This window comes from Lacinutrix sp. MEBiC02595 (assembly GCF_053601555.1).
In genome coordinates, this window is the sequence record NZ_JBSHNU010000222.1 from 691100 (window position 1) to 748770 (window position 57671).

Sequence of the window (57671 nt, forward strand, 5' to 3'; positions counted from 1 at the left end):
TACCGTATATTCTCAAAAATTCACCTTTGGAAAACCTAGAATAAAAGTGATAAATAAAGCTGTAAATAAGGCTTTTGAAATGCTTCAAAAAGAAATTTTAAAAAATAGATAAGAATAAGATTGGGGAAACGTAAAGAATTTGTATATTTGCACCTCGTTTTGAAATAACAATAATACATTTAGAACAATGTCAAGAGTTTGTGAACTTACAGGAAAGAAGGCAATGGTTGGAAACAACGTGTCTCACGCAATGAATAGAACTAAACGCACATTTGATGCGAATTTAATCAAAAAGCGCTTTTTTATTCCAGAGGAAGATAAGTGGATTACATTAAAAATATCTACATCAGCATTAAAAACTATTAATAAAATAGGTATTTCTGCTGCTTTAAAAGAAGCAAGAACCAAAGGTTTTATAAAATAATAGCCGCATTTAAAAGCTTAAGAAAATGGCAAGAAAAGGTAACAGAGTACAAGTGATATTAGAGTGCACAGAGCACAAAGCAACTGGTTTACCAGGAACTTCTCGTTATATTACAACAAAGAACAAAAAGAACACTCCAGATAGAATGGAAATTAAAAAATTCAATTCTACCTTAAAGAAAATGACTGTTCACAAAGAAATTAAATAATATTCTTTTATAGAATACTAAAACTATACGTCATGGCAAAGAAAACCGTAGCATCATTACAAACATCTGCAAAAAGATTAACAAAGGCAATCAAAATGGTTAAGTCTCCAAAAACAGGAGCTTACATGTTTGTAGAGTCTGTAATGGCACCAGATTTAGTAGCTGATTTTTTAGCAAAAAAATAAGTCTACTTAAAAAAAGATATTTTAAAGCTGCTTTCTTAAAGAAAGCGGCTTTTGTTTTATATTTACATTTCAGATTAATGACAATATTTCAGTAACTTAAAAAAGGCTCAACTATTGTTATTACATTTTGGCGTTACCTAAAGGTCAGGCTTTCCGCTATATCTTTTTGCAGAAAAAGCAAAAAGTATGTCGCTGCAATCCTTAACGCAGAAATACGTGAAGCAACAACTTCACCACTAAATAACAAACAACAAAACAACGATGAGTTTTTTTAAAAAAATATTTTCTTCAGAAAAAAAAGAAACATTAGACAAAGGTTTAGAGAAATCTAGCTCTAATTTTTTAGGTAAATTAAGTAAAGCGGTAGCTGGAAAATCTAAAGTAGATGAAGACGTTTTAGATAATTTAGAAGAAGTACTAGTATCTAGCGATGTTGGCGTAAACACAACACTAAAGGTCATTACACGAATTGAAGAGCGCGTTGCCAAAGACAAATACTTAGGTACCGATGAACTAAATAAAATACTTCGCGAAGAAATTGCAGCATTATTAAGTGAAACGCATTCTGGTGAAGAAACAGAATACACGATTCCTAAATTACCAAATCAAGCAGACGGAAGTAAAACGCCTTATGTACTTATGGTAGTTGGAGTAAATGGCGTTGGTAAAACGACAACCATTGGTAAATTAGCATATCAGTTTAAAAAACAAGGATTAAAAGTAGTGCTCGGTGCAGCAGATACTTTTCGTGCAGCAGCAATAGAACAATTGCAAGTTTGGGCAGATAGAGTAGATGTGCCAATGATACGTCAAGAAATGGGAAGTGATCCTGCTTCTGTAGCTTTTGATGCCTTAGAATCTGGAGTTAACCAAAATGCAGATGTTATTATAATTGATACTGCAGGACGTTTACACAACAAGATAAACTTGATGAATGAGCTTACTAAAGTAAAGCGTGTCATGCAAAAAGTAATTTTAGACGCGCCACATGATGTACTTTTAGTATTGGATGGTTCTACTGGACAAAATGCTTTCGAGCAAGCAAAACAATTTACAGCAGCAACAGAAGTTACCAGTTTAGCAGTTACTAAATTAGATGGTACAGCAAAAGGAGGTGTGGTAATTGGTATTAGTGATCAATTTCAAATTCCTGTAAAATATATCGGAGTTGGAGAAGGTATTGAAGATCTTCAAGTATTTAATAAATTCGAATTTGTAGATTCATTCTTCAAATAAAAATAAATATCCACATATAAAAAAAGCCTTAAGAATTTCTTAAGGCTTTTTTATGTTTGTAAAATAAGGACTATTGTGCAGTAACAGTTAATGGTCCAACCCAGGCGCTATATCCATTTGTTCCACCACAATTGGCACGTACGAAAAAATCGTAAGCTTGACCAGAGATAGAGGATGCATAAGTTATTCTAACGCTATCATAGGATGTCGCTGTTAGGTTTGCAGTAGATTCATTAAATGTTGTTCCTGCTATTATGCGGGCTACTTCCCAACTATTTTGAGAGTTTGGATGTGACCATGAAAAATTAAAATACTTACTTCCGCTAGCATCGGTCCCTGTTCCATTAGATGTAAAAACAGTAGGATCCACACAATTAGGGTTTGTAGGGTTTTCTAAAGTACTATATGTAAATGGTCCTGTCCAAGTGCTATACCCACTTACATTACAACTATTACGGATATAAAAATCGTATGCCGTATCCGCATTCAATCCGTTAATTCTTTTATAACTAGGGTAGCTATCCGTTATGGTTTCTGTAGTACCATTACCAAAAGTAAATCCTTGGGTGCCATATTGTATTTGAGATCCTCCGTATTCGCCATTGGACCAAGTTAAATCAATATGTTCATGCGTTACAGAATCTGGATATAAATCAACAGCTAAATTAGTAGGTGCATCACAATAAGGATTGTTCTCTAAAGTTACAAAAGAAAAAGGTCCAGCCCAATTGCTGTAACCATTGGTCTCATTACAAAATACTCTAGCATAGAATGCGTATTGGGTTTGCGGTTGTAAATTGGTTACATCTGCATAGGTCTCTGGAATAGTTAAAGTGGTTCCATTGCCTAGACTAAATCCTAAAGTGCCATATTCTACTTGATATAAAGAAGAATTTACATTAGAGTTCCAAGAAAGTGATGCTGTTGTGTTTGTTAAATTCGAAACATATAAGCCTCCTGGTGTAGAACAGTTGTTCGAGTCTCCAGAGTCATCGCTACCGCAACTCAATATAAATAAAGAGATTGTAAATAATAAAATAATTTTTTTCATAAAAAGGTATATAAGATTTTTCAGACGCGAATATAGAAATTGCATTTAAATAAAAAAAATGGTCGCAGAAAACGGCTATTCGTTAATTATAGCGTTTATTCTTTCCCAAAGATCATTATCAAAATTAGAAAGCACAAAGTTAGATTCATCGGCAGCTTCTCCCATACGAATAACCACTAATCTTTTACTTGGGACTACATAAATCTTTTGGTCATTTTTCCCCAAAGGTGCATACATGTCGTTTGGTGCGTTCGGAATTAATGAACCCGAAAATTCAAATGGTGTAGCTTGTAAATGATAGCTTGTTTTTCCATTCAGCCACCATAAATAACCATAAGATTCATTTATGCTTTGTGAGGTTTTGGTAGCTTGGTTAAGATAATTTGAAGATACCATTGGTGTGTTTTTCCATTTTCCGTTAGCCGAAATTAATAAACCAAAACGCGCCATGCTTCTGGTATTACTCCAATACACATTTAAATCACCTAAAGGAATCCAAGCTCCAGCCATGCCGATAGGGTCTTTTAGTTTTGTATTAAAATAACTAGTCCATGTTTGACTACTTGCTTGTGCAACGACATCTTGTAATTTAAAATACACATTATGGTAGGCCCAACTTTGACCAGCATCTGCAAGGTATTGTAAGTTGGGTGGTGAAATAGCATCTCCTAAACTATCGTCCAAGCCAGAAGTCATGGTTAGAACATTTTTACAAGTTATTTAGTTTTCTTTTTCTAGGGAGGCGCTTGTCCAACCAGTTCCTAAATAATCAGATACTTTATTATTTGTATCTATTAATTCTTCCTCTTCCGCAATTCCTATTAATGTAGCGGTTAGCGTTTTTCCTGCACTTGCCCAATACCATGAAGAAGAGGATGTATACCCATTCATCTATTTTTCTACAATAATTTTTCCGTTGTAAAGCAGAATAAAACTTTTGGTGTTTTTATCTTCTAAAAAATACAATAGAGGCTGTAAGCCGTTTTCGTTCCAGCCAATTTCAGAAATAAAATTAGTTTCCCAAGTATTAGAAGCCATTGGTGGAAAATATATGGAAGTCGTATTAGGGTTCGTGTCCGCAATGAATTTATCTGGTGGTTTTAATTTAAGACTGTTAAATATATAAAAGCTTTAATTAAGGTTGTATCTTTGCAGCCTGAAAAAAGATAGTATTAATTAACGAAATTTCCACTTTCGTGGGGAATGAATATGAGAACAAAGACGCTTAAAAAAAATAAAATCAACGTTATCACTTTGGGATGCAGTAAAAATGTGTACGATAGTGAAGTGTTAATGGGGCAACTGAAAGCCAATGGAAAAGACGTTGTTCATGAAGAGGAAGGAAATGTCGTGGTTATAAATACCTGTGGTTTTATTAATAATGCGAAAGAGGAAAGTGTAAATACTATTCTGGATTTCATGCAGAAAAAAGAAGCAGGAGAAGTCGATAAAGTATTTGTTACTGGTTGTCTTTCGGAAAGATATAAACCAGATTTACAAAAAGAAATTCCTAATGTAGATGCCTATTTTGGTACTACAGAATTACCTGCTTTGTTAAAAGCTTTAGGTGCAGATTATAAACATGAGTTAATTGGTGAGCGTTTAACTACTACGCCAAAAAATTATGCGTATTTAAAAATTGCGGAAGGTTGCGACAGACCTTGTAGTTTTTGTGCCATTCCATTAATGCGTGGAAAACATAAAAGTACACCAATTGAAGAGTTGGTTATTGAAGCGGAAAAATTAGCAGCAAATGGCGTTAAAGAACTTATTCTTATTGCGCAAGATTTAACCTATTATGGTTTAGATATTTATAAAAAAAGAAACTTAGCCGAACTTTTAGAAAACCTTGTAAAGGTTGAAGGTATAGAGTGGATTCGTTTGCATTATGCATTTCCAACAGGATTTCCTTTAGATGTGTTAGATGTTATGAATCGCGAAGCTAAAGTGTGTAACTATTTAGATATTCCGTTACAGCATATTTCAGATACTATTCTTAAAAGTATGCGTCGTGGTACTACTAAAGAAAAAACGACAAAACTTATTGGACAGTTTCGTGAAGCGGTCCCAAATATGACGATTAGAACAACCCTAATTGTTGGTTATCCTGGTGAAACCGAAGAGAACTTCCAAGAATTAAAACAATGGGTTCAAGATATGCGTTTTGAACGTTTAGGATGTTTTACTTATTCACATGAAGAGAACACACACGCTTTTAATTTAGAAGATGATGTGCCGCAAGAAGTGAAAACGGATAGAGCGAACCAAATCATGGAAATTCAATCGCAAATTTCTTGGGAATTGAATCAGCAAAAAGTAGGTCAAGAATTAAAAGTAGTTATCGATAGAAAAGAAGGAAACTATTTTGTGGGTAGAACAGAATTTGATTCTCCAGATGTAGATAACGAAGTGCTTATCGACGCTACAAAAACCTATTTAAAAACAGCAGAGTTTGTAACGGTGAAAATTACAGAAGCAGAAGATTTTGATCTTTATGGTGAGGTAATTTAACTAAGAAATAAATTTTAAAAAAAAAGGCAAGCGAATAGCTTGCCTTTTTTTTGCTTTCATCCATTATTTATAGCTCTTAATTATAAATAAGTAGGTATTGCGTAGGAAATAAAAAGGATATTTTTTAATAGAAAAAAACAAGGTTTAAAATGTTGCTTTTTAAAAGCTTATAAGGTTCTCTAGTGTTTAAGGGTGCAGATGCTATATTGTAAGTATTAAAACAGAAACAAGTACTTCTATACATAAAATTGTGTTGCAATAGTTTTAATTTGTAATCACTGTTTTATAGAGTATCTGTATGGTGAATGGTTATTTTTCTAAATTCTCTACAATAGCTTCAAAGTATCTAGTTGCAATTTCTTTTGCTCCTAATTCGTTGTAATGTAAATTATCAGCCATATACGCATCGGTCCAATTACTAGACATATCTACTAGAATAACTTTAGAAGAATCATTGGTTTGCTCATTGGCAACAGTGGCTAGGTTTTCAATAAATAAATTATAGACAACAATACCTTCTGGTGTCATTACATTGGATCTTCCAGGTGCAATACGTTCTAAAAATATAGTAATATTCGCATTGCTGTTTTGTAAAATATCGATGGTTTGGTTGATGTTATCTATAACTTCTTCCACCGGAATATTTCTAACTAAATCATTTCCGCCAATACCTAATAAAACAACATCTGGAGTTCCTACATCTGCAATAACATCTTCTATGTTTTCTAAAAGATCTTCGCTTTTAAACCCGCCAATACCTTCATGATCGGGGTCAAAAGACTTTCCTAGTAATAAAGGATACGAAGTATTGTCATTTTGAGTACCAACATAATCAATGTTCCATTGGTTAGAAATCAAGTTTTTCCATAAATCATATCGGTAACTTACAGAATTGCGAGTAGCGCCTTCCACTCTAGAATCGCCTAAAGGCATTATGGTAATTGCATTAGTATTAACATTTTTTTGTATAAAAGTATTAGATTTTTCTTCATTTTTGTGACAGTCTTGAAAAACGAAGAATGTCGCTAAAAGAAGAAACGGGAAAAGAATAACAGTTTTTTTCATTAAAAATATTTTAAGGACTAATAGATTTAAGAGACTAAAGATAAGATATTTCCTTTTTATTATGATTTATTAGATTTAAAAGTGAAAATAAAATATCTGAAATTAAAGAATAAAACACTGTATCTTTACCTTAAATATTGAAGTTTACTATGCCAACAGAATGTATTGCTTTTAAAAAAACCAACTATTTCTCCTCTTTAATCTGTGATTATTTAGAGGAAAATAAGGAACTACAACCTTTTTATAATAATTTTCCGAAGCTAGAGAATTTTAAAAAGCAAATAGAAGAGAAAACAGCATCTGTTAAATCGGAGTCTAGAATTATTTTGTCGGAAGCCTTAAAAAAGCAATATGAGAACACGGAAGTTTCAGTGAAAACCCTTCAAAATATTGAAGACCTAAAACTAGATAATACCTTTACAATTACAACAGGACATCAATTAAACTTGTTTACAGGACCATTGTATTTCTTATTTAAAATTGTTTCTGTTATCAATCTAGCGGCGCAATTAAAACAAGAATATCCAGAGAGTAATTTTGTGCCAATCTACTGGATGGCAACCGAAGATCACGATTTTGAAGAAATTAATTATTTCAACTTCAAAGGAAAAAAAGTTCAGTGGAATAGAAATGCATCTGGAGCCGTTGGAGAACTTTCTACCGAAGGCTTAGATGATGTATTTGATGTTTTTACTAAAGAACTTGGTTCTGGGAAAAATGCAGAAACCTTAAGAGAACTATTTCAATCGGCATATTTAAAACATGATAATTTAGCAGATGCAACACTTTATTTAGCAAATGCTTTGTTTGCCGAATATGGTTTGGTAATTGTAGAAGCAAATACTAAAGATTTAAAACAATTATTTGTTCCTTATATCGAAGAGGAACTCTTAAATCAAACTTCTTTTAAAACGGTTTCGGAAACCAATAAACGACTTGAAGCATTATCCAGCGTTAGTAAAATTCAGGTAAACCCGAGAGAAATAAATTTATTCTACTTAAATAAAAACCTTAGAGAGCGAATCGTTTTTGAAGATGAAGCCTATAAAGTGCTGAATACAGATATTACGTGGAGTAAGAATGAGATACTAAAAGAAGTCTCAGACTTCCCGCAACGCTTTAGTCCTAATGTAATCATGCGGCCTTTATATCAAGAAGTAATTCTGCCAAACCTTTGTTATACAGGTGGTGGAGGTGAACTTGCATATTGGTTGCAATTAAAAGATTATTTTGAAGTCGTAAAAGTGCCTTTTCCAATGCTATTACTAAGAAATTCTGCTTTAATAAAAACCGAAAAGCAAGCGGGTAAATTAAGTAAACTTAACATATCTAATGAAGATTTATTTTTAAAACGAGATGCTTTTATTAATAAAAAAGTACGACAAATTTCTAATATCGATATCGATTTTTCTGAGCAATTAAAAGAATTGCAAGCGCAGTTTAAAGATTTATATACTTTAGCCGAACAAACAGATACCTCTTTTATAGGCGCAGTTGCAGCACAAGAAAAAAAGCAAATAAACGGATTGCAACACCTAGAGAAACGTTTGCTTACCGCACAAAAAAGGAAACTAAAAGATCAAGTAGAACGCATGACCGAACTGCAAAATGAGCTGTTTCCGAATGCGAGTTTACAAGAACGTAACACCAATTTCTCGGAACTGTATTTAGAATTCGGAGAGCAATTAGTGCCAAAATTAATAGAAGAGTTAAAACCGTTACAAGGCGATTTCACTATAATTACGATGTAGAAGAGGTTTGTAGTCGTAATTCTTTGTACAGAGTAAACGATTTTCCTTTTTACCTATTATTTCTTTCCATGTAGTTTTAATGTCACCTGGAGCGCAGTCGAAAGGTCTTTAGTGAGTAGCGATCCGTGTTCAGTGAACAGTCCGAGTTATCGATTTCAACTTAGCACCTTTACGCCTTCGAGAGGAATAGATTTCTCCGTGAATCTTAATAATCATTCACTTTTCTACGCTACGCCTTCGCGAGAACATCGTTTTTACCCATATTTTCAACTTCCAAAAAAACAAGTACCTAAAATTCTATTAAAAAAGTTTACGTATCGTTCCCGATTAAAAAATCAATTCCTATTTTTGCGCATGCAACACAACAAGGTACTTATATTAGATTTCGGATCGCAATACACACAACTAATTGCGCGTAGAGTTAGAGAGCTTAACATCTTATCCGAAATACATCCATTCAATAAAATTCCTGCAAACATAGAAGATTACAAAGCTGTAATCCTTTCTGGTAGTCCAAATTCTGTAAGAGGAGAAGACGTATTACACCCAGATTTATCTAAAATTAGAGGCCATAAACCTTTATTAACCGTTTGTTATGGCGCGCAATACTTAGCACATTTTTCTGGTGGTGAAGTAGCACCTTCAAACACTAGAGAATATGGTAGAGCTAACTTAAGTTTTGTAAAAGAAGACGAAGCATTTTTTAGCCAAATCTCTAAAGGAAGCCAAGTATGGATGAGCCATAGTGATACCATAAAAACCTTGCCAACAAACGGTGTGCTTTTAGCAAGTACGCACGATGTGGAAAATGCAGCATATAGAATTGAAGGCGAAAAAACATACGCGATACAATTCCATCCAGAAGTATATCACTCTACAGACGGAAAACAATTACTAGAAAATTTCTTAGTTCATATTGCAGGTTTGGACCAAGATTGGACACCAGATTCTTTTGTAGAAGAAAGCGTTCAAGCACTAAAAGATAAATTAAAAAACGATAAAGTAGTACTCGGTTTATCTGGAGGCGTAGATTCTTCCGTAGCTGCAATGTTACTGCATAAAGCCATTGGTGAAAACCTATATTGCATCTTTGTAAACAATGGTTTACTTCGTAAAAACGAATACGAAAGCGTATTAGAGCAATACAGCGGCATGGGCTTAAATGTAAAAGGAGTAGATGCTTCGGCACGCTTTTTGGATGCACTTGCAGGATTGAGTGATCCAGAATTAAAGCGTAAAGCAATTGGTCGTGTATTTATCGAAGTGTTTGATGACGAAGCACACCAAATAGAAGACGTAAAATGGCTAGCACAAGGAACCATTTATCCAGATGTTATAGAAAGTGTTTCTGCAACTGGCGGACCAAGTGCAACCATAAAAAGTCACCATAATGTAGGTGGTTTGCCAGACTTTATGAAGCTTAAAATTGTAGAACCACTAAAAGCATTATTTAAAGATGAAGTACGTCGTGTTGGTGCTTCTATGCAAATGGACAAGGCGCTTTTAGGTCGTCATCCATTTCCAGGACCAGGACTTGCCATCCGTATTTTGGGAGATATCACTCCAGAAAAAGTACGTATTTTGCAAGAAGTAGACGCGGTATTTATAGACAACCTAAGAAAATGGAATCTCTATGATAGCGTTTGGCAAGCAGGAGCAATCCTTCTTCCTGTAAATAGCGTTGGTGTAATGGGCGATGAGCGTACCTATGAGAAATGTGTCGCACTTCGAGCGGTCGAAAGTACCGATGGTATGACGGCAGATTGGGTAAATTTACCGTATGAATTTTTACAAAAAACCTCTAACGAGATAATAAATAAAGTAAAAGGCGTTAATAGAGTAGTGTACGATATTAGTAGTAAGCCACCAGCAACCATTGAGTGGGAATAACAAAACGTCACTTCGAGTGTTTTTTTGAGGCACGAAAAAATAGTATCGAGAAGTTGGGCGTTACTTTTTGCTCATACCTACAAGGTTTTTAAAACCTTGCAGGATCACAAAAAGTCAGGCTTTCCGCTTTATCTTTTGTAAAAAAAACAAAAGGATATCGCATCAATCCTTAACGCAAGCATACTTACTAATGTAAGTAAACAGTACAAAGTTTAGGACTGTTAATAAAGATAAGAATCAATAAAAAAGATACCTGCTAAGTTTATCTAGAGCAGCGTCGAAAGACAGGCATTTAATATGAAGAATTTAATATACATATTCAGTTTCGTTTTATTATTCAGCTGTGCAACAACAACACAAGCACAAAACTATAAAACACATAAAGTAAAATCCGGAGAAACTATTGAAGCTATTGCTAAACAATACCAGGTAACGCCGTATGAGATATATGCATTAAATCCAGATGCTAAAAAAGAATTAAAGAACAATGCGGTTCTAATTATTCCAAATTCTAAAATAGCAACGCCAGAAACCACAACGACAATTGTAAGAGAGTTTCAAAGTTTTAAAGAACATAAAGTAAAACGTAAAGAAACGCTGTACAGTTTATCTAAAAAATATAATGTAGAGCAAGCCGAAATTAAAAAACATAATCCGTCATTATATGCCAATAACCTGCGTAAAGGAGATCGAATAAAAATTCCAATATATAAAACTAAAACAGTAGTCGAAACGGTAAAAACAACTAAAGATTATGCGGTTTTACCAAAGGAAGGAAAATGGAGAATTGCGTATAAATTTGCGATTACAGTAGCGGAACTAGAAGCGCTAAACCCTAATATGTCTGCGACACTGGATGTTGGACAAATAATACAAGTGCCAAATCTAGAAAAAGAAGAGGTAAAACAAATTGACGAAAGATATTCGTACTATTCGGTGTTACCAAAAGAAGGTTTTTATAGATTAAAAATCAAATTAGGATTAGAGCAAGAAGAATTAGAAGCTTTAAACCCAATATTAAAAGAAACAGGATTAAAATCAGGAATGGTTTTAAAAATTCCTTTTTCTAGTGACATAACAGAAACAGGAGAATCTTTAGCGAATAGTACAACGGCTGCTGCTTCCAGTCTAGTTAGTAAAATTAGAAATTACGAAACTAAAAACATTGCAATCCTATTGCCTTTTAAATTAAATAGAGTGAATTCAGATTCTGTTTATGATGCTAAAAAGAAAATTGAAAACGATAACTTTTTAGGTACTTCCTTAGATTTTCATTCCGGAGTTTTAATGGCAGTAGATTCGCTTAAAAAATTAGGGATTTCTTTAAAAGTAGATGTATACGATACTAAAAATGAATTAAGCGAAGTTTCCAATTTATTAAGTACTAAAAATTTAGAAAATGCAGATGCGGTTATTGGTCCGTTAATAACTAAAAATTTCGAACGTGTAGCTTCCCATTTAAAAGGGAAAAATATTCCGGTAATTTCTCCTAATTTAAAGGATTTAAAATTATCAGAAAACGTATTTCAATCCATGCCTTCTTCCGCTTTATTAAAAACAAAAATGATTAGTTTTGTTAAGGCAGATAGTACAAAAAGTCATGTCATTATTATTGCAGACGCTAAAAATTCAGCAACTAGTAATGGGATAAAAAGAGAAGTTGGTACGGCATCACAAATACACTCTAGAAAAGATAAAGACGGGAAAGATTCATATTATGTTTTAGAAAGTGATATTGTTGGTAAATTAAAACCAGGAAAGAATATTATCTTTTTAGAAACCGAAAATTACACTTTTGTATCTAATGTGACTAGTATTTTAAACGCATTAAATAATGACGATACTAAAATTGTTTTAGCAACTACCAATATGAATGCTGCCTTTGAGCATGATGAAATTTCAAACTATCATTTATCAAACCTTAATTTTCATTTCCCAACCGTTTCTAAAACCTATAATGAAGATGATGATAATGGTTTTGCTAAAGCGTACAAGAAAAAATACGGAGCAACTCCAAATAAAACAGCAGTTAGAGGTTTCGATTTAATGATGGATGTGGTTTTACGTCTTTCGGCTTCCGATAATATGTATACTTCGGTAAATGAATTTCCACTAACGGAATACATAGAAAATAAATTCGCATATCATAAAAACCTTTTCGGAGGATATTATAACAATACGATTTACGTTGTAAAATATGAAGATTTAAAAATTGTAGAAGCAAAATAAAATGTTTTTAAGAATAGTCCTTATCTGTTTTTGTATAGGCACACTTCATAAAGAAGAGTCTACAATTGCTTGGAGCGAATCGTACCAACTTTCTTGGAGCGATTTTAAAGGACCTTCAAAAACAGATACAGATGCAGTAGCAACAACGGCTTCTGGTATAACGTTTAGCTATTCCATTAAAAAAACAAGAAAAAACGAAGTCGTAGGTTTTAAAACGAAAATATTCGCGCATTTTTATCCGGAGAAATCTTGGTATAAAGCAGAAATAGCGGATAGACATATTTTAGCGCATGAGCAATTTCATTTTAATATTACAGAGTTGTATGCTAGAAAGTTTAGACAACGCGTATCGCAATTAGAGGCATCACCTGCTTTAAATAAGCAATTAGATAAAATACATCAAGAGATTAATCAAGAGCTTTCTAATCTTCAAAAACTGTATGATGCAGAAACCGATTTTTCTAGAAATTACGAACTACAATCCCATTGGCAAAATCATATCGAAATCGAATTAGCCAAATTAGATACCTTTAAATCTAAACAATAGGCATGCAATTACAGCCAGATAGAGAATTCCTTGTAAAATTAGCACATACTAAAATGCCTTTTGGTAAGTATGAAGGTAGATATTTAATAGAATTACCAGAATATTACGTGGTTTGGTATCATAACAAAGGATTCCCAAAAGGGAAACTTGGTGAAATGCTAGAAACGGTGTATACCTTAAAATTAAATGGTTTAGAAAACCTAATTAGAAACATCCAGAAGAATTTTCCGAAGAAGTAGGTTTGTGTAGATGGATTGGAGGTTCGTTGCTGAGAAATCATTTCCATGGTTTTATACAATATCCAATGAAGTTTGGTTATTTCTCCAACAAAATCAAGTCCAAATATGCCCAAAACCGCGAAGAAATTCCTCTGAAAAATAAACTACCAAACCTGTAAATTTTCAAACTTAAAATTGTAAATTTGCTCGCGTTTAACAGCGCAACATGACAACTACAACAAAATACATATTTGTAACAGGAGGAGTAACATCTTCCCTTGGAAAAGGGATTATTGCTGCCTCTTTAGCTAAACTACTTCAAGGGCAAGGTTACAGAACTACTATTCAAAAATTAGATCCTTATATCAATGTAGATCCAGGAACGTTAAATCCGTATGAGCATGGCGAATGTTATGTTACAGATGATGGCGCAGAAACGGATTTAGATTTAGGACACTACGAACGTTTTTTAAACGTACCAACTAGTCAAGCAAACAACGTAACTACAGGACGTATTTACCAAAGTGTGATTGAAAAAGAACGTCGTGGCGAATTTTTAGGAAAAACGGTTCAAGTAATCCCGCACATTACCGACGAAATTAAAAACAGAATACAGATTCTTGGAAACTCTGGTGATTACGATGTGGTAATTACAGAAATAGGAGGAACTGTTGGGGATATAGAATCGCTTCCTTACATAGAAGCTGTGCGTCAATTAAAATGGGATTTAGGCGATAATAATGCGATAGTTATTCATTTAACATTAGTACCTTATTTATCGGCTGCTGGCGAATTGAAAACCAAACCGACCCAACATAGTGTGAAGACATTAATGGAAAGTGGTGTTATGGCAGACATTCTAGTTTGTAGAACAGAACACGAATTACCAGTGGAGTTACGCAAAAAACTTGCTAAATTTTGTAATGTAAGAGAAGAAGCGGTTATACAATCTATTGATGCTTCTACTATTTATGATGTACCAAATTTAATGCTAGAACAAGGCTTAGATAAAGTAGTTTTAAAGAAACTAGCTTTAGAAAGTCATACGCCAGACTTAACCCAATGGAATAAGTTTTTAACAAGACATAAAAATCCAAAAACCGAAGTTACTATTGGTTTAATTGGAAAGTATGTAGAATTACAGGATTCTTATAAATCTATTTTAGAATCTTTTATTCACGCTGGAGCGGAAAATGAAGTAAAAGTAAATATAGAGTCTATACATTCAGAGTATTTGAATGCCGATAATATAAAAATGAAGCTTTCCCATTTAGATGGTGTTTTGGTTGCACCAGGATTTGGAGAACGTGGTATTGATGGTAAAATTGCAGCTGTAAAATATGTACGTGAAAACAATATTCCTTTCTTCGGAATTTGTTTAGGTATGCAAATGGCAGTCATTGAATTTGCTAGAAACGTACTAAAGATTGAAGGTGCAAATTCCTTTGAAATGGATCCAGAAACTAAAAACCCTGTGATTAGTTTAATGGAAGAACAAAAAACCATTACAGATAAAGGTGGAACGATGCGTTTAGGTGCTTGGTCCTGCGATCTTAAAAAAGATAGCATTGTTGCTAAAGTCTATAAATCGGAAACCATTAAAGAAAGACATAGACATCGTTATGAGTTTAATAATGTGTATAAAGAACAAATTGAAGCAGCAGGAATGCTGGCAACAGGATTAAACCCAGAAACAGGTTTGGTAGAAATTGTAGAAATACCAGAACATCCTTGGTTTGTTGGTGTGCAATATCATCCAGAATATAAAAGTACGGTTTCAAATCCGCATCCTTTATTTGTCGCATTTGTAAAAGCAGCATTAAAACACAAAAAAAGTAAGTAAAGTGTCACTATGGCACAAATGTAAGATTGGTCATATTTTTGACTATTAAAACTTTTAGACCTGACAGGTTTTTGAAATCCGTCAGGTCTTAATTAATATAATATGGAAGAAAAAAAACTAGACATTAATTCAATAATAGGATTCATCCTAATATTCGGAATTTTGGTGTACATGATGTACATGAACCAGCCATCTGCGGAAGAACAGGAAGCGGAAGCAATTGCAAAACAAGAGCAACTTGAAGCAGAACAAAAAGCAGAAGTTCAAGACGATACTTTGGTTACCACTGCCGAAGATTTTTCTGTAGGAGCAGTTACAGATTCTACACAACTAGTAACATTAAAGAATAAATTAGGTGCTTTTGCTTATGCATCGACGCTAGCGTCTGCTACCAATAAAGAAACATTGGTAGAGAATGGTGTGCTAGCTTTAAAATTTAGTAATAAAGGTGGTTATCTTAGTGAGGTTAAATTAAAGAAGTTTGTAGATTACGATTCTGTTCCAATTTACTTGGTTAGAGATGGTAACACTGCTTTTAATATTAGTTTTAATACTTCAGATAATAGAAATTTAAATACACAAGATCTATTTTTTGAGCCAACAATTACGAAAAGCGGAGAAAACACCGTAGTTTCTATGAAGCTAAAAGTATCTCCAACACAATTTTTAGAATACAGATACGAGCTAATTCCTAATGATTATATGGTGAATTTCACTATTAGATCGCAAGGATTGAGTAGCATCGTAAATGGTACTCAAAAAATAAATTTAGATTGGAAACTGAAAACCTTCAGACACGATAAAAGTGTCGCTTATGAAAATAGATATACGCGTTTAACGTACCAACATGAAGAAGATAAAATTGACAAGTTAAGTCCTTCTGGAGATGATGAAGAAACGCTAGAAGATGTAAACTGGTTATCGTACAGACAGCACTTTTTTAGTTCTATATTGGTTTCCGATAAACCTTTAAAAGATGTAGTGATAACATCTAAAAACTTAGTTTTAGATGAAGAAATAGACACCGTTTCAACTAAAGTATTTACAACTAAAATACCATTAGAGTTACAAGCGGGAGAGTTTGCGCAACCTTTACGATTTTATTTCGGACCAACAGATAACAAGGTTCTTAAAAAGTACGATATTGGTTTAGATGATAGTATTCCTTTTGGATGGGGGATTTTTGGTTGGATTAACCGTTTCCTTTTTGTACCATTATTTAGCTTTTTAAGTGGGTTCTTGCCTTATGGAATAGCTATTGTTGTAATGACTGTTTTAATTAAACTGTTACTTTCATTTGTGCAGTACAAGCAATTTTTATCGCAAGCAAAGCTTAAAATTATTAAGCCAGAATTAGATGCAATAAAAGAAAAGTACAAAGACAACAAAATGAAAATCCAACAGGAAACAATGGCGTTGCAAACAAAAGCAGGAGCTAGTCCGTTAAGTGGGTGTTTACCAGCTTTAATACAGCTCCCTGTGTTTTATGCACTGTTTCAATTTTTTCCTTCTGCTTTCGATTTAAGACAAAAAAGTTTCCTTTGGGCAGATGATTTGTCTTCTTATGATGTGGTTGCAGACTTACCATTTCACATTCCTTTTTATGGAGATCACGTAAGTTTATTTCCAATATTAGCTTCTATCGCTATTTTCTTTTACATGAAAATGACAACAGGACAACAAATGGCTTCACAACCTACGCAAGAAGGGATGCCAGACATGCAGAAAATGATGAAGTATATGATTTACTTTTCACCAATAATGATGTTGTTTTTCTTTAATAATTATGCGTCAGGATTAAGTTTATATTACTTTATTTCTAATGTTATTAGTATAGGTATTATGCTTGTAATTAAGAATTACATTTTAGATGAAGATAAAATACATGCTAAAATTCAAATCAGTAAATCGAAGCCTAAAAAACAGGGTAAATTTGCTAAAAAGATGTCGCAAATGATGGAAGAAGCAGAAAAACAAAAGCAATCTAAAAATAAGAAGTAATATAAACTTCTAATAAAATAAGAAAGCTGCTATTTGTTTTAAAACTTTGGCAGCTTTTTTGCTATAATCATTTAGTGATTGGGTTGTTGTTGTTGTTCTAACAATTTTAATTACATACTAACGTTATTTTAAATATGAAAAATATACTATTCCTTTTTGGTTTTTTACTTTCTATTTTAGCTACTGCACAAGATGTAAATCAATTAGATGCGGAAGGTAAAAGACATGGAGTTTGGAAAAAGAATTTCGAAGACACCGACGTTTTACGTTACCAAGGGGAATTTTCTCATGGTAAAGAAATTGGTGTTTTTAAGTTTTATAAGAAAGTAAATGGGAAAGCTGTTTTGGCTGCCAATAAGCAATTCCATACAGATAGTGATATTGCGCAAGTTTCCTTTTATGCTTCTTCAGGAAAATTGATTAGTGAAGGGCAAATGAATGGTAAATTATACGTTGGTACTTGGACGTACTATCAAAATAAAACCAAAAGCATTCTAAGTAAAGATACCTATAATGATAAAGGCGAATTACATGGTGCGCGTTTAGTGTACTATGATGATGGTGTTTTAGCTCAAAAAGAATCCTATGTAAACGGAAAACTTCACGGTCCTTCTACTTGGTATACAGAAAAAAGTATTGTGGTAAAAGAGTATGTTTATGATACAGGAGAATTACATGGTCCAGCAAGGTTTTTTGATAAAACCGGCGTTATGGTTTTACAAGGACAATACCAAAGAGATAGAAAACATGGTGTCTGGAAATACTACGAAAATGGTACATTGGTAAAGGAGAAAGATTTTACGAGAAAGAGTAACAATCCATATAAAAGATAATTACAAATAGGTGTAAAATATAAGCTCCTTACTTGCGTAAGGAGCTTTTTTTTAGGTAGTCTTTTTTTTAATGAATAAGCTATTAATCAATCTAAATGAAAGGGGATACCTAAATTATGATACGAAATTAATATTTTTTATAGTTTCTAGTTAATAATAACTTGTTTTTTCGACTAACGGCATGTTATTTTAACAAAGCATTATAATTTAAGATAATTCAATTTTTTTTATTCGTAATTTTGAAGCAGGAAAATAAACCATTGGAAACCGTTGTTTTTAAGGGGTGTTTTTTTTGATGAATTACATCTGACCCTAAAATAAAATATAAAGAAAACAGATGAAAAGAGTAATAGTAGGACTTTCAGGAGGAGTAGATTCAAGCGTTGCTGCTTATTTATTAAAAGAGCAAGGTTATGAAGTAATAGGCTTGTTTATGAAAAACTGGCACGATGATACGGTAACCATTTCTAATGAATGTCCGTGGTTAGACGATAGTAATGATGCCATGCTTGTTGCAGATAAATTAGGTATTCCTTTTCAATCCGTAGATTTAAGTGTGCAATACAAAGAGCGCATTGTAGACTACATGTTTAAAGAATATGAAAAAGGAAGAACGCCAAACCCAGATGTACTTTGTAATAGAGAGATCAAGTTTGATGTGTTTATGAAAATAGCTTTAGAACTTGGTGCAGATTATGTCGCAACTGGGCATTATTGCAGAAAAGGAACTATAACAAATAATGGAAAAGAAACCTTTCAATTACTTGCTGGAGCAGATGATAATAAAGATCAATCGTATTTTTTGTGTCAGTTGTCACAAGATCAATTAGCAAAAGCATTATTTCCTATAGGCGAATTAAAAAAACCAGAAGTAAGAGAAATTGCTGCAAAATTAGATTTAATTACTGCAGATAAAAAAGACTCTCAAGGTCTATGTTTTATAGGTAAAGTACGTCTTCCAGATTTCTTACAACAACAATTAAAACCTAAAGAAGGTGTTATTGTAGAAATACCAGAAAGCAATGCATCTTTTCATAGAGAAGTACCTTCTTTTTCTAATAAGAAAGAGGAATTAGTATACTTATCGGAAAAAGCAGATTTTAAAGTCGCAGATGGTAAAGCTGTAGGGAAACATCAAGGAGCACATTATTTTACTAAAGGACAACGGAAAGGTCTCGCTGTTGGTGGTACCGTAGAACCTCTGTTTGTTATTGATACAGATGTTAATGACAATGTAATTTACACCGGACAAGGAAAAAATCATCCAGGTTTATATAAAAGAGCACTTTTTGTGTCTAATGAAGAAATTCATTGGGTACGTGAAGATTTAGCACTTCAAGTAGATGAAACTATGGAAGTGTTGGCACGAATTCGATATCGTCAAGAGTTACAAAAAGCGACCTTATATCAAGTAGATTCTGGAATGTATGTAGAATTTGAAGCACCGCAATCTGCCATTCAAGAAGGACAGTTTGTAGCTTGGCATCATGGAGATGAGCTTTTAGGTTCTGGAGTTATTTCGTAATACTTATCCTTGCGAAGATAAAAATGGAAGTGATTTGTAAATATTATGTTCTAATTATTTCGGTTTTTAAGATGCACAATTATTATTAATTACATTTTAAAGGCATTGTCAGTTCGAGTGAAATTGTTTTTACAATTTTGTATCGAGAACATTTCTATTGCCCAAGTGTAATCAAATTCTTAAATTACCATCTTTAAACTCACTGTCATGCTGAACGTAGTCGAAGCATCTTAGTAAATACAGAAAAATGCAAAATAGAATCACACAGTTATTCAAAATAAAACACCCAATTATTCAAGCAGGAATGATCTGGAATTCTGGATGGAAACTGGCATCAGCAGCTAGTAATGCTGGAATTTTAGGATTAATAGGAGCAGGAAGTATGTATCCAGATGTGTTAAGAGAACATATTCGGAAATGTAAAAAAGCAACCGATAAACCTTTTGGTGTTAACGTTCCAATGTTATATCCTAACGTGGAAGAAATCATGAATATTATTGTAGAAGAAGATGTCCAGATTGTATTCACCTCTGCAGGTAACCCTAAAACGTGGACCAAATGGTTACAAGAAAAAGGAATAACGGTTGTACATGTTGTTAGTAGTGTAAAATTTGCCTTGAAAGCACAAGAAGCAGGAGTAGATGCAATAGTTGCCGAAGGTTTTGAAGCTGGAGGACATAATGGTAGAGATGAAACAACAACGCTTACCTTAATTCCAATGGTGAAAGAACATTTACAAATACCGCTAATAGCAGCGGGAGGAATTGCAACCGGACAAGCCATGTTAGCAGCAATGATTTTAGGAGCAGATGGGGTTCAAGTTGGGAGTCGATTTGTTGCTAGCGAAGAAAGCTCAGCACACCAAGCATTTAAAAAAGTGGTTGTAGATGCTAAGGAAGGCGATACACAACTTACATTAAAAGAATTAGCGCCAGTTCGATTGATTAAAAATAAGTTTTATAATCAACTTCAAGAATTGTATAAAACGTCTCCAACACCAGAACAACTAAAAGAATTATTAGGACGAGCAAGAGCAAAACGAGGTATGTTTGAAGGCGATTTGGAAGATGGCGAATTAGAAATCGGACAAATAGCAGGATTGATTCACGATATTAAACCTACAGCACAAATTGTTGCAGATATGCTATTGGAATTTGAGGAAGCTAAGCAAAAAATCGCTGCATTATAATTAAAATTTAATTCGTAAATCATAAAACGAAGCACTACTTTTGCCAAATGATTTATTCCTATTGCGATAGCTTATTTTTATTTTGAAATATAACGCAAAAGGTATTTAATTTTTTTAAAAAACCTACCGTTAAATGGTGCTTAGTGATTACACAAAAGAATTTAAATACAACTGGAAACTAGCAGCACCCGTAATGTTGGGTATGCTTGGTCATACCTTTGTACAGTTTGTAGATAATATTATGGTTGGCCAAATGGGTACTGCAGAATTAGCGGCGGTTTCTCTTGGGAATAGTTTTGTATTTATAGCCATGTCTTTAGGAATTGGTTTTTCTACAGCAATAACTCCTTTGGTTGCAGAAGCAGATACCGCAAATGATTTTAAACAAGGAAAATCGGCTTTCAAGCACGGTCTGTTTTTGTGTACGGTTTTAGGACTTTCCCTATTTTTTATGCTGTATTTAGCCAAACCACTTATGTATCTTATGAAGCAACCTCTTGAGGTTGTGGAGCTAGCAATACCTTATTTAAACCTAGTAGCTTTTTCGTTAGTACCGTTAATTATATTTCAAGCTTTTAAGCAGTTTAGTGACGGTTTGTCCATGACGCGTTACCCAATGTATGCAACTATTTTAGCAAATGTGATCAATGTGGTTTTAAACTACTTGTTTATTTTTGGGAAATTTGGTTTTCCAGAACTTGGTATTATTGGTGCGGCGTATGGTACTTTAGCTTCGCGTATTGTAATGGTTATTTACTTATGGTGGCTGTTAAAAGGAAAAGAGAAGTCTAAAAACTATGTCACTAATATTAAGTTTTTTGTGCTAGAAAGTAGCATGTTAAAAAAACTAATGGGTTTGGGAGCGCCTAGTGCTATGCAAATGTTTTTTGAGGTTGCCATATTTACAGCAGCTATTTGGTTAAGTGGTTTGTTAGGAAAAAATCCGCAAGCAGCAAACCAGATTGCATTGAATTTAAGTTCGATGACCTTTATGATTGCAATGGGATTAAGCGTTGCGTCTATGGTGCGAGTTGGTAATCAAAAAGGACTACAGAACTATGTGGAGTTACGAAGAATTGCTTTCTCCTTATTTTTACTAGGAATCCTTTTTGCAACTTGTTTTGCCTTACTGTTTTTTGCGTTTCATGACCAACTACCTAAATTGTATGTAGATTTGGATGATGCGAAAAACTTTGTAGATAATACAGAAGTAGTTGCCATAGCATCCAAACTAATGCTTGCTGCAGCCATTTTTCAAATAAGTGATAGTATTCAAGTTGTCGTTCTTGGTGCCTTACGTGGTTTGCAAGATGTGAAGATACCAACGATTATTACGTTTATTTCCTATTGGCTAATAGGTTTTCCTATCAGCTGGTTTTTAGGAAAAGAAGAAGCTTATGCTAGTTTTGGTATTTGGTTAGGTTTACTTGCAGGACTAACAACAGCATCTATATTATTGTATATTCGTTTTAACTATTTGACTAAAAAATTAATTAAATCAAAACATGGAACTACCTAAATTTATACTTGGCGACAATACGGATTATCCGAATGCAATCTTTGTAATACATACCGAATTTCCAATGTTTATTATCAACTTGGAAGATGATGAAGTAGAATGGTTAGAAGATTTTGATCAACACGATCAAAAAGAATTGGAATTAGAAACCGAAAATTTAATAGTAGAAGCAACTGCTTTCTACGATAGAGAAGTAGCGCGTTACGACGAGTAATTGCGTTAAGGATTGCAGTGAAAATCCTTTTTTATTTTTTTTAAAAAAGATTGTAACGTAAAGCCTGACTTTTTGCGATCCTGCAAGATTGGTACTACATTTGTTTTTGGTATCTACAGGTAGCAGGCAAGAGCAAAAAGAAACGCCCAAAAAATAGAAAATGTTAGACCAACTGATTCAATACGATAAAGAATTATTCTTATTTTTAAATAATTTAGGAACCCCAACTTGGGATGCTTTCTGGTTATTATTAACCAATAAGCTCACCTTTATTCCTTTATACGCTTTGTTATTATTTTTAATCTATAAGAAATTTGGGTTAAAAACGGTAGTCTTTTCTGTTTTGCTAATTGCACTTATGGTTACGTTTACCGACCAAATCACCAATCTTTTTAAACATGGTTTTCAACGTCCAAGACCTTGCAGACAAGAAGGTGTTATGGAACAAATGCGTTTTATAGCGGTGCGTTGTGGACCTTATGGTTTCTTTTCAGGGCATGCTTCAAACACAATGGCTGCAGCAGTATTTGCAGGTTTATTATTAAGACCTTATTATAAAAAACTGATTTTCATTTTACTTTTTTGGAGTGCTGTGGTTGCATATAGCAGAATTTATGTAGGTGTACATTATCCTTTAGATGTACTTTGCGGAATGACTTTTGGCGCACTTTCTGGTTTTATGTTTTATAAAATAATGAGTTATATTATTAAGCGTTATGTGGTAGTAAATGAGATGTAAAGGATGAAAAATATATTTGTGTTTTAATTGTTTAGAAAACGAAACACGGAATTAAAAGAAAAATGACATGTTTAGACATCAAGGTAAAAGTAGAACTTTAAAACACAATCTACGAATTGCTACCATCTTGTCTTTTGTAGCAGGAATTGTTAATGTTACAGGGTTTTTATCTTTTCATCAGTTAACAACAAATGTAACGGGACATTTTGCATTATTTATTAGTGATGTTGCTAATTTTGAATTTTGGAAAGGAACCATTTATTTCCTTTATATTTTTTCTTTTCTCTTTGGTTCTTTTCTGTCTAGTTTTCTTATTGAAAAGTATAGAGAAAACAAGAAACTTAATGTTTTTGTGCTGCCAACAAGTATCGAATGTTTTGTTTTAATCTGCATTGCTATTCTAAGTAATGTTACCGAAATGCAATATCCAGATGTTATTGTTTGTTTGCTGCTTTTTGCAATGGGATTACAAAATTCTTTTGTTACAAAAATCTCTAATGCTGTGGTTAGAACCACACATTTAACGGGACTCTTTACCGATTTAGGTATTGAACTTTCGCAATTGTTTTTTCCGGAATCGCATCCCAATAGAGAGAAAATTAAGCAGACTATAAAATTACGTGTCTACATCATTTGCTTCTTCTTTCTTGGTGGAATAATGGGAGGATTTCTATATTCTAATATTGGTTTGAAATTAAATACGCTTATTTTGGGAGCTATTATTTTATTAATAAGTCTGTTTTATGATGATTTAAAATATAGAGTAATCCGAACCAAAAGAAAGTATACACAAAGAAAAAAAAAGAAGCGTAAAAAAGTATAAAAAGAGTACTAGATCCTCTATGCTGCCGTTATTTGAAAACGAGTTATATAAAGACACTCCTAATTCTAAAAAACAGTTTCTTGCGCATCCTCATGCTTTTCGAAGTGAGTCCTGCGTTAGAAATGTTGTAAAAACCACCTTCACTTATAACCAGAGAAAGGAAGCTTAAATTAATTGAATAAAATAAATTAACTTAGCACTATAGCTAATGTATAATTTTAAGCGGCTTCTTTAGCTAATGGAAATTAAATATGCTTAAAGAAACCTACTCTTATGGAAGCGAATTTAAATTCTGAAATTACTGCAATAATAGCAATAAATAACGACGAAATTATTTATCAATTTAATGCGGGAGCCGAAATTTTATTAGGTTATTCTGCTTCGGAAATGATTGGCAAAAAAAAGACTAATTTTTTTCTAGTGGAAGAAGAATATAAAAACTTTGAAAAAGAGATTGCTTCCCGATATAAAGTTAATAATTCCAATTTAAATCCCTATCAAATATTAGCTCAAAATAATGATTATGATTCACGAGAATGGACGGTTAGGCGAAAAGATGGTACTACATTTATTGCGAATTCCACATTAATTCCTTTAAAAAATGATAGCGGTGAAAGTGTTGGTTTTATGCGCATATTGAAAAATGTAACCGATCAGAAAAAAATAGAAAATGATCTTTTACGTAAAAATCAAGTTTTAAATGCTTCCGAAAAAATTACCATGACCGGAAATTGGCAATTGGATACTATTTTTAATAAAGTGGAGTGGTCCACTAACCTATTTAATATTTTTGAAGTAGACCCTAAAGAAAATTTAAATTTCGAGACTTACTTTAGTTTTGTACACCCAGAGGATAAAGAAATGGTTAGCAAGTCTTTTGAGAAATCGATTACCGATAAGAGGTTTTATGATCTGCTACATCGCATTAAATCTACTAGCGGAAAAACAAAAACGATACAATTGCTTGGTGAGGTTATTACAGATAAAGCAGGCGCTGTTATTGAAATCATTGGCACCTGTCAAGACGTAACAGAACAAAGGATGGCAGAGATTAAGTTTAAAGGACTATTAGAGTCTGCTCCAGATGCTATGGTAATTGTAAATGACCGTGGAGAAATACAGCTAATTAATAGGCAAGCAGAAAAATTGTTTGGTTACTTAGCGGAAGAATTAATTAATAAACCAGTAGAATTATTAATCCCAACTAGATATACACATAAACATACCTCGTATCGAGATATGTTTTTTAATATGCCCAAAACAAGAAAGATGGGTGAAGGAAGAGATCTTTTTGGTATTAATAAAAAAGGAAAAGAAATTCCCATTCAAATAAGTTTAAGTCCGCTTAAAACAGAAGAAGGTTTGCTAGTTTCTGCAGCTATTCGAGATATAACTATTCAAAAAAAGGCAGAAACAAAAATATTGGAAGCCAATAATAGTTTAGAAATATTGGCAAATAAATTGACCATGCAAAATGTAGCACTAGCTGATTTTGCACACATAACTTCACATAATTTACGTGCTCCGGTAAGTAATTTAAATTCCTTATTAGATTTTTATAAAACAGCAGAATCAGAAGAGGAAAAAAATATTTTATTTGATAAATTTGAAATTGTAATACATCATCTTACAGACACACTAAATACATTAATAGAAGCCTTAAAAACAAAAGATGCTAATGATGTAGAGATGGAAATACTTGATTTTAGTGCCGTTTTAAATAAAACGAAGGAAATTCTTTCTGGTCAGATTTTAAAAACGGATACCAAAATAACCTGTGATTTTTCAAAAAATCCAAATATTAAATATAATAAAGTTTATTTAGAAAGTATTTTTCTTAATTTAGTAGGAAATGCTATAAAGTATAAATCGGAAGATAGAACACCAGAAATTTTTATTTATTCTATAATAGAAGATGGTGTACAAAAACTCAAATTTAAAGACAATGGTCTAGGTATTAATTTAGAAAGACATGGTCATAAAATATTTGGTTTAAATAAAGTTTTTCATAGGCATCCAGATGCTAAAGGTGTGGGTTTATTTATGACAAAAGTACAAGTAGAAGCCATGGGTGGAAAAATATCTGTGGAAAGTGAAGAGCATGTCGGCTCGACTTTTAACATTAATTTTAATGAATAATAAATGAGTAGAAACTTTAATTTTTGTATTGTTGATGACGATGATATCTATCAGTTTACCATAAAAAAGACTATAAAAGCGCTTAATCTAGCACAAAATATAATTGCTTTTTCGGATGGAGAAGAAGCTTTAAATTTTATGATTGCCAATCTTAATAATGATGAAGAACTTCCGGATGTTATTTTGTTGGATATAAATATGCCAATAATGGATGGGTTTCAGTTTATGGAGGAATACATAAAAATTAAACCAAAGCTAGGAAAAAAAATCACCATATATATGGTTTCTTCTTCCGTAGATATTGCCGATTTAGGACGAGCGAAAAAGATAAGTGAAATTTCAGATTATATAATTAAACCTATTAGGAAAGCCAAAATAAAAGAGATTATTGAAAAATTACTTCGGGAAGAAAATATAGATTAGTAAATCGTTTAATCCTATTTTTTACTAAGTAAATAATAATCACACATTAATCTGCTATTGTACTTTCTAGAATCTTTAGAAACGGTATTTAAATCGTATGTCGTAACTTTTTCAATATGGTATAAGGAGGTTAAGGTAGATTGATCTTCAGGGCTTATACCATTAGCTAACATACCAAAAGTGTTTTCTTCAGGGAAGTGTAATGTATTCTCTTCCTTTTTTATTTCTGGAATGATACCACCAAACTGCCAAATCATTTCTGGAGAAACATAATTAAAACCATATACTTTTAATTGCTTTGTAGAAGCTTCTTCTTGTAACTTAGAAATAGGTTTGTAGTTGCTACTAGTAAATGCATTACTTAATGGTAAAGCTGTCAGTAAAACGGAAGCAAAGAATAATACCGTGTATATAAAAACCTGTTGTATGTTTTTCTTTTTTAAATGCATTAAAATTAAAACACCAAGAGTTACTAAAATTACAGAAGCCAGTATATACCAAAACCAATAACCTGCTAAATTATCTTTTAAAAAGAGATAAGATATAATAGGAAAAGCGATTCCTATGCAACCAATTAATCCAAAATTAAAATAGACAGGTAACGTTTCTTTCTTGTCTTTAAGATCTTTAAATCTTCGTATTAAATACTCGATGTAAAAGCCAATATTCATGGACAACGGAATTAAAACAGGCATCAGGTAACGCGATTTCTTTTCCGGGATTATAGAAAGTAGAACAACAGCAAGTACCGTCCATAAAAAAGAAAAAGTATAGGCTTTTTTATTGCATACTCTATTTCTTAAATAGGGATATAGCAAGCTAATAAATGCCGGAATGGTCCATAATCCGCTTTGTGTAAAAAAGCTCCAATAATAGTAAAAAGGTCGCACGTTATAGCTAGACCAGTTACCCGTTTCTTTGGTGGTAATCGCTTGAAAAGTAGCAGGGTCTTGCATTCTTACATATAAAAACCACCAACACCCAATGAGAAGGGTTAATAGTAGAATACTAAAATAGGAAAAGGCTTTGGCTTTAAAATTATGGTATTTAAAAGTGAAGCCATAAGCTATTAAAAATGGAAGAAGGACGGCATACATAGAAACCGGACCTTTACACATAAAGGATAAACCAATAAATAGTCCAGATAAAAGGGTGTGTTTCCAGTAGTTGTTTTGGGCTTTAAAAAGCTGAAATAAATGGAAAATGGCAATTAACATAAAACCATGTGTAAAAATATCCCAAGGTGCTTCAATAATAATTCCTATAACATAGAAAGAGCTAATTATAAGGAGTGCATTAATAAAACTGTGTGTGTTGTTTTTTAGTGTTAATTGGGAGAGTTTGTACATGAAAACCCCAATAAACATCACCATCAATACGGCAGGTAAACGCAAACCAAAAACGCTTTTTATTCCAAAAATAAAACTAGAAATAGCAGCGAACCAAGTTGGAAGTGGCGGTTTTTCGTATCGTGCTTCCCCATTCATTGTAGTTAATAACCAATGGTTATCTTGAACCATTTCACGAGCAGTAATAAAATTTCGAGCTTCCATGATAGAAACAGGAATAATTTCTAAATTTGGTAAAAGCATAAAAGCTACCAAAATACAAATGCTAATTATTGGGTATTTCTCAAGTGTTTTTAACATGGTTCTTTTTTAATAAAACTAAATTTCTACTATAAATAACGGCTCCAAAAAGCTGACCGATAAATAAAACAGGGTCTTTTCTAATAATAGCGTAGGTTAAAATTAAGGTAGAACCTATTAAACTTAAAAGCCAAAAACCAAACGGTAAAGAAGATTCTTTTTGTTTTTCTGAATACAGCCATTGAAACACAAAACGTAACGTAAACACTACTTGTGAAACAATACCTAATACTAATAACCAAAACGGAATAGCCTCGTTTTTAAACAAACGTTCTACATCAATAGTGTTATTATTAAAATAAAATATGGAAATAAAAACAGGAACTAAAAGTAAGAACCAACGCATTACTTTTGGGAATTTTTGCCACTGGTTTTGTAATTGTAAGTTTCGTATATAAATAAAATAGGTGAGTCCTTGACCTAGCATAATGGCAAAATCATCCCGTAAATAACCATACACAAATAGTAAAAAGGAAGCGAATAAACTTAGTGTCCAGAAAAGTGTAGGTGTCGTAACTTTTTTTTGTTTTTCGCTAGTAATCCATTGTATAATTAATCTAGAAGAGAATAATATTTGTGCTGCAAATCCAATGCTATATATTATCCAAGTACTCATTAACTTTGTTTTGCTACGTTATAATTAATGTATTTTTTCTTCATCCATAAATACGCAAAGCAATCCATAAGCGGACCAACTAATCTATTCCAAACACCAAAATTTGCTTGACCAGCAATTCTAGGAAAGTGTTGCACAGGTATTTGTATTATTTTACCATCTTGTAATAAAATCATGGCAGGTAAAAAACGGTGTAACCCCTTAAACATAGGAATACGTTTTGCGTATGCTGTTTTTATAACTTTTAACGGACAACCAGTGTCATCCATGCCATCATGCGTAAAGCTTCTTCTTATACCGTTTGCAATGGTAGAAGACATGTTTTTTACAAAGCTATCTTTTCTGTTTTCACGTACTCCTGTTACTAAATCGTAAGGCCCAATATGTTCTAAAAGTAAATTAAAATCTTCGGGAGCAGTTTGTAAATCGCTATCTATATAGCCAACTAGTTCCGTTTCTGTATAATCAAAACCAGCTTTAATAGCAGCACTTAGACCTCTGTTTTCTTGAAAAGAAATAAATGAAAATTCAGGATTTCGAGTACAAATCGTTTCAATAAACTCTTGACTTTTGTCTTTAGAGCCATCATTTACAAATAGTATTTTTGTGGTTTTTGTTGCTATTTTTGTATACGCAAGTAAGTCTTTTTCAACACGAAATAGATTATCTTCTTCATTATAAACAGGAACAATAATAGTAAATTGGTAATTCATACAAACTAAAGTTGATATTACAAATGTATTCTTTTTTAGTCAATAGAAATTCTTTGTAAAAAAAAATCTGTTTCTTTGTATTATAAATTTTTTATATGGAACATCCATAACTAAAACTTGACACTCAAGAATAAAGATGAAATGGATGCTGCATGTGCCCTTTGAAAAATAATAGATATAAACACATGAAAATTTTAATAACTGGAGCTGCAGGTTTTATAGGCTCACATACCGCCGAACGATTAAAAGACTTAGGTCATGAAGTTATAGGCGTAGATAATTTTTCGCCTTACTATAGTTTAGACTTAAAAAGACTAAATGAAAAATCACTTGCAGATAAAGGTATTACTATAATTAATAAAGATTTACGCGATACAGATCTAGAAGAAGTATTACCAAAAGACATTAACTATATCTTTCATTACGCGGCACAACCAGGGATTTCTAAAACATCTACGTTCGAAGATTATTTCAGTAACAATATAATTGGGACCAAAAATCTAATTGATTATGCGCTTACGTTGCATAATTTAGAACTGTTTGTAAATATTGGTACTTCTTCTATTTACGGATTAGAGGCTACTTTTCCAGAAACTGTTGCTGTAAAACCAGCTTCGCATTATGGTGTTACCAAATTAGCAGCAGAGCAATTGGTACTTCAAAAAAGTAGAGAAAATATTTTTAAATCTTGTTCTTTACGTTTGTATTCTGTAATAGGACCACGGGAAAGGCCAGAGAAAATGTACACCAAACTTATTGCTTGTGGGTATAATAATGATGCTTTTCCTTTATATGAAGGTAGTGGAACTCACTTACGTAGCTTTACGTTTGTTGGTGATATTGTAGATGGCGTGGTTAGTGTGATTACCAATGAAGACAAAGTAAATGGCGAAATAATTAACCTTGGTACAGAAGTAGAACATACTACGCAAGATGGTATTGAAGCTGTGGAGAAGGTGATTGGTAAGTCTATTAAAATAGAGCATGTAGATGCTAGAACTGGAGACCAATTGCGTACTAAAGCAAATATTGATAAAGCTAGAAAGTTATTAAATTATAATCCGAAAACAACCTTATTAGAAGGTGTGGAAGCGCAGGTAAATTGGTATAAAGCTAATTTTTTATAGTCGTTTGCTTTCTGAGAAAAACCAAGAATTTCTTTAAGATTTCTATAGGTTAAAATATATAATAAAGAAAAAGCATAGTTTTAGGACTGTGCTTTTTTTGTTTTATTTATAGGAAGGTTTTGTGCCTAATCTGATGCGTTATTATTCGGATTCATTATCAATGGATAGGCCAATGCTAGTAGGATTTCTTTTTCTTTTAATGATAAGGTTATTGGTAGTTGTGCTAAACCAATTAATCGACGCATAATTTCAATACCAGTTATTTGCGATAAAAGTTTCGAATCTATAGGATTAGGATACTTCTTTTGAATAGTAGAAAGCGCTGTTTTGTTTTGTGCTATTAAAATAGCATGTGCTGCAAGAACGCCAAGATCAAATTCAGGAAAACCTAAAAAGCTAAATTCGGGATCAATACTATAGATATGTTCCTTTTTTGTCATCCAGCTTCCAGGATAAAAATCGCCATGAATTAAAGTCTTTCCGTCGGATAGATATATACTTCCTATCTCTTTAATTTTTGCTTTCAGCAGTACATCTTTTTTGTATGGAATAGAAAGTTTTTCTAATCCGGGTTGTATTTCATTCAACGAAAAACCATTGTTTTCCATAAAAGGAAGCTCAAAAATATGCTGATAATTAAGTAATCGTAAATCTGTGTTTTTCGGATAGTCTTTCGGTGCCTTTGCATTATGAATATTAGCAATAATTTCAACCAATAATTCCAGTTGCTTGGTTTCCAATGTGCCAGTATCATACAAATACGTCATATCTTCACATGCGCCTAAATCTTCTAGAATTAGTAAATGATTTTCCGAATTATATTTTAAAATCTTAGGAAAGTGTTTGCTCAGTAACGCATTGCTAGCAATCGTTTTGTAAAATTGATATTCCACATCAATACGTGCTATAGGTGCTTCAATATCTTTATATTTTTGAACAAATGGACGCGATTGTTTTAAAATAAACGAACGTAAATTGGTGTTAATACGTAATACCACATTCATATTACCTTCACCAGGTTTGCTGACTTTGGTTATATATTCAGCGGTATTATTTAAAAAGCCGATTTTTTGTAACAGGTTTTTAATTTCTTCTAAGGGAGTTTGTTGATCAATAAACATAAACGTATGCGATTATAAATTTTTTAAAACCTTCCAGAAATTAGCGGTCATTACTTCTGCATTTATATTGGTATGTATGCCAATAGTACGTTGCGTATTTTCAGGAGGCGTTGTAAAATGTTTTATGGTAGACAATTCTGGGTATGCCAAAGCCTCAATAATCGCAACATCCCACATGACCCATTTTTTCTTTTCCGGATCTTCTTTCGTCCACCAACGATCATAGGTTTCCCATCTATTTAATAAATAATTAGCAATCCCTTTTTTATTTTTTAAATGGCTATCTACTTCTTGTTTTGTAAATATTAAATGTTGACTCGTGGTCGCCGTCATTATGTTAAGATCTAGTGTTTTAGTGTTGAGTAAAACTTCTACAGCAATAGGATCATTTCCTGAGTTGAATTCTTTTTTATTATACACATTTGTTTCTGGAGTATGCCAAAAACCGAGATAATGTACTTTTAGTTTCGGAATTATGGAAGGGTCTTCTAAAATAGCGGAAGCTACATTTGTAGTGGAACCTAAAATAACAACATGCAATTTTTGATTCTCTTTCATTTGATGCGCACTTTCTATGATAAACTGTGAAGCTTCAGAAGGAGCAGGTTCACCGTATTCTGTTAACGGCATATTACTTCCCAACGGAAGTGCAATTCCTTTCACATCCATTAATCGTATAATCTCTTCATTAATGACTTGGCTTTCCATAACCGTATTTTCTGAAGCTAATGGTGATGTGTGAAATTGTGCAGAACTTATAGCTAGAAGATGGAATTTGGGTTCTAAAATAGCGCTTACAATAGCGTATAAATCATCTACTTCATTTGCGGTATCCGCATCGATAATTAAATCTATGGGTTTGACAGTATCTTGTGCTTTTACAGAAAGGAAACAAAAAAGTAAAAGCACATGAAAGAAGTGAAAATTCATTTTTTTAGAACGCTTAGTTAGATGTACTATTTTGGATAATCTCATTACTATATTTTTAATCCTTTATTTTAAAAAGGGCATTTTTTAAATTGTTCTTATATAATTCGTACCCTTAAAAAGTAGGAAATGTATGAGTCGTAAAATTTGTGTTTTATTACTAATTTTAAGTTTTTCTTTTAACGAAAGCGAATAGAAATATATGCTATACCGTGTTATGCATTTAAAAAGGCTAAATAAATTTTAAAGATTTGACAAAATAAAATTTAAATCCAAAAAGGAAATGGGTCTTAATATTAATGTAATGCGTTAAAATAGTTGTAGAATTCTTTTTATTTTCATCACGGAATTTAATAGGAAGTATAAATCTTAAAAAAGAGAAAGGGTATTTCCTTATGAATGCTATTAAATCAAAACGAAACAACATGGAGATTATAGGTAATATTATAAAAGGAACTATTCATTTAAAAGATGCGCTTACGCCCGAAGTAAAACCAATGGAAGCGCAAGAAAAAGTACTACAAACATTATTAGAAACGGCGAAAGGCACGTTATTTGGTGAGCACTACAATTTTGAAGCTATTTTGGAAGCCGAAAATCCTTCCGAGGTATTCTCTAAAAAGATTCCTTATTTTGATTATAATGAAATCAATGACAAATGGTGGTGTAAATTACAGGATGGAGAAGAAAATGTGACATGGCCAGGAAGTCCTTCTTATTTTGCACTAAGTTCTGGTACAACAGGGAAAACTAGCAAACGAATTCCGGTAACAGACGCTATGTTAGATGCTATAAAAAAAGCAGGAATAGATCAAGTTACGGCATTAAGTAATTTTGATTTACCAGCAGATTTTTTTAGTAAAGAAGCTATGATGTTAGGTAGTTCTACAGATTTAATTGAAAAAGAAGATCACCTCGAAGGGGAGATTAGTGGCATTACAGCTAGTAATATTCCGTCCTGGTTTAAAGGTTTTTATAAGCCAGGTGAAGACATTGCAAAAATTGATGATTGGGATAAACGCGTCGCAACGATAGCAAAACGAGCTAAAGAATGGGATATTGGAACACTTAGTGGCATACCATCTTGGATGGAATTAATGCTAAAAGAAGTTATTGATTTTCATCAAGCGGAAAACATTCATGATGTCTGGCCAAACTTACAAGTATTCACTTCTGGAGGTGTTGCTTTTGGTCCGTATAAAAAGAGTTTTAATGCATTACTAGGAAAGCCGGTAACCGTAATTGATACCTATTTAGCATCGGAAGGTTTTATAGCTTTTCAGTCCAGACCAGAAACCGATGCTATGCAATTAGTAACCAATGGCGGTATTTATTTTGAATTTGTTCCATTTAAACCCGAATACATTAATACGGATGGATCGCTAAAAGATAACGCACCATGCATTACTTTGAAAGATGTGGAACTCGATCAAGATTACGTTTTAATTATAAGTACCGTTAGTGGCACATGGCGCTATTTAATTGGGGATACCATTGCATTTACGGATGTGGATAGAGCAGAAATAAAAATTACGGGACGTACAAAGTTCTTTTTAAACACGGTTGGTTCCCAGTTGTCTGTTAATAAATTAGATGATGCCATTAGACATTTAGAAGAGAAATTCCATACTACGATTCCAGAATATACCTTATGTGCAAAACGATTTGAAGATGGTTTTTATCACAGTTGGTATTTAGGTTCTGAAGGTTTAAAAGCAGATAATAAAACGGTTGTGGATGCTTTAGATAACTTCCTTAAAAATGCGAATAAAAATTATAAAGTTGCTAGAGGAAAAGCTTTAGAAGGAGTAAAAGTAACTATTGTTGCACCTGATGTTTTTTCAGAATGGAGTGGCGCGAATAAGAAAAAAGGCGGACAAGTTAAAATGGAACGTGTTATGGGAGAAGATAAATTTGAAGAATGGGAAGCGTTTACCAATGCACACTAAGACTTGGAACTTTCTAAATCTCTTTGATTTATAATTTCCATGATTTCTTCTGGCGACAAGTAATATTTGTTAATTCTTGCAATATACTTTTCATCTATATTCGCCTGATTTAGAATAAAGTTTTTGGTTATTAAAATATACTTTTCCATACCAGATTTTACAGCAAAAGTATCTGCAGACCGCTCGGCTTCGGCAATGTGATTGTCTGATAATAGATATTTTACGCCAAACCAAATTAAGTTAAAGTTGCTTCTGTTTCTATAATCCATAACATGTCCTAATTCATGACCAATCCAACCAATGATAACCTCTTTAGGCATATCTTTCGTGTAGAGAATATCACCAGAAATGTTTACCGTTTCACTAATGTATATATTGTAAGAACGCTTTCCTTTTTTTCTAAAAACACTACCAAATGAAGGTTGCGCTTGCATGGTCGATTTTTTAATATTCTTTTTAAACTCGAAATTTATTGCAATGTTTTTTAAATCTGGATAATACGATAAAGCCGTTTTAATTTCATCTTTTATAGATTCCGGAATAGTGGATTGTGCGTACAGTGTATTCGTCATTAATAATAGTAGGATTAGTTTTAATTTCATATTACTATTAATATAAAAGATAATAACAGAATTACTAAGCATTTAACTTTTGAGTAAAATATTTTAACATTAGAGACGTAAAAATAAGGTGCTCTTTTTTGTCAAGACTAATCCAAGGATCTCCGCTTTAATTTAATTAACAAATAACCTGTAATGCGTTTTCTAGTATCGAAATGGAAAGAGTAGGCTTGTTTATGATATGCAATTCTCCATCTATTTGTACTTGAAAGCTGGTGTTTTCTGAATGGCTAATTGTAAAATTTTTGTCTTGATACGTTTTTACTTCTTTCAATACCTGTTGTTTTTTAAACAGCACTAAAAAACCAAACAAAAGTGCTTTTAGCTTTCCAATCTTAGTAACTATTAATATATCTAATAAGCCGTCTTGTAACGAAGCTTTTGGTGTCAGGCTAACATGATAACCTAGCTCATTAGAATTGGATACAAATAGCATAAAAGGAGCTGTCAGTTCTGTTTTATTGTTAATGGTAAACGTGGCGTTGTTTTTATTCGTATTTAAAGACTTCATTGTCGCTTTTAAATAACTTGTAAATTTTCTACTTCCTGAAAGTTCGTAATGCTTGACAACTTGCGCATCAAATCCAATTCCTGTATTACTAAAAAAATAATGGGAATTAATAGAACCAACATCTACTTTACAGATATTTTGATTTATGATTGTTTGAATAGCATCTTCTATCTTTTTTGAAATTTTTAAATGAGATGCTAAACCATTACCAGAACCAATTGGGATAACACCAAAAATAATAGGAGTATGTACTAAGCAAGAAGCAACTTCATTAATAGTACCATCACCACCACAAGCTATTATAATATTAGCTCTTTCGTCTATAGATTCTTTAGTTAATAGAATGGCATGTTTTTTAAATTCGGAATATTTTATAGTTAAACTATAGTTTTCAGGATTAAAAAAAGTTTGAAGAAAAGCAAATGTAATCGGATGCTTCCCAGAACCAGCAATTGGGTTTACTATAAAATGGATATGTTTCAAATTATTTTATTTTAAGTCCTTTGTTACTATATAAATAATCTGCTACTTGATAAAATGCAGTGGTTTCCTCTAAAAAAGTATGGTTTATAGGATGCGGTATTAAATCATTACTTTTCTTTTCCCAAACGTATTGAGCTTTGGTTTTTTGGTCTCCTAAAACCATAAGAGAATCTCCTTTTAACAATCCTAGTTTTCTGTAGTTTCCTATAAAAGCACGTTCGTCTTTAGGTTGCATTTTTAATACATCTTTTCCAAAAAGATTCGATTTATATTCCCAATTAAGTAAGCCAAACAGTGTTGGGAACATATCTATTTGAGAACATAATTGATTTATTTTTTGAGCATTTGTATTTGGTGCATTATAGATAAATCCTGGTATATGATAATTAGCAACATCTAATTCCCATTTTCCTGCACTTGCTGCACAATGGTCGCTCATGATTACAAAAATGGTGTTTTTAAACCAAGGTTTCGTTTTTGCATTTTCTAGAAAAGAATGAATGGAAAAATCGGTGTATTGTATTGCTCCATCTCTTTCTTGACCAGAAGGAATAGATACTTTATGGTCTGGATAGGTGTATGGTCTATGGTTGGAAGTAGTCATGACAAAGTTGAAGAATACTTTGTTTTCGTGATATGATTTGTCTGCTTCGTTTAAAACTTTATTAAAAATATCTTCATCACAAACTCCCCAAGCATTTTCAAAAGTCACTTCATTATCTTCAATATTAGTTCGGGTTGTTTTAATAGCATCGTTTAATAAAAAGCCTCTTCCTCTATCTACAATATTAAAGCCATTACCACCAAAGTAGGTGTTCATATTATCAAAATAACCATCGCCTCCATAAAAGAAACTGTTGCTATAACCTTTGTCTTTAAACACTTCTGCAATCGTAAATAGGTTGGTGTTATTTTTTCGTTTTACAATACTTCTTCCGGGAGTTGGAGGAATAGATAGCGTTATGGCTTCCATGCCTCTTACTGTTCTGGTTCCCGTTGCAAATAGGTTGGTGAAGAATATGCTGTTATCTATTAATTTATCTAGGTTTGGTGTTATATTTCTTGTACTACCAAAATACGCTAAACGTTTAGCACCTAAACTTTCAATGCATATAAAAATCACATTTGGTTTTATGGGTTTGTTTATAGTATCTAACGGACTCATATTTCTAAGAATAGAATTTTCATTTTCTATAAAACGATCCCCATTTTTAGAGTAACTGTTTTTTACTATATCAAAAGCTTCCTGTTTATTAATCGTATTATAAAACTCGGTATAGGAAAGTTCATTGTTTCTAAAAGCGGCAAAAAAGGAATAAATACCAGTTTTTGCTATTTCGTTATTATATCTATTTTCAAATTGTTCTGCATTTTTATTTGTTATGAAAAAAACAAATAATAAGGAAGTGCATAAAATAATAATTGTAGGTGCTATTTTATGTTTAAAACTTTCATTGCTATTAAAGGTTTTAAGGAAAACACCTCTCTTCCTGGTATCATAGAATAGTAAAAATAGAATGCCAAAAACACCTAACAGAAGTAAAGGTATTGGGTACGATTCATTAATGTTTTTTAATACTTCGCTGGTGTAAATTAAATAGTCAACAGCAATAAAGTTAAACCTTCGGCTAAATTCTTCCCAAAAAGCAATTTCAGAAAAGAACGAAAAAATAAAAATAATGAGACCAAGTACAAATGCAAAGTAGGTAATAGCTCTGTCTACTGCAGATCCATACCATTTTGTAGGAATGAAAAGTAAGTAAATAGCATAAGGTGAAGCAAAAAAGGAAACAGTACCAATATCAAATAGAAATCCAATAAAGAATATTTTTAGTACACTAAGAATAGAAGTTTCTACTTCGGAATAATTCCATATAAAAAAGCAAATTCTTATTATAAAAGAGAGTGTTAGAAAGATTAAAATATATGTTTTTACTAATGAAAAACGATTAGGGAAAAGGTTTTTAAACATTTTGTATGGTTTTGATTTTTAATTTTTTATGAGAAATAAATAGTAAAGCTGTCATTAATAGAATGGATACAATGGAAGCGTTAAGTGTGCCAAGATCTAAACCTCCTTTAGATATAGATTTCGTTAAAAAATCACCAAAGGTTGCACCAAATGGTCTAGTGAAAATAAATGCAATCCAGAATAAGACAATCTGATTTATATTGGTCCAATAATGTAAAGACACGACTAATGCAATAATTAAAGAAGTTACTAATGCGCCATTTAGGTAGCTTAAGCCAATAACATCACTCAAGTAATCTCCAAAGGCTGTACCTAAGCTGTTAGAAAATAAAACAGCGAACCAAAAGAGGACTTCTTTGTTTTTATGGAAGATTGGGTAAACACTTAAATTTTTGAATTTTTTATACCAAAAATAGAGTACTAGTAATAAGCCTATAAACAATATTATGCTTCCAATAGTGTATCCTAAATGGAGGCTTCTATCTATAAAATCGGATATTTCGGTACCTAAAGTGGTAGTGGCAATTATGACTAACCAAAAATAAATCGGACTGTATTTTGTTGTGTATAATTGAATGCATAGCACATTAATAAAAAACACCAAAGTGATAAATAGGCTTGTTAAATACCCTAGATTTAAAGTCATTGAAAGGTAATCACCTAATGTTTCGCCAAGTGTTGTAGCAACAATTTTCATGCACCAAAATAGCATGGTTACTTCTGCAACTTTATTCTGTTTTTCCATTTGATTTTTTATAAAATTTATTGACTGGCTTCATTGTCGAACTGAATATTTTATGCGCTATTTGTAGGGTTAAAATGTATACTTTAACCCTATTAAGTAAGTGCTATCATAACTAGTATAAGCAAGTTTAAGATGTTCTTTTTGGTATGGCGTAGTAAAGAGATATGTGCTACCAACACCAACAATAATCCCTCCTAAAACGTCCCAGCCATCATGTCTTTGTTTGTAACCTTCTATTCTAGAATAAGCTACAAATCCCGCTAATGCATACGAAGGAATTCCGTATTTCCAGCCATATCTTTTTTGTATAAAGGATGCGCTTTGAAAAGCTACAGAAGTGTGTCCAGAAGGAAATGCATGACCATCTGTTGCTCCTGCTGGACGAGGTTTGTTAATGGCATATTTTAACGCGTAGGTAACTGCAAGATTTACTGTAAAGCCTTTAGCAAATTGCCAAGTTCCTTTTTTATCTTTTATAAGTATGGTTGTTAAGCCTGCAGCAATTGGCATACCATATCGTAAATAGTCCCCAATATCTTGTACTGCTTTTTTAGTTTTGTATTCGCTATTTTCTTGTGAAAAAGAAGAAAAGGATATAAAAAAGAATGTAAAAAGAAATGCTGTTTTAATGAAATTCATGTGCGTTTTTTGTTCTTAACTAATTAAAGAACGCACTTAAAAAGGAGGTAATTATTTTGGTAGTGTTCAGAATAAGTTATCTGAACATATTTGTAGATTTATAAGAATTTCTTCTTGTATTCTGAAGGTGTTAATCCTTTGATTTTCTTAAAGGTAGCGTTAAATGTTGCCTTAGAATTAAAGCCCACTTCATTTGCTATTGCTAGAAGTGTATAATGAGCATATTGGTCGTTTTTAAGGAGTTTAATAAACGCTTCGACACGATATTCGTTTACAAAATCCTGAAAACTGGTATGCATATGATTGTTTAATATTTCAGAAATATATTGTCTTGGTATTTTTAGATCGTCTGCAACTTTATGAATAGAAAGCTTGGCATCTGTAAAAGCTTTATCCTTTTCCATTTTATGAATTAGGGCCTTTTTATATTTAAGAATTTGCTCCGGATTTAAATTCGAATTTTTATACTTGATTGCTTTCTTGTTTGGTAATGCATCTTTAGGAGAAAGGATTAGTTTTAACGTTATTGCATAAAATAAAAAAGCAATGACAACTAGTAGATAACTTCCAAAATTAGCATCTGTAGAAATGATAATTTCTTTAAAATGAAACCAACTGAATATTTCATTTACTATAGAAATACTTATTAGTAAAATTAATGGGATGATAAAATAAAGCATCCATTTCCTATCTTTACTTTTAAGTATTAAAAAGCTAGTATAGGCCAAATAACTTAAGAATGTAATTTCTACAAATAGTTCTAAGAGCTCTATAATTATGTTTTCTTCGAATACAAAAACCTCTAAGGATTCAATAAAAAAGTAAATAATATTAGGAATAAAAAATAAGTAATCCCTTTTCAAGAATATGGAGTCTTTAGATACATGATACTTGATAAACAGAAATAGAAAGGTGATAAATAACGATTTATCGAAGAAGAAAAAATCTTGGTTTTTTAGGAATATATTATTGTAATCATCTCCAAGAATATATAATATCACAGCGATAATACATCCAATGAGTAAATAAAATGCAGGTTTTAAATAGCTCTCTTTATTCTTAAAAAGGACAATTAATAAAAGTAAACCTTGTAGTAAAGTTACTATTTGTATAGTGTTAATCATGGTTGTTTTTTAATCCTAACAAATAATCTGCAGCAGCAAATGGAGTCGTTTTATTATCTTCAATACGTTGCAATTGTATTTGCAAAGCATCTTTAATTTCAGTATCGTTAAAAAAGCTGCTTTTTAATTGCGCTTCAATAGTTTGAATAAGCCAAAACTTATTCTGTTCGTTCCTATTGTGGTTTAAGTACTTGTTTTTAGTAGTAATTGCAATGTAGGATTCAATGATTTCCCAGATTTTATCAATTCCTTCATTATGCAAAGCACTACATAAAGTTACTTTAGGTTGCCATTCCGAATCTTTTGCAGGATAGAGGTGAAGCGCTCTGTTAAATTCTACTTTAGCAATTTTAGCACTTCTTGCGTTGTCGCCATCGGCTTTATTAATAGCAATAGCATCTGCCATTTCTATAATACCACGTTTTATTCCTTGTAACTCGTCTCCAGCTCCTGCAAGTTTTAGTAGTAAAAAGAAATCTACCATACTGTGAACCGCAGTTTCACTTTGTCCAACACCTACAGTTTCAATAATAATAGTATCAAAGCCAGCAGCTTCACAAAGTATAATGGTTTCCCGTGTTTTTCTTGCAACACCACCAAGAGATTCTCCAGAAGGTGAAGGTCTTATAAACGCATTTTTATCTTTTACCAAATCTTCCATTCTGGTTTTATCACCAAGAATGCTTCCTTTGGTAAGCGAACTACTAGGGTCAATTGCCAAAACAGCAACCTTTTTCCCTTGTGCAGTTAAATGCGTGCCAAGTGCTTCAATAAAGGTGCTTTTGCCAACTCCAGGAACTCCAGTAATACCAACACGAACAGATTTGTTTGCATGTGGTAAACAAGCTGTAATTATAGTATTTGCTTTTTCTAAATGTGTAGGGTTTTTACTTTCTACTAAGGTAATCGCTCTACTTAAAGCGGTAATATTTCCTTTTAAAATCTGCGAAACTAAATCTGCAGCACTTGGCTGTGCTCTTCTTTTTCGTTTAATATTCTGTATAGAAGTAGCATTGGTGATTTCACTTTGTGAAACCCCTTTTTTTTCTTGTAATGCAGATTTGTTTTGTTTAGCCACTAATGTGATAGTTTTAAATTCCAAATTCCAAATTCCAAATTCCAAATTTTCAGAATTTTTATAAATTTATAACTTATTATTTAGATTTTTTGGAATCGTTACCATCATTTAAATAATCTATTTCATCCATTAGCGTTTCAAACAGTTTAAAAACGTTGGATAAGCTATTAAAATCTTTTTTCCGAATACCTCCATTAAATATCAAACTTTTGCCATCTAATTCAATAGTTGGGCTTTTACTATCCATTAAGAATTGTGTTTCTACACATTCAAGTAACAATTCAGAAAACATACTTTTTTGTCCGCTAAAATTATATGTTTCAGATCTAGAGATAAAAGTGAAAAATTGTGATTTACTAAGACAACAGGAAAGGAAATTAGATGCTAAGTCTGTTTTTCTAGCGTTTAAATTTATGTTTGTTTTTCTTCTGTTCCATGTAACAGATACATTAATCATCCAACTATTATAATTTTCAACAAAATGAACTTCTCCTTTGAGAAGTGTCTTCATGGATTGAATTATAGATGAAGTGAATTTATGTTTTTCTTTCAAAAGAAATATTTGTTAGACAACAACGGTTAAATGTAAGCGGAGACTCTAAGCTGAAAATTTATTTCAACGGCACTACAACCATCGTATTATCCCAAGCCATAGTTAAGGATAAGTTATCTGTAGAATTATCAAAACCAATAGTAAATTGCTCTACTGTGGTATCTATTTTTTTAACAGGAACACTAATGTTAACCACATCAAATTCTGGAACACGCATTGGTTTCATTTCCATATCTACGCCCCAAGAATATTGTTTCGAGTTAAACATGACATTCCAAGTACTATCATTTGGTATCGTCCAAATCGTGTATTTTCCAGCAGGTAGCGAATCTTTACCAATTCTTAGCGGTTTATTGGTTTCAAAAGTAGTCGCTTCATTTGCTCCAGTACGCCAAACTTGATTATAAGGTACTAGTGCACCAAAAACTTCACGATCTCTTTTAGATGGCCTGTTATAAAAAACTTGAAGCTTAATATCTTCTACCTGAAAACTTACGTTTTTTTCCGGACTTAAGCGTTCGCTAAAGAATCCGTCATTTTTATATGAATATATAGAAACGGCAACTAATGCAATAGCTAATAAACCGATAACCCATTTTAAAAACCTATTCATTTTTACAAATTTTTTAATACCAATTAATAATGTAAAGATACTTTAAAGTAAGCATCTTTAAAAAGGTAATGCAAATTTCTTACCAATTATTAAAAAAAATATTATCTTTTTTGCAACACAACAAATTTTTAATCGTCTTTAAGGAGAACGAACCAAAAACCAAAAGAGAAAAGCGTGTTTCAAACAGAAATTATTGAAAAATGCAAACAGAATAACCGACTAGCACAAATGCAGTTGTACAACCAGTATTGCAATGGTATGTATATAGTTGCTAATCGGTTTGTGAAGGATGCAGCAGAAGCAGAAGATGTAGTGCAAGAGGCTTTTATTAAAGCATTCGAAAAACTACATCAGTATAAAGCGGAAGTTACTTTTGGTGCGTGGTTAAAACGTATTGTTGTTAATAAAAGTATTGATTACTTGAAATCTAAAAAGCAACAAGTGGTTGCATTAGAAGAAGTGCACTTAAAAGTAATAGATACTCCAAATGATGACAATTGGTTGGTAGACGATGGCATAACGATTGTTGAAGTTAAAAATGCAATAAGCACATTACCGGAAAAATATAAATATGTGATTACGCTGTTTTTATTAGAAGGTTATGATCATCAAGAAATTTCAGAAATTTTAGATATATCGCAAGTAGCATCTAGAACGCAATTATCTAGAGGAAAACAAAAATTGCAAGAATTATTAAAACACAAAAAAGATGGCACAAGATATTAGAGATTTATTAAAGCAAGATTTGCAAGAGCAAAACAAAAAAATGCCGGAAAATCACGAAGCTAGATTTCTTGATAAACTAAACAAAGCATTGCCAGAACAGCAAAAACCTAAATTTAATTGGCTACAAATTGCAGCAAGTATTGTATTGTTTATTGGTTTAGGTTATGGAGGCTTTACGTATTTTAATAATCCAGTTTTGCCTATAGACACTAATCCAACAGTGGTTGCTACTAAAAGCTTAGGAGATGTATCACCAGATTTAAAAAAGGTAGAAGATTACTATTTAGCTAATATTAATTTGGAGCTTTCTAAAGTAAAACTAACACCAGAAAACAAAGAAATGTTTGATGGTTATGTACAACGATTAGAAGATTTAAAAAAGGAATACAAAAAGCTATCTGTGGAGTTAACACAAGATGGGCCTAATGAACAAACTATTAATGCGCTTATCGATAATTTAAAATTTCGATTAAACTTATTACACCGATTAAAAGATCAATTAAAAACATTAAGTACGTTGGATACCATTCCAGATGTAATTTAAAAAAAATATACTAAAATGAAAAATTTAAGAATAACAATACTTACACTTTTTGTCGCTATTAGTAGCATAGCACAACAAAAGCTAGAAAAAATATCGCAATCTATCAACGTAAATCAAAACGCTATAATAGATTTAAATACAAGCCATACCAATATTGAAATTGAAACTTGGGATAAAGATATTATTGAAATTGAAGCGTATTTAGAAAGTGATGTACTGTCTAAAGAAGAATTACAAAAAGCTTTTAATGCTTGGCAGGTAAAAGTCGATGGATCGAAACAAGTAGTTACTATTAAAACGGAAGGATCTTTAAGTTCTTGGTCTAATGAAGGTATTGCGCTTTTTGATGAAAGCTCCTTAGATGCCCTTAAGGAGCTAGAATTTAAATTGGCCGATTTGCCAGTAATGCCTTTGGTAGAAGGTTTGATGGAGTCTTTGCAATTAGAGAATATTCCGAGAATGCCTAATCTGCCAAATTTACCAGACGGTATGAATAGCTTTAATTTTGATTATGAAAAATACCAAGAAGAAGGCGAAGACTATTTAGCGAAATGGAGTAAAGAGTACGAAGATAAGTATGGTAAAGAATATTCCGATAAAATGGAAGTTTGGGCAAAAAACTTTGATGAAAAAGATTGGAAAGAATACGAAAAGAAAATGGAAGCTTGGGGAGAAAAATTTGGAGAACAGTTTGGAGGAGAGTTTGAAAAAAACATGGAGAAATGGGGCGAAGAATTTGGAAAGAACTTTGAAAAAAAGATGGAAGCTTGGGGAGAAAATCTAGAAAGATCTATAGAAGAAAGTGACTTTGAAGAAAATATGGAAGCTTGGGGAGAAGCATTAGGGAAACGTATAGAGGAATCTATAAATAGATCTTTTGTTGAAGAAGGTGACCATGAGGATAGTCCGGAAGATATATATGCTACATCTAAAAATTCGAACTTAAAAGTAAAGAAAACTATAAAGATTAAAATGCCTAAAAAAGCGAAGCTTAAAATGAATGTGCGACATGGTGAACTTATACTTGCTTCTGCAATACGCAATGCAAAAGCAGATATTTCGCATTCTAGTTTAATAGCAAATACCATTGATGGAAGTGAGACTTCCATCCATGTTTCGTATTCTCCAGTTAAAATAATCAATTGGAATGCAGGCGAATTAAAACTTAATTATGTCGATCAGGCAAAAGTAGAAACAGCTACTAGTTTGGTTTTAAGTGCAAATTCCTCTAATGTTACGATTAAAAATATTGTAAGTAATGCGGTTATAGATGGTAGTTTTGGGGATTTAATTATTGGTAATATTTCTAACGATTTTAAAAATATTAATTTGGTTTTAGAAAACAGCGAAGCGAATGTGAAACTGCCTCAAGGAGATTATAACTTATTCTATAAAGGAACAAAATCGTTATTTAATAACGAAAGCACTTCTAGTAAAACGGTAAATAGTGATAGCAATAAAACCATCGTTATTAATGCAAAGTACAGTAATGTTGTTGTGAAAAAATAATTCTATAATTTTTGTTTATCGGAATGTATTTCTAATTCTGAAATACATGCAGAAGTACTAATTATCTCTTTTACATTTCAGTCTTTTATTCTTACTTTTGAAAGAAACTAGCACGAAATGAATTCTGAAGATTTCCTCTTATTCTTAAAAAGTATCGACACTAAACCGCTTCGTGTATTAGATGCATCTATTCCAAATTCAGAATATATTGCTATAAATCTATCTGAAAATAATGCAGCTTTAAACCATTTTGACATTTCTTCTTCCCAAGCTTGGCAAAATTATATGCAGCATTATTTGAAAAAGCATAATAAAACAGTTGCTTTTGGAGGTTACCTTGAGCATCGAAACCTTTATAAACGCAGTGTTTATTTTAATCAAGAAAAAAAGGACGAAGAACGCAATATGCATTTAGGTCTTGATTTATGGATTGCAGCAGGAACTGAAATTTACACGCCATTAGACGCAACGGTACATAGTTTTAAAAACAATACTAATTTTGGAGATTATGGACCAACCATAATTTTAAAACATAGTATTAAAGAGGTAGAATTCTTCACGCTTTATGGTCATTTAAGTGTAGCTTCAATAACTAATTTAAAAGTTGGTCAAACCTTTAAAGCAGGAGAAACTGTTGCTACATTGGGAGAAGCAAAAGTTAATGGTGATTATGCACCACATTTACACTTTCAAATTATAAGAGATTTAGAAAATTATGTTGGTGATTATCCCGGCGTTTGCAACAAAAAAAATCTGGACAAGTTTAAAAAAAACTGTCCAGATCCTAACACTATACTAAAACTGAATTATTGATTAATTAATATTTTAAATGTAGCGTTTTCGTTTTCTATAGATGTAATAGTTACAAAATATAAGGCTTCATTTAGATGCTTTACCGGAATAGCAATTTGGTTGCCAATAGTATTTATGTTTTTAATTTGCTGAATCCATTTACCATCGACACCATGTATATTTATGTCCTTAATTTCGGAAGGCGTATTCGTTTTTATATACAATACATCCCTTACCGGATTTGGAAATATCGAGAAACTATTACTAAAATCGTTTTCTTCCGTAGTAAGTGTTGCTAGAATGATATCATTAGTAGATCCTGTAATGTTTTCTGCATCTGTATTAGAAACTCCAGTCCCATTAGGGTCTGCAATTGCGTATAATACGTGCTCTATTCTAACACTTTCACTGGTGCTAATAACTTCAAAAACGGCAGTAAATAATGTTGTTGTTCCAAATACATCATTAAAAGCACCAGCTGAATATCGAATAACTCCCGGAACACTTGTATCATTAGATAATGGTACGTTTAAATCTGTATTGTCAGGTGTTAAGCTATTTAATTGTATCACAGTTTCATTAAACTCCAAATAAAGTTGTACTACTCGGTACGGTGTTGTTCCAGCTAAAGCCTGAATGGTATAGGTAAATGTTTGCCCAACGGTTAAAGGAGGAGTTACATCTACATTAGAAACTAAATCTACTGTTTGTGCCGTTACGTTTATGCTACCAATAAATAGTAATAGTATAAACGTTTTAATTTTAAATAATTTTAAAGTTTTCATAGTTCTTAGTTTTAGTCATTTTGTGTTTCACCAGATAGACCAAAGTTTCCGGAGAATAAGCCAAAGTCAAAAAAGTTTATAGTTAAATTATTATCATAATCTGCACGACCATCATATCCAATCTGTGTTGAGCTTAATCCGTATGTTCCAGATAATATACCAAAGTCAAAAAAGTTTATGGCATTATCATTATTTCCATCTCCAGCTAGTAATTCTGTTACAGTTTCTGTCTGATTTCCAATTAGATTAACGGTTATCAATCGTTGTAAATAAATTTCATGTTTTACTAATACTTTATAATTTCCAGGAAGAATTCCTGTGCTAAGAATTATATTTCCAGAAGCATTTGCAGTTTCGATGAAGCTGTAAGCAGGAGTTGCTAAATCATTAACATTGTAAAAGATAACCGAATAGCTTCCAGAATGATCTATTCTACCTTGTAAAGAAACATTTAAGTTTAATTTGTACGTAGAAGTTACTGTTATTGTTTGTTGGCAAGCAGTAGATTCATTTCCTGCTGTATCTGTTGCTGTCCAAGTTATCACTGTATCTCCTAAAGGGTACGGGTCTGTTAGTAATAAAGCATCGTTTCTTATGCCAATATATGTAATGGTTCCTGTACAATTGTCTGTTGCAGTTGGTTTTATAATAGTTATAGTTGCTTGAGTGACTCCTTGTGCAACAAGTTCTTCGATATCTAACGGACAAGTAATAACCGGTAATTCATCTTCTGTAATGGTTATGGTTTGATCACAAGTAATGGAATCATTTCCTGCAGTATCTGTTGCGGTCCATGTAATAATAGTATCCCCAACAGGATAAGGATCTGTTAATAATAAAGCATCATTTCGTACGCCAGTATAAGTTATTGTTCCTGTGCAATTATCAGTAGCAGTTGGTTCTATGATGGTAACTAAAGCATCGCAAGAAGCTATATCTGAAGTTTGGGTAATGTCTAACGGGCAAGTAATAACTGGTAATTCATCTTCTGAAATGGTTATGGTTTGATCACAAGAAACTGAATCATTTCCTGCAGTATCTGTTGCGGTCCATGTAACAATAGTATTCCCAACTGGATAAGGATCTGTTAATAATAAAGCATCATTTCGTATGCCAGTATAAGTAATTGTTCCTGTGCAATTATCAGTAGCAGTTGGTTCTATTATGGTAACTAAAGCATCACAAGAAGCTATATCTGAAGTTTGTGTAATGTCTAACGGACAAGTAATAACAGGTAATTCATCTTCTGTAATGGTTATGGTTTGATCACAAGTAATGGAATCATTTCCTGCGGTATCTGTTGCGGTCCATGTAATAATGGTATCTCCAACTGGATAAGGATCTGTTAATAATAAAGCATCATTCCGTACGCCAGTATAAGTAATTGTTCCTGTGCAATTATCGGTTGCTGTCGGTTCTATGATGGTAACTAAAGCATCGCAAGAAGCGGTATCCGTGGTTTGGGTAATGTCTAACGGACAAGTAATTATTGGAACTTCTGTATCTTCAAGAACAGTCCAAATAAATGTTTCAATCGCGTCTGTACTTCCTAGTTTAGAAACAGTAACCGTTACTTGATGCACACCATCGCTATTTAATCCTCCAGTTATTGCACTAGGATTAATAGTACCAAAAATAAGTCCGTTGGTAGGTTCTATTTGTAATCCGCTTGGTTGTCCGCTAATAGAATATGTGAAGTTTTCCGAAGTACTTCCGCCATTAGCTATTGCGGAAAAATCTGAAATTTCTAAGACACAATTTGTAATATCTGCTATAGGATCGATAATAATATCCGAAGCTTGTAAAGCAAGAATTTCAATAGCATTAACCATTGGATTTTCTATATTTCTGAAAAATTCTATTTCTAAAATCCCATCTAATACCAATACATTCTGCTGAATCATTCCTACTCGTCTATGTCCAAACCTTGCAGAAGGATCCACATTTTCTAAGAAACGTTGGTTTTCAATATCTACGCTATAAATTCGTTCTCCAGGATCTGAAGTTCCATTATATAAATTAGCAACATAAAAATTAACGATATAATCGCCATTAGGAACAGGAATAGAAAAGATCATAGGAATAGAAGTCGCACTAATACTTCGTTGTGAATTTAGAACTGTTTCATAGGTTGTTTGGTCTACATACGAAGGAATAGATGCATCTTTATAAGAATAATCTAGAGTAGAAATGGAGTATCTAGATCCAGAGGAAACGGCATAAGATGTACCTGTAAAAGTTCCGTTGCTATTGTTTGCTTCCCAGTCTGGACCAGAATCGCTTGCTGTTACTAATGGGCCACCCGCGTTTATTCTTACTATAGGGGAATAGGTATCTGTAATTTCTCCGGTTACATTTACTTGAATAGGAGAGTTGCTTCCAGAATGTACCATTTGTAGCGATGCGTTTTTTACTCCTAAAACACTATTAGAAATAAAATGAATAGGAAGATCTTCGTTAGTCCCCGCATTGATAGTTAACGGTAAAGTTATATTGGTTGAAAACATAGCGGCATCCGTACCAGAAAATTGAAGTGCCGTTATTGTAATGGCGTCATCTGTTGGTCCTCCTTCATTACTAATATTAAGTTCTTTTGTTCTTAAAGAATTTGTGGTAGGAGTTAAACCAAAATCTAATGGGTTAGGAGTTGCGGTTAATATGCCGTTTTGGTTTTCGTAAACTTCTATATAATCCCAAGTGGCTGTAAACGGATTGGAAGCACTTCCAGAAGCGTCTCTTGCTGTCGAAATCATTCCAATAGCTAATCCTTTAGTATCCAATGGGTCTAAAAAAGTAGAAGGTAAGGATATTGGGCTTCCTAAAACGAGTAGTGTTTGTCCGTCATCAATAGAATAAAACGGTTGCGCAGTATTCGCTGTAGGATCTATACTAAAGTATAAACTTACAGATCCAGCATTTAATATTCCAGGAACATCATAGGTGTTATTGATGGTAATCACACCATTATCTTCTAGTAATACTTGTAAGCCATGCACGGTATCCACATTAGTTGTACCATTCATTAAAACGAGTTTTAGATAATTATCTTGATCTCCATTACCAAAGCTAATACCATACGATTGATGATCTATAGGTTGTGTTTGCGAACCGTTTATACCAAAAAACGGAGATTCAATTTTAGAATGAATAGTAAAAGGATTCGAATTGATATCTACATTTACACCAAACTGAAAACCATTTTTTTGTGTATTGTTAGCAGCATCACCAATGGTTACGTAATCAACCGTTGCTTTACCAGCAGCACCACCAAAGGATAAATCGACTTCGTCAAATTGGGTTAAGTAATCTGTACTTCCGGAAGGATCTAATAGTAAACCAGTAAAACCTAAACCGAAGAAACCTGTTCCTGGGTCATTATTCCAAAAAGCAAAATCAACAGGAAGATTCGTGCTTAAACCATTATTTACATCTAACGCAAAAGCATCATTAACATCTAAAATGGTATCATTATCATCATCTGGATCATTTAAATCGGAAATAAAATCGCCATCATTATCATTCGGTTTACTTCCTTGCGAACAAATATTTGTGCCATTATCTATTTCATCTTGATTAGAAAATCCATCGCCATCATTGTCGGCTAACGGATCATATCCAGGTTCTCCAGGTTGCGTACAATCTAAGTCAGATGGTTCAAAAACGGTAATATTATTTGCGCCATAGGTTGCAGCCCAAACCGTACCTGGAAAAATATCGGTATCTCCTTGTGCTGAAATATCTAAAGGCAAGGCTCCAAAACCACTAAAGATGATTTCCTGTTCTAAAACACTATCTCCAGCAGCATTTAGTACATATCTATTAATATCGCCATTAAAGGAAGCTGTTAAGATATTGCCTTGCATAATACCACTAAAGTTTGTTGCGGTATACTCCAATATACCATTGGTGGAGGAAGGTCTAACATCTAAAATATTATTTTTCGGACTTCCAATAGGTTCATCTACCAAGTATTCTCCTAAACGTGGATCATCCGGAAAATCGCCAATAGCAAAAGATGTGTTGAAATATCCAGAGGTTCCAACTATTAAAGACTGTAAGGTATTTGTGCTGGTAGCAACCCATGAACCATTAATTTTTTGGTAAGCAATAACTTCTGCACGAGAAGGGAATGCATTAATAGGAATTGGATGCCCTCCATAATATGTTTTATTTGCATCATTGATAGTACCTACATAATGTAATGGGTCCCCAATTAAACTACTTCCAGATTCATTCATTTCATTTTTCACATAATGATTTACCGGGTCGTAGGTTATTGTGCTTTCATCTCCTAGATATGTGTTTGTGTTATTGTCGTAAACTCTTGGAACGCCGCCCCAAAGGGAGTTCGGACCATTATCTGAAGTGTAAATTCTTCCGTTATCAGTTACAACAACATCATAAGCATTTCTAAAACCAGGAGCAAACAATTGTATTGGTCCTCCAGTTTCCGGAAAAGCTTGGTTTAAACTATTATTTCCTCCAAAAGGATCATTAACATCTATGGTTGCATCTCGTAATGGATGACCAATAGGATATGGGAAATCGGCATGTGTTTTGTCTATATCTAATCTTGTAGGATCATTTAAGGTTGGTAAATCGTAAACATAATCTGTGTTGTTTCTAGGGTCTGTATACGTTGGCATAGCGTCTAATTGCGTGAGATCTACAATGAGCATAGAAGCCGATAAAAAATATTCTGGAGTACCAGCAAAGTTATTACTTGGTGCTCCTTTATTGGTATTCCCACCTTGAACAATTAAAAGGTAGTTATTGCCATTGCGTTCAAAAAGATCCATGCCGTTTATCGCATGATTTTCTTCACAACGTGGTAAACCTCTAATTAAATCTACTTTGTCCCAAGAAGTACCATTCCATTCTAATTTAGATAAAATACCAGAATTTGTATCTAGATTGGTATCACTACCAGCGCCTCCGCCTCCAAATAAATAGTCGGATGAGGTTACATATAGAATAGGATTTGTAGAAGTTCCTGCAGTCGCTATTCCCGTTATTAAACGCTGTTGTGTTGTATTTGAAATCCCACTATCATTATGGTTTACAATACCATTTTGTATGGTTGTAATAGCTTCGGTACTTGTAATGGTATATGTTCCATTTCCAGAGGTGGCAGCATCTCTATTTATAGTATATGCCCAAATTTTCCCATCTTGTTGCGATACGTATAATCTATTATCCGGACCAAATTCTAAAGAAGTAGGATTCAACACCGATTCTCCAACCAAGCCGGATGCTCCAAAACTAATCGTTTGAGCCATGCTTTGAAAAGATATAAGTAATGTGGAAATTAAGATGAATAGCACAAAATTTCGCTTTAAAGTAACATAAAGCTTCATAGTTTTTTTTCGTATTTTATTAGGTGCTATTAATCGAAAAAAAATAAAGGAGTATATGTTGCTGTTATGCAACGGAATAAATTTAAGGAATATTGAATAAACTTCGGTGTAATCGGAAATATATTCGTTGAAACGGAATAAAATCGGTTGTTTTGTTTATCGGTAAAAAGGAAGCATTAAAAGATAGATTTATTCTTCATTCATTTTATTGATGGCAGCGATTCTACCCACAAAAAAAGCAGCAATTACAGCAATTATTCCTGTGATTATTGACCAAGTAGGATGCGACATGGCTAGAGAGCCTCCAATAGAACCTAAAATTATAATTCCGGAAACGATATACGCAGGGATTAGGGACGTTTCTGAAACAGCTGTAGAAGCAATCATACCTCCAATAATACCAAAAAAGTGTGCTACAATAACTAAGAGCATTGCGCCTGCAGGTATTAAATGCATGTTTTGTTTTATAGATTCTGGATCCATAGGATTTGCTCCTGGTGGAAAGGTGAAAAATTGTGGACCTAAAATATATAATAAAAATACTACTAGTCCGGCAACAACTAGACCAACAGCAATAGCAAATGCATTTCTCATATCTTCAATTTTGGTTAGGTATTTTTAAAGATACAAAAAATAAATTGTTAAAAAATTAAAGTTTATTCTTTTTAGTGGTCTTTTTTGTGATAATAGGATAATAAAAAACCTGAAGTATTACCTTCAGGTTTTAAGATCCTGAAACAAGTTCAGGAAGATGTATTAGGTTTTTATTACTCTACTAAAACCCATTCGCCTTTAGCGATTAAAGGTTCTGCTTGTTTGTATTTTACGGTTTTATTTTCGCCACTCATAACGTGTTTAATAGTAACCTTGTCATTACGTCCAATTTTTGGTTTGTCACGTACAATAGTTTCTACTACTTCTGGTAGACGTTGCGTATTCCCGGCAGCTCTATTTTGAGCAGAACGTTCGTCTAAATTAGGAATCTCGTCTTTTTGCGTTTGTAAATTTTCTTTTTTACGCGTTTCTTTTGCTTCTTGAATATTAGATTCTTGCGTTGGTAATTCTCCTTTAAATAAGAAAGAAATCACATCTTTATTTACTTGATCTATAGTTGTTTTAAACAACTCAAAAGCTTCAAATTTATAAATTAATAAAGGATCTTTTTGCTCATGCACTGCTAATTGAACCGATTGCTTTAACTCATCCATTTTACGTAAATGTGTTTTCCAAGCATCATCAATAATAGCTAGTGTAATATTCTTTTCAAAATCGGTTATAAGTTGTTTTCCTTTCGTTTCATACGCTTTTTCAAGGTCTGTAACTACTTGTAAAGATTTTACACCATCTGTAAATGGTACCACTATTCTTTTAAACTTTTCGCGTTGTGTTTCATATACATTAGCGATAATAGGGAATGCAATTTCTGCATTACGAGCCATTTTTGCTTTATAATGTTCAAAAGCAGCTTTATATACACGTTGTGCAATTTCTAATACGGGAAGCTTTACAAATTCAGCTTCCGTAATTGGAGAAGCCATAGAGAAATAACGAATTAATTCAAACTCGAAATTCTTAAAATCGGAAGCACCTTTATTTGTTTCTGTAATGTTTTCCGCAGTATCATAAACCATGTTGGCGATATCTACACGAAGACGTTCCCCAAATAAAGCATGATATCTACGTTTATAAACAACCTCACGTTGCGAGTTCATGACATCATCATATTCTAGTAAACGCTTACGTACACCAAAGTTATTTTCTTCTACTTTTTTCTGTGCTCTTTCAATAGATTTAGAAATCATAGAATGCTGAATTACTTCCCCTTCTTCTAATCCCATTCTATCCATCATTTTGGCAATACGTTCACTACCAAAAAGACGCATTAAATTATCTTCTAATGAAACATAGAATTGGGAGCTACCAACATCTCCTTGACGACCGGCACGACCACGTAACTGTCTGTCTACACGACGAGAATCATGACGTTCTGTACCAATAATTGCTAAACCACCTGCTGCTTTTACTTCGTCACTTAATTTAATATCGGTACCACGACCAGCCATATTGGTTGCAATAGTTACTTGTCCGCTTCTACCAGCTTCATCTACTATTTCGGCCTCTTTTTTATGCTGTTTTGCATTTAAGACATTGTGCGGAACTTTACGAATAGAAAGCATTTTTCCTAAAAGTTCTGAAATTTCTACGTTAGTAGTACCAATTAAAACTGGTCTTCCTGCTTGAGATAGTTTTGTAACTTCATCAATAACCGAATTGTATTTCTCCCGTTTTGTTTTAAATACTAAATCTTGTCTATCATCACGTGCAATAGGTTTGTTAGTAGGGATTTCTACAACATCTAATTTGTATATTTCCCAGAACTCACCAGCTTCTGTAACCGCAGTTCCTGTCATTCCAGAAAGCTTTCGGTACATTCTAAAGTAATTTTGAAGGGTTACCGTTGCAAAAGTTTGCGTAGCATCTTCAATTTTTACATTTTCTTTTGCTTCAATGGCTTGGTGTAAACCGTCACTATAACGACGACCATCCATAATACGACCCGTTTGCTCGTCTACAATCATCACTTTATTATCCATTACCACATATTGGTTGTCTTTTTCAAAAAGAGCATATGCTTTTAGTAATTGGTTTAGGGTGTGAATACGTTCGGACTTGATTGCGAAATCGCGGAATAATTCTTCTTTTTCTTCTGCTTCGTCTTCTTTGCTTAATCCTTTTCCTTCAATTTTTGCAATTTCAATACCAATTTCTGGCATGACGAAAAAGTCCGGATTATCTTTTCCAGAGATGTATTCTATACCTTTATCTGAAAGTTCTATTTGATTATTTTTTTCTTCAATTACATAGTACAATTCTTCATCTACCTTAGGCATTTCACGATTGTTATCTGCCATGTAATGGTTTTCCGTTTTCTGAAGTAATTGTTTAACACCTTCTTCACTTAAAAACTTAATTAAAGCTTTGTTTTTAGGAATACCTCTATATACACGAAGTAGTTGAAAACCACCTTCTTTTTCATCCCCAGCAGCGATCAGTTTTTTTGCTTCGACTAAAACCGTTGTTAAGTATTTACGTTGTACCGAAACAATATCATCTACTTTAGGTTTTAAGGCATCAAATTCATGTTGATCTCCTTTTGGTATCGGACCAGAAATAATTAATGGGGTTCTAGCATCATCGACTAAAACAGAATCGACCTCATCGACAATAGCGTAGTGATGTGGACGTTGTACTAAATCATCTGGATTATGCGCCATATTATCACGCAAGTAATCAAAACCAAATTCGTTGTTGGTACCATAAGTAATATCTGCATTGTACGCTTTTTTACGAGCAGCAGAATTAGGTTTATGATAATCTACACAATCGACACTCAAACCATGAAACTCAAAAATTGGAGCCATCCATGCGCTATCCCTTTTTGCTAGATAATCATTTACCGTTACTAAGTGAACACCACGACCAGCTAAAGCATTAAGATACACAGGAAGTGTTGCTACCAACGTTTTACCTTCTCCAGTATGCATCTCGGCAATTTTACCTTGGTGCATTGCAATACCACCAATTAATTGCACATCATAATGAATCATGTCCCAAGTAATCGCTTTTCCTGCAGCATCCCAAGAGTTTGCCCAAGTTGCTTGGTCTCCTTCTAAGGTTACATAATCATGTTCTCCAGAAATTACTCTATCAAACTCATTTGCTGTAACGGTTATGGAAGTATTGTTTGTAAAACGTCTAGCAGTTTCTTTAACTACACCAAAAGCTTCTGGTAAAATATCGTTTAGTACGTCTTCGGTAACTTTATAAATTTCGTCTTTTATAGCATCAATTTCTGAATAAATATCTTCCCGTTTATCGATGTCCTCTTCATTCTCTGCATCTACTAAAAGCGCATCTATTTTTGTTTGAAGTGGCTTACGTGCTTCGGCTATTTTCTCTTTGAAGAAAGCTGTTTTTGCTCTTAGTTCATCGTGAGATAATGCTTCTAAAGCAGCCTCAAAGGTTTTGATTTTATTTACTAAAGGTGTTATGGACTTTACGTCTTGCTTAGACTTGTCGCCAACAAATACTTTTAGTACAGAATCTAAAAAAGTCATGTGTGGTATGTTTTTGTTCTTATTATTTTCAAGCCTTTGCTTGCAAGGATAATAAGTTTTTGATTGTTATTATGTAAAGATAAAACCCTAATAAAAAGGATTTCAAAGATACGTTAAGTTGTTATTTTATTATAATTATAACCAAAAAAAAGTCTCATATGAGACTTTTTTATTGATAATTTTGTGATATTAATACTCGTCCTCATTCCAGAGGTAATCTTCGTCCGTTGGATAATCAGGCCAAATTTCTTCAATTGAGTCGTAAGAGTCTCCTTCGTCTTCAATTGCTTGTAAGTTTTCAACAACTTCTAAAGGTGCTCCCGTTCTGATTGCGTAATCAATAAGTTCGTCCTTTGTTGCTGGCCAAGGTGCATCACTTAAATAAGATGCTAGTTCTAATGTCCAATACATTTCTAAATGTTTTTATTTTTGCAAAAATAAATTTTTAGTTTAGATAGTCAAGAGAAAAGTGAATTATTTTTTCAATAAATTAAAAGAACGTCCATTTTAACTGTAAACTACTAGACACTAAAGTACTTTGCAGTGTTACTAATTACAGGCGGTAAAATTTATTGCTTTTCAGGAATCCATTTTACTTCATCTGCTTGCAAATCATAAGACAATTTTCGTGCCAAGACAAAAAGATAGTCTGATAATCTGTTTAAGTACATTAAAGTGGTAGGTTCTACGGTCTCTATGTCGTTTAAAGCTGCTGCTAAGCGTTCTGCACGTCTACAAACACAGCGAGCAATATGACAGAATGACACGGTTTGATGACCACCTGGAAGTACAAAATGCGTCATTTGAGGCAGGTCTTCATTCATTGTATCCATTTCT

The 57671-nt window shown here is 32.8% G+C and carries 52 protein-coding genes and 1 pseudogene (2 of these 53 running past the window's edge); 28 read left to right on the forward strand and 25 right to left on the reverse strand.

The annotated features are described in order from the left end of the window. The 5 genes from ACVCZW_RS12955 to ftsY form a co-directional block, all read left to right on the forward strand. Positions 1-112, forward strand: the final stretch of a protein-coding gene (locus ACVCZW_RS12955) for a competence/damage-inducible protein A (RefSeq protein ID WP_452228160.1). Its footprint begins 1142 nt before the window's first position; only the last 112 of its 1254 coding nucleotides appear in the window; the start codon falls outside the window, past its left edge; its stop codon occupies positions 110-112. 75 nt (positions 113-187) lie between these two features. Then, entirely contained in the window at positions 188-424 is a 237-nt protein-coding gene (gene rpmB / locus ACVCZW_RS12960; protein WP_055445229.1) for a 50S ribosomal protein L28, read from the forward strand. A gap of 25 nt (positions 425-449) precedes the next feature. After that, positions 450-632 (forward strand): 50S ribosomal protein L33, encoded by a 183-nt coding sequence (gene rpmG, locus ACVCZW_RS12965; protein WP_055445230.1) that lies wholly within the window; start codon positions 450-452, stop codon positions 630-632. A gap of 32 nt (positions 633-664) precedes the next feature. Then, positions 665-817 (forward strand): DUF4295 domain-containing protein, encoded by a 153-nt coding sequence (locus ACVCZW_RS12970; protein ID WP_452228159.1) that lies wholly within the window; start codon positions 665-667, stop codon positions 815-817. Between the two features lie 261 nt (positions 818-1078). Then, a complete protein-coding gene (ftsY, locus tag ACVCZW_RS12975) occupies positions 1079-2053 on the forward strand; it encodes a signal recognition particle-docking protein FtsY (protein ID WP_452228158.1) in 975 nt (324 codons plus the stop codon). A 70-nt stretch (positions 2054-2123) separates the two neighbouring features. Here the strand turns inward: ftsY and ACVCZW_RS12980 are convergent, their stop codons facing one another. The 4 genes from ACVCZW_RS12980 to ACVCZW_RS12995 all read right to left on the reverse strand — a co-directional run bounded on the left by ACVCZW_RS12980 (position 2124) and on the right by ACVCZW_RS12995 (position 4142). Then, the gene (locus ACVCZW_RS12980) at positions 2124-3104 is read right to left on the reverse strand and encodes a fibronectin type III domain-containing protein (protein WP_452228157.1); all 981 of its coding nucleotides are present in this window, start codon (positions 3102-3104) and stop codon (positions 2124-2126) included. 75 nt (positions 3105-3179) lie between these two features. Further along, positions 3180-3824, reverse strand: coding sequence for a serine hydrolase domain-containing protein (locus tag ACVCZW_RS12985; protein ID WP_452228242.1), 645 nt, complete (start codon positions 3822-3824; stop codon positions 3180-3182). Beyond that, a complete protein-coding gene (locus ACVCZW_RS12990; protein ID WP_452228156.1) occupies positions 3825-3995 on the reverse strand; it encodes a hypothetical protein in 171 nt (56 codons plus the stop codon). After that, the gene (locus tag ACVCZW_RS12995) at positions 3996-4142 is read right to left on the reverse strand and encodes a hypothetical protein (RefSeq protein ID WP_452228155.1); all 147 of its coding nucleotides are present in this window, start codon (positions 4140-4142) and stop codon (positions 3996-3998) included. 171 nt (positions 4143-4313) lie between these two features. On the opposite strand from ACVCZW_RS12995, the gene rimO reads away from it, so the two are divergent. After that, positions 4314-5615: a 30S ribosomal protein S12 methylthiotransferase RimO gene (gene rimO, locus ACVCZW_RS13000; protein ID WP_452228154.1), complete on the forward strand. Its 1302-nt coding sequence runs from the start codon at positions 4314-4316 to the stop codon at positions 5613-5615. Between the two features lie 309 nt (positions 5616-5924). Here the strand turns inward: rimO and ACVCZW_RS13005 are convergent, their stop codons facing one another. Further along, positions 5925-6680, reverse strand: a complete 756-nt coding sequence (locus tag ACVCZW_RS13005; RefSeq protein WP_452232606.1) for an SGNH/GDSL hydrolase family protein — start codon at positions 6678-6680, stop codon at positions 5925-5927. Between the two features lie 149 nt (positions 6681-6829). On the opposite strand from ACVCZW_RS13005, the gene bshC reads away from it, so the two are divergent. From bshC to ACVCZW_RS13085, 16 genes and pseudogenes are all read left to right on the forward strand, one after another. Then, positions 6830-8431: a bacillithiol biosynthesis cysteine-adding enzyme BshC gene (bshC, locus tag ACVCZW_RS13010; protein WP_452232607.1), complete on the forward strand. Its 1602-nt coding sequence runs from the start codon at positions 6830-6832 to the stop codon at positions 8429-8431. Positions 8432-8785: 354 nt separating this feature from the next. After that, on the forward strand, positions 8786-10321 hold the full coding sequence (gene guaA / locus ACVCZW_RS13015; RefSeq protein WP_452228151.1) for a glutamine-hydrolyzing GMP synthase: 1536 nt from the start codon (positions 8786-8788) through the stop codon (positions 10319-10321). Between the two features lie 297 nt (positions 10322-10618). Then, a complete protein-coding gene (locus tag ACVCZW_RS13020) occupies positions 10619-12550 on the forward strand; it encodes a LysM peptidoglycan-binding domain-containing protein (RefSeq protein ID WP_452228150.1) in 1932 nt (643 codons plus the stop codon). Between the two features lies 1 nt (position 12551). Beyond that, positions 12552-13097, forward strand: coding sequence for a DUF922 domain-containing protein (locus tag ACVCZW_RS13025; protein ID WP_452232608.1), 546 nt, complete (start codon positions 12552-12554; stop codon positions 13095-13097). 2 nt (positions 13098-13099) lie between these two features. After that, a complete protein-coding gene (locus tag ACVCZW_RS13030; protein WP_452228148.1) occupies positions 13100-13336 on the forward strand; it encodes a DUF3820 family protein in 237 nt (78 codons plus the stop codon). A gap of 205 nt (positions 13337-13541) precedes the next feature. After that, a complete protein-coding gene (locus tag ACVCZW_RS13035; RefSeq protein WP_452232609.1) occupies positions 13542-15158 on the forward strand; it encodes a CTP synthase in 1617 nt (538 codons plus the stop codon). A gap of 102 nt (positions 15159-15260) precedes the next feature. Next, entirely contained in the window at positions 15261-17159 is a 1899-nt protein-coding gene (gene yidC, locus ACVCZW_RS13040; protein WP_452228146.1) for a membrane protein insertase YidC, read from the forward strand. Positions 17160-17293: 134 nt separating this feature from the next. Next, positions 17294-17992, forward strand: coding sequence for a toxin-antitoxin system YwqK family antitoxin (locus ACVCZW_RS13045; protein ID WP_452228145.1), 699 nt, complete (start codon positions 17294-17296; stop codon positions 17990-17992). Between the two features lie 337 nt (positions 17993-18329). Further along, positions 18330-19517, forward strand: coding sequence for a tRNA 2-thiouridine(34) synthase MnmA (mnmA, locus tag ACVCZW_RS13050; RefSeq protein WP_452232610.1), 1188 nt, complete (start codon positions 18330-18332; stop codon positions 19515-19517). Between the two features lie 229 nt (positions 19518-19746). Further along, positions 19747-20706: pseudogene (locus ACVCZW_RS13055) on the forward strand (NAD(P)H-dependent flavin oxidoreductase); the annotation flags it as partial. Positions 20707-20839: 133 nt separating this feature from the next. Further along, a complete protein-coding gene (locus ACVCZW_RS13060) occupies positions 20840-22225 on the forward strand; it encodes an MATE family efflux transporter (RefSeq protein ID WP_452232611.1) in 1386 nt (461 codons plus the stop codon). Then, positions 22212-22439: a hypothetical protein gene (locus ACVCZW_RS13065; protein WP_452228141.1), complete on the forward strand. Its 228-nt coding sequence runs from the start codon at positions 22212-22214 to the stop codon at positions 22437-22439. Before ACVCZW_RS13060 ends, ACVCZW_RS13065 begins: the two co-directional genes overlap by 14 nt. Positions 22440-22599: 160 nt before the next feature. Next, positions 22600-23178 (forward strand): phosphatase PAP2 family protein, encoded by a 579-nt coding sequence (locus tag ACVCZW_RS13070; RefSeq protein WP_452228140.1) that lies wholly within the window; start codon positions 22600-22602, stop codon positions 23176-23178. 67 nt (positions 23179-23245) lie between these two features. Further along, positions 23246-24001 carry a YoaK family protein gene (locus tag ACVCZW_RS13075; RefSeq protein ID WP_452228139.1) on the forward strand — a complete coding sequence of 252 codons (756 nt, stop codon included), beginning with the start codon at positions 23246-23248 and terminating at the stop codon, positions 23999-24001. Between the two features lie 273 nt (positions 24002-24274). After that, the gene (locus ACVCZW_RS13080) at positions 24275-26140 is read left to right on the forward strand and encodes a PAS domain-containing sensor histidine kinase (RefSeq protein WP_452232612.1); all 1866 of its coding nucleotides are present in this window, start codon (positions 24275-24277) and stop codon (positions 26138-26140) included. A gap of 3 nt (positions 26141-26143) precedes the next feature. Then, entirely contained in the window at positions 26144-26563 is a 420-nt protein-coding gene (locus ACVCZW_RS13085) for a response regulator (protein ID WP_452228137.1), read from the forward strand. 14 nt (positions 26564-26577) lie between these two features. On the opposite strand, the gene ACVCZW_RS13090 is transcribed toward ACVCZW_RS13085, so the two are convergent. From ACVCZW_RS13090 to ACVCZW_RS13100, 3 genes are read right to left on the reverse strand one after another with little or no spacing between them, the layout of a single operon-like run. Continuing rightward, positions 26578-28212 (reverse strand): ArnT family glycosyltransferase, encoded by a 1635-nt coding sequence (locus ACVCZW_RS13090; protein WP_452232613.1) that lies wholly within the window; start codon positions 28210-28212, stop codon positions 26578-26580. Continuing rightward, complete coding sequence (locus tag ACVCZW_RS13095; RefSeq protein ID WP_452232614.1) at positions 28196-28828, reverse strand: lipid-A-disaccharide synthase N-terminal domain-containing protein; 633 nt, start codon at positions 28826-28828, stop codon at positions 28196-28198. The genes ACVCZW_RS13090 and ACVCZW_RS13095 overlap by 17 nt, the downstream gene beginning before the upstream one ends. Further along, positions 28828-29541, reverse strand: a complete 714-nt coding sequence (locus tag ACVCZW_RS13100) for a glycosyltransferase family 2 protein (protein ID WP_452228134.1) — start codon at positions 29539-29541, stop codon at positions 28828-28830. The genes ACVCZW_RS13095 and ACVCZW_RS13100 overlap by 1 nt, the downstream gene beginning before the upstream one ends. A 185-nt stretch (positions 29542-29726) precedes the next feature. Here ACVCZW_RS13100 and ACVCZW_RS13105 point away from each other — a divergent pair, with 185 nt between their 5' ends. Further along, the gene (locus tag ACVCZW_RS13105) at positions 29727-30668 is read left to right on the forward strand and encodes an NAD-dependent epimerase/dehydratase family protein (protein ID WP_452232615.1); all 942 of its coding nucleotides are present in this window, start codon (positions 29727-29729) and stop codon (positions 30666-30668) included. Positions 30669-30793: 125 nt separating this feature from the next. On the opposite strand, the gene ACVCZW_RS13110 is transcribed toward ACVCZW_RS13105, so the two are convergent. Both ACVCZW_RS13110 and ACVCZW_RS13115 read right to left on the reverse strand, forming a co-directional pair. Further along, positions 30794-31789 (reverse strand): phosphotransferase, encoded by a 996-nt coding sequence (locus ACVCZW_RS13110; protein ID WP_452232616.1) that lies wholly within the window; start codon positions 31787-31789, stop codon positions 30794-30796. Between the two features lie 12 nt (positions 31790-31801). Further along, the gene (locus ACVCZW_RS13115; protein ID WP_452232617.1) at positions 31802-32764 is read right to left on the reverse strand and encodes a nucleoside hydrolase; all 963 of its coding nucleotides are present in this window, start codon (positions 32762-32764) and stop codon (positions 31802-31804) included. Positions 32765-33141: 377 nt separating this feature from the next. On the opposite strand from ACVCZW_RS13115, the gene ACVCZW_RS13120 reads away from it, so the two are divergent. Further along, positions 33142-34665 (forward strand): GH3 family domain-containing protein, encoded by a 1524-nt coding sequence (locus ACVCZW_RS13120; RefSeq protein WP_452232637.1) that lies wholly within the window; start codon positions 33142-33144, stop codon positions 34663-34665. Here the strand turns inward: ACVCZW_RS13120 and ACVCZW_RS13125 are convergent. From ACVCZW_RS13125 to ACVCZW_RS13165, 9 genes are all read right to left on the reverse strand, one after another. Continuing rightward, the gene (locus tag ACVCZW_RS13125) at positions 34662-35267 is read right to left on the reverse strand and encodes a hypothetical protein (RefSeq protein WP_452232618.1); all 606 of its coding nucleotides are present in this window, start codon (positions 35265-35267) and stop codon (positions 34662-34664) included. The genes ACVCZW_RS13120 and ACVCZW_RS13125 overlap by 4 nt on opposite strands. A 136-nt stretch (positions 35268-35403) precedes the next feature. After that, complete coding sequence (locus tag ACVCZW_RS13130; RefSeq protein ID WP_452232619.1) at positions 35404-36279, reverse strand: diacylglycerol/lipid kinase family protein; 876 nt, start codon at positions 36277-36279, stop codon at positions 35404-35406. A 1-nt stretch (position 36280) separates the two neighbouring features. Further along, the gene (locus ACVCZW_RS13135) at positions 36281-38251 is read right to left on the reverse strand and encodes an LTA synthase family protein (protein WP_452232620.1); all 1971 of its coding nucleotides are present in this window, start codon (positions 38249-38251) and stop codon (positions 36281-36283) included. Next, the gene (locus tag ACVCZW_RS13140; protein ID WP_452232621.1) at positions 38244-38996 is read right to left on the reverse strand and encodes a COG4705 family protein; all 753 of its coding nucleotides are present in this window, start codon (positions 38994-38996) and stop codon (positions 38244-38246) included. Before ACVCZW_RS13140 ends, ACVCZW_RS13135 begins: the two co-directional genes overlap by 8 nt. Positions 38997-39065: 69 nt before the next feature. Further along, the gene (locus ACVCZW_RS13145) at positions 39066-39635 is read right to left on the reverse strand and encodes a phosphatase PAP2 family protein (RefSeq protein WP_452232622.1); all 570 of its coding nucleotides are present in this window, start codon (positions 39633-39635) and stop codon (positions 39066-39068) included. A 98-nt stretch (positions 39636-39733) separates the two neighbouring features. Then, positions 39734-40759: a helix-turn-helix domain-containing protein gene (locus tag ACVCZW_RS13150; RefSeq protein ID WP_452232623.1), complete on the reverse strand. Its 1026-nt coding sequence runs from the start codon at positions 40757-40759 to the stop codon at positions 39734-39736. After that, positions 40752-41837 carry a methylmalonyl Co-A mutase-associated GTPase MeaB gene (gene meaB / locus ACVCZW_RS13155; RefSeq protein WP_452228123.1) on the reverse strand — a complete coding sequence of 362 codons (1086 nt, stop codon included), beginning with the start codon at positions 41835-41837 and terminating at the stop codon, positions 40752-40754. Before meaB ends, ACVCZW_RS13150 begins: the two co-directional genes overlap by 8 nt. A 76-nt stretch (positions 41838-41913) precedes the next feature. Then, positions 41914-42348: a hypothetical protein gene (locus ACVCZW_RS13160; protein ID WP_452232624.1), complete on the reverse strand. Its 435-nt coding sequence runs from the start codon at positions 42346-42348 to the stop codon at positions 41914-41916. Between the two features lie 100 nt (positions 42349-42448). Next, on the reverse strand, positions 42449-43003 hold the full coding sequence (locus tag ACVCZW_RS13165) for a DUF2911 domain-containing protein (RefSeq protein WP_452228121.1): 555 nt from the start codon (positions 43001-43003) through the stop codon (positions 42449-42451). Positions 43004-43177: 174 nt separating this feature from the next. On the opposite strand from ACVCZW_RS13165, the gene ACVCZW_RS13170 reads away from it, so the two are divergent. From ACVCZW_RS13170 to ACVCZW_RS13185, 4 genes are all read left to right on the forward strand, one after another. After that, positions 43178-43729, forward strand: a complete 552-nt coding sequence (locus tag ACVCZW_RS13170) for an RNA polymerase sigma factor (protein ID WP_452232625.1) — start codon at positions 43178-43180, stop codon at positions 43727-43729. Continuing rightward, on the forward strand, positions 43713-44273 hold the full coding sequence (locus tag ACVCZW_RS13175) for a hypothetical protein (RefSeq protein WP_452228119.1): 561 nt from the start codon (positions 43713-43715) through the stop codon (positions 44271-44273). The genes ACVCZW_RS13170 and ACVCZW_RS13175 overlap by 17 nt, the downstream gene beginning before the upstream one ends. A gap of 15 nt (positions 44274-44288) precedes the next feature. Continuing rightward, positions 44289-45782, forward strand: coding sequence for a hypothetical protein (locus ACVCZW_RS13180; RefSeq protein ID WP_452232626.1), 1494 nt, complete (start codon positions 44289-44291; stop codon positions 45780-45782). Between the two features lie 117 nt (positions 45783-45899). Beyond that, positions 45900-46595 (forward strand): peptidoglycan DD-metalloendopeptidase family protein, encoded by a 696-nt coding sequence (locus ACVCZW_RS13185; protein WP_452232627.1) that lies wholly within the window; start codon positions 45900-45902, stop codon positions 46593-46595. On the opposite strand, the gene ACVCZW_RS13190 is transcribed toward ACVCZW_RS13185, so the two are convergent. The 6 genes from ACVCZW_RS13190 to ACVCZW_RS13215 form a co-directional block, all read right to left on the reverse strand. Then, positions 46589-47359, reverse strand: coding sequence for a T9SS type A sorting domain-containing protein (locus ACVCZW_RS13190; protein ID WP_452228116.1), 771 nt, complete (start codon positions 47357-47359; stop codon positions 46589-46591). The genes ACVCZW_RS13185 and ACVCZW_RS13190 overlap by 7 nt on opposite strands. Before the next feature lie 11 nt (positions 47360-47370). Then, complete coding sequence (locus ACVCZW_RS13195; RefSeq protein ID WP_452232628.1) at positions 47371-52638, reverse strand: HYR domain-containing protein; 5268 nt, start codon at positions 52636-52638, stop codon at positions 47371-47373. 267 nt (positions 52639-52905) lie between these two features. Then, positions 52906-53310, reverse strand: coding sequence for a hypothetical protein (locus tag ACVCZW_RS13200; protein WP_452232629.1), 405 nt, complete (start codon positions 53308-53310; stop codon positions 52906-52908). A gap of 173 nt (positions 53311-53483) precedes the next feature. Continuing rightward, positions 53484-56834 (reverse strand): preprotein translocase subunit SecA, encoded by a 3351-nt coding sequence (gene secA, locus ACVCZW_RS13205; RefSeq protein WP_452232630.1) that lies wholly within the window; start codon positions 56832-56834, stop codon positions 53484-53486. A 189-nt stretch (positions 56835-57023) separates the two neighbouring features. Then, positions 57024-57245, reverse strand: coding sequence for a DUF2795 domain-containing protein (locus tag ACVCZW_RS13210; protein WP_008272287.1), 222 nt, complete (start codon positions 57243-57245; stop codon positions 57024-57026). 158 nt (positions 57246-57403) lie between these two features. Beyond that, on the reverse strand, positions 57404-57671 hold the final stretch of the coding sequence (locus ACVCZW_RS13215) for a cob(I)yrinic acid a,c-diamide adenosyltransferase (protein WP_452228112.1). Its footprint extends 305 nt past the window's final position; only the last 268 of its 573 coding nucleotides appear in the window; its start codon lies beyond the right edge, outside the window — the gene reads right to left on this strand; it ends in the stop codon at positions 57404-57406.

Bases quoted from the DNA above. Each gene is read 5' to 3' on its own strand.
- rpmB (WP_055445229.1), top strand. From the start codon at position 188: ATGTCAAGAGTTTGTGAACTTACAGGAAAGAAGGCAATGGTTGGAAAC.
- rpmG (WP_055445230.1), top strand. From the start codon at position 450: ATGGCAAGAAAAGGTAACAGAGTACAAGTGATATTAGAGTGCACAGAG.
- ACVCZW_RS12970 (WP_452228159.1), top strand. From the start codon at position 665: ATGGCAAAGAAAACCGTAGCATCATTACAAACATCTGCAAAAAGATTA.
- ftsY (WP_452228158.1), top strand. From the start codon at position 1,079: ATGAGTTTTTTTAAAAAAATATTTTCTTCAGAAAAAAAAGAAACATTA.
- ACVCZW_RS12980 (WP_452228157.1), bottom strand. From the start codon at position 3,104: ATGAAAAAAATTATTTTATTATTTACAATCTCTTTATTTATATTGAGT.
- ACVCZW_RS12990 (WP_452228156.1), bottom strand. From the start codon at position 3,995: ATGAATGGGTATACATCCTCTTCTTCATGGTATTGGGCAAGTGCAGGA.
- ACVCZW_RS12995 (WP_452228155.1), bottom strand. From the start codon at position 4,142: ATGGCTTCTAATACTTGGGAAACTAATTTTATTTCTGAAATTGGCTGG.
- rimO (WP_452228154.1), top strand. From the start codon at position 4,314: ATGAGAACAAAGACGCTTAAAAAAAATAAAATCAACGTTATCACTTTG.
- ACVCZW_RS13005 (WP_452232606.1), bottom strand. From the start codon at position 6,680: ATGAAAAAAACTGTTATTCTTTTCCCGTTTCTTCTTTTAGCGACATTC.
- bshC (WP_452232607.1), top strand. From the start codon at position 6,830: ATGCCAACAGAATGTATTGCTTTTAAAAAAACCAACTATTTCTCCTCT.
- guaA (WP_452228151.1), top strand. From the start codon at position 8,786: ATGCAACACAACAAGGTACTTATATTAGATTTCGGATCGCAATACACA.
- ACVCZW_RS13020 (WP_452228150.1), top strand. From the start codon at position 10,619: ATGAAGAATTTAATATACATATTCAGTTTCGTTTTATTATTCAGCTGT.
- ACVCZW_RS13025 (WP_452232608.1), top strand. From the start codon at position 12,552: ATGTTTTTAAGAATAGTCCTTATCTGTTTTTGTATAGGCACACTTCAT.
- ACVCZW_RS13030 (WP_452228148.1), top strand. From the start codon at position 13,100: ATGCAATTACAGCCAGATAGAGAATTCCTTGTAAAATTAGCACATACT.
- ACVCZW_RS13035 (WP_452232609.1), top strand. From the start codon at position 13,542: ATGACAACTACAACAAAATACATATTTGTAACAGGAGGAGTAACATCT.
- yidC (WP_452228146.1), top strand. From the start codon at position 15,261: ATGGAAGAAAAAAAACTAGACATTAATTCAATAATAGGATTCATCCTA.
- ACVCZW_RS13045 (WP_452228145.1), top strand. From the start codon at position 17,294: ATGAAAAATATACTATTCCTTTTTGGTTTTTTACTTTCTATTTTAGCT.
- mnmA (WP_452232610.1), top strand. From the start codon at position 18,330: ATGAAAAGAGTAATAGTAGGACTTTCAGGAGGAGTAGATTCAAGCGTT.
- ACVCZW_RS13060 (WP_452232611.1), top strand. From the start codon at position 20,840: ATGGTGCTTAGTGATTACACAAAAGAATTTAAATACAACTGGAAACTA.
- ACVCZW_RS13065 (WP_452228141.1), top strand. From the start codon at position 22,212: ATGGAACTACCTAAATTTATACTTGGCGACAATACGGATTATCCGAAT.
- ACVCZW_RS13070 (WP_452228140.1), top strand. From the start codon at position 22,600: ATGTTAGACCAACTGATTCAATACGATAAAGAATTATTCTTATTTTTA.
- ACVCZW_RS13075 (WP_452228139.1), top strand. From the start codon at position 23,246: ATGTTTAGACATCAAGGTAAAAGTAGAACTTTAAAACACAATCTACGA.
- ACVCZW_RS13080 (WP_452232612.1), top strand. From the start codon at position 24,275: ATGGAAGCGAATTTAAATTCTGAAATTACTGCAATAATAGCAATAAAT.
- ACVCZW_RS13085 (WP_452228137.1), top strand. From the start codon at position 26,144: ATGAGTAGAAACTTTAATTTTTGTATTGTTGATGACGATGATATCTAT.
- ACVCZW_RS13090 (WP_452232613.1), bottom strand. From the start codon at position 28,212: ATGTTAAAAACACTTGAGAAATACCCAATAATTAGCATTTGTATTTTG.
- ACVCZW_RS13095 (WP_452232614.1), bottom strand. From the start codon at position 28,828: ATGAGTACTTGGATAATATATAGCATTGGATTTGCAGCACAAATATTA.
- ACVCZW_RS13100 (WP_452228134.1), bottom strand. From the start codon at position 29,541: ATGAATTACCAATTTACTATTATTGTTCCTGTTTATAATGAAGAAGAT.
- ACVCZW_RS13105 (WP_452232615.1), top strand. From the start codon at position 29,727: ATGAAAATTTTAATAACTGGAGCTGCAGGTTTTATAGGCTCACATACC.
- ACVCZW_RS13110 (WP_452232616.1), bottom strand. From the start codon at position 31,789: ATGTTTATTGATCAACAAACTCCCTTAGAAGAAATTAAAAACCTGTTA.
- ACVCZW_RS13115 (WP_452232617.1), bottom strand. From the start codon at position 32,764: ATGAGATTATCCAAAATAGTACATCTAACTAAGCGTTCTAAAAAAATG.
- ACVCZW_RS13120 (WP_452232637.1), top strand. From the start codon at position 33,142: ATGGAGATTATAGGTAATATTATAAAAGGAACTATTCATTTAAAAGAT.
- ACVCZW_RS13125 (WP_452232618.1), bottom strand. From the start codon at position 35,267: ATGAAATTAAAACTAATCCTACTATTATTAATGACGAATACACTGTAC.
- ACVCZW_RS13135 (WP_452232620.1), bottom strand. From the start codon at position 38,251: ATGTTTAAAAACCTTTTCCCTAATCGTTTTTCATTAGTAAAAACATAT.
- ACVCZW_RS13140 (WP_452232621.1), bottom strand. From the start codon at position 38,996: ATGGAAAAACAGAATAAAGTTGCAGAAGTAACCATGCTATTTTGGTGC.
- ACVCZW_RS13145 (WP_452232622.1), bottom strand. From the start codon at position 39,635: ATGAATTTCATTAAAACAGCATTTCTTTTTACATTCTTTTTTATATCC.
- ACVCZW_RS13150 (WP_452232623.1), bottom strand. From the start codon at position 40,759: ATGATTAACACTATACAAATAGTAACTTTACTACAAGGTTTACTTTTA.
- ACVCZW_RS13160 (WP_452232624.1), bottom strand. From the start codon at position 42,348: ATGAAGACACTTCTCAAAGGAGAAGTTCATTTTGTTGAAAATTATAAT.
- ACVCZW_RS13165 (WP_452228121.1), bottom strand. From the start codon at position 43,003: ATGAATAGGTTTTTAAAATGGGTTATCGGTTTATTAGCTATTGCATTA.
- ACVCZW_RS13175 (WP_452228119.1), top strand. From the start codon at position 43,713: ATGGCACAAGATATTAGAGATTTATTAAAGCAAGATTTGCAAGAGCAA.
- ACVCZW_RS13180 (WP_452232626.1), top strand. From the start codon at position 44,289: ATGAAAAATTTAAGAATAACAATACTTACACTTTTTGTCGCTATTAGT.
- ACVCZW_RS13185 (WP_452232627.1), top strand. From the start codon at position 45,900: ATGAATTCTGAAGATTTCCTCTTATTCTTAAAAAGTATCGACACTAAA.
- ACVCZW_RS13190 (WP_452228116.1), bottom strand. From the start codon at position 47,359: ATGAAAACTTTAAAATTATTTAAAATTAAAACGTTTATACTATTACTA.
- ACVCZW_RS13195 (WP_452232628.1), bottom strand. From the start codon at position 52,638: ATGGCTCAAACGATTAGTTTTGGAGCATCCGGCTTGGTTGGAGAATCG.
- ACVCZW_RS13200 (WP_452232629.1), bottom strand. From the start codon at position 53,310: ATGAGAAATGCATTTGCTATTGCTGTTGGTCTAGTTGTTGCCGGACTA.
- secA (WP_452232630.1), bottom strand. From the start codon at position 56,834: ATGACTTTTTTAGATTCTGTACTAAAAGTATTTGTTGGCGACAAGTCT.
- ACVCZW_RS13210 (WP_008272287.1), bottom strand. From the start codon at position 57,245: ATGTATTGGACATTAGAACTAGCATCTTATTTAAGTGATGCACCTTGG.